A 56,191-nucleotide genomic window follows, 5' to 3' on the forward strand; every position below is an offset into this window, starting at 1 on the left:
GTTGTCCAGTCAATCTCAAAGGAAACCTCTTGACGAGGTTCATAAATTTACTGGCTATTCGGCACGCTGTTGAGTTCTCAAAGAACACGCGCTCATCGTCACCCGTCGTCTGATGCGACGTGATCGGAGGCTTGTGCATTCAGAAAGCTTGTGGTGAAACTAGACGCCCTGGTCACAACGGCCATCTACCGGCCTCGACTGGGTCTTCCCGTTTCGCAGGTCACCCACTCTACCACACTTGGCGGGAGCTTGGTTCGTGACCCCTGTCGCACTCCGTTCCGGTGTTTCCCGGCCCGTTCCGCGCTGACATGGAGAAAGTTACACGCACCTGACGTGGAGGTCAAATCGGGGGCGCAGCGCGACTGCACAGGCTGAAACCGCAGGTCAGCAGCCCGTGCAGCGCTCACCACCACGCTATCCGACCCGGTCAGCCCGCGACAGTGTGACCGCGATCACACTCGGACCCGCACGCCGGCCGTGTTCCGCTTGCCCCTGCGCACGACCAGCCACGACCCGTGCAGCAGGTCGTCCTGCGCGGGCACCCACGCCTCGTCGGTCACCTTCGCGTTGTTCACGTAGGCACCGCCCTCCTTCACGGTGCGCCGCGCCGCGCCGTTGCTTTCCGCCAGCCCGGAGCCGACCAGCAGGTCGACGATCGTCGGGCCGTCCGCCAGGCGCACCTCACCGGTGGGGGCCTCGGCCATCGCGGCCTCCAGCGTCGACAGGTCCAGCTCGCGCAGCTCGCCCCGGCCGAACAGGGCCTGGCTGGCGGTGACGACCTGACGCGTCTCACGCTCGCCGTGCACGAGGGTGGTGAACTCCTCGGCCAGCTTCTTCTGCGCGGCCCGCAGGTGCGGGGCCTCCACGGTCTGGCGCTCCAGCTCGGCGATCTCCTCCTGCGAGAGGAAGGTGAACAGCCGCAGGTACCGCAGCACGTCGGCATCGCCCACGTTCACGAAGTACTGGTACCAGGCGTAAGGCGACGTCATGGCGGGGTCGAGCCACACGTTGCCGCCGCCGGTGGACTTGCCGAACTTGCGCCCCTCCGCGTCGGTCACCAACGGGGCCGTGAGGGCGTGCACGGACTTGCCGTCGACCTTCCGGACCAGGTCGACGCCGCCGATGATGTTGCCCCACTGGTCGGAGCCGCCCACCTGCAACCGCGTGCCGTACTCGCGGTTGAGGCGGAGGTAGTCGTGCGACTGGAGGAGCAGGTAGCTGAACTCCGTGTACGACATCCCGTCGCCTTCGAGGCGCCGCTTGACGGTCTCGCGGGCGAGCATGACGTTGACCGAGAAGTGCTTGCCGACGTCGCGCAGGAACTCCAGCACGGACACGTTGCCGGTCCAGTCGAGGTTGTTGACCACGATCGCGCCGGTGTCGCTGCCGTCGAACTCGACGAAGCGCTCCAGTTGGCCCCGGATGCGGCCGGCCCACTCCGCGACGGTGTCGAGGGTGTTGAGGGACCGCTCGGCGCTGTCGCGCGGGTCGCCGATCATGCCGGTCGCGCCGCCCGCCAGGACGATGGGCCGGTGCCCGGCGCGCTGGAAGCGGCGCAGCATGAGCAGCGGCACGAGGTTGCCGGCGTGCAGGCTGGGCGCGGTCGGGTCGAACCCGGCGTAGAGGGTGAGCGGACCCGCGTCGAGGTCCTTGCGCAGTGCGTCGAGGTCGGTGGATTGCGCGATCAGGCCGCGCCAGGACAGCTCGTCGAGGATGTGCTCACTCACCGGGGCATTCTCCCCCACCAGGTCGAACCGGTTTGAGCGGGCACGGGTGACGGGTAGTCGTGGCGTGCTCATGGCGTCGGGGGACACCTAGCTGAGAGGACTCGGCCGATGACGTACCCGGACCGCGACCGTCGAGCCCAGCGTCCGACGGAAGCCTTACCTCCTGTGGCGGAGCCCGTACGCGACCCGGTGCACGACCCCGTGCGCGACCGTGTGCACGATCCCGTCCACGAGCCGGTGCGTGAGCCGTTGCGGCAGCCGGTGCGCGAGGAGGTCGTGGAGCGCGGGGACAGCAGGGTGCGCACGGTGCGGGTCGTGTGCGCGGTGATCGACGTCGTCTGCTGGGTGTTCGCCATCGTGCTGGCGGTGCACATCTTCCTGGTGGTCGCCGGTGCCAACCAGGCCAACGGGTTCGCGCAGATGATCGAGTCGTGGTCGGCGGGCGTGTCGCTGGGGCTGCGGGGCCTGTTCACGCCGGAGAGCGACGGCCTGCGGACGCTGCTGAACGACGGCCTGGCGGCGGTGCTGTGGCTGGTGATCGGTGCGGTGCTGACGAACCTCATCACACGGGTGGCGCTGCCGGCGGGCGAACGGCGGGTCTGGTACCGCAGGACGGTCCGCTAGCGCTACCGAGGGTCACCACATGATTCACTCGGGTGAGGAAAATTCGCCCCGGTGGCCAATTGTCGTACGCGCGCGTGGCGGCCAGGTTTGGCGGGTGGCCAGCGACTTGCAGAAGCGGAAGGGTGCCATCGTGTTCCGCGCGATGGACGCCAACGACGACGGTTTCCTGGAGCGGGCGGACTTCGAGGCGCTCACCGAACGCTGGGCCGCGATCCGCGGCGACAGCGGCGAGGCCCGGCTGCGCGAGTTGATGATGAGCTGGTGGGAGACGCTGCAGGCGGCGTCGGACGAGAACCGGGACGACAGGGTCACGTTCGACGAACTGCTCTCCGTCGTCGACAACCTGGGCACCATGCTGGACCTGGTGGTGGCGACGGCGGAGTCCATGTTCGAGGCGGTGGACCAGGACGGCGACGGGGAGATCTCCGCCGAGGAGTACGGCTGGATGATCCGCGCCTGGACGGGCGCGGAGACGTCGACGGACGCGGTCTTCGCCCGGCTGGACGTCAACGGCGACGGGCACATCTCCAAGGGCGAGTTCGCCCGGCACTGGGTGGAGTTCTGGGCCGGTGACGACGAGGACGCGCCGGGCACGTACGTGTTCGGCGAGGTCTGACGAGTCTCCACGGGCCCCCGGTGCGCGGGGGCCCGTGGGGGTCAGACGACGCGCGTGCGCCTGGTGCCGCGCCGGTAGGTGCTGACCGCCGGCGAGTCGATCCAGAACCGCCAGGGCACGTCCACGGCGACCGCCACGCCCACGCGCGGCCCGGTGCGGATGTCGGTGGCGGGGTCTCCCGCGTACAGCTTCACGGCAGCGTTCTCGGCGGTGAGGTCGGTGCCGTTGTGCTCGCGGGCCAGGCCCAGCACGCTGGTGAGGCGCGCGGGACCCTTGGCCAGTTCGGCGGTGCTGCGGGCGGACGGCCGGCGCATCTGGGCGAGGTCTTCGCCCTTCACCACCTCGCCCGCGCGCAGCAGCACGGCACCGGGCACGCCGTCGGTCAGCGACACCACGTTCGCGCAGAAGTGCATCCCGTACACGAAGTAGACGTACAGGCGACCAGCCGGCCCGAACATGACGTCGTTGCGCGGGGTGCGGCCCCGGTAGCAGTGCGACGCGGGGTCGTCGCCTCCCCGGTACGCCTCGACCTCCACGATCCGCACGCCCACCACGCCGTCGGGTGTGGTGCTCTCGACGACCGCGCCCAGCAGGAGCCGTGCGGCGTCGACGGGGTCGACCGCGAGTTCCTGCTCGGTGAGCTGTCTAACCACGGCGGGCCAGGCCGGACCGGTCGCGCAGGCGCTTGAGCTGTTCGGCGACCCGGTCGGGCGCGGTGCCGCCGTGGGCGTCGCGGGAGGCGATGGACCCCTCGACGGTCAGCACGCCGCGCACCTCGGGGGTGAGGTGGGGCGAGATGGCGGCGAACTCGGCGTCGGTCAGCTCGTCGAGCCCGACGCCCCGGTTCTCGGCGGCCTGGACGCAGGCGCCGGCGGCCTCGTGCGCGACCCGGAACGGCACGCCCTGGCGGACCAGCCACTCGGCGATGTCGGTGGCGAGGGTGAACCCGGCGGGCGCGACCTCGGCCATCCGCGCGGTGTCGAAGCGCATGGTGGCGATCATGCCGGTGAGCGCGGGCAGCAGGAGTTCGAGCTGCTCGACGGAGTCGAACAGGGGTTCCTTGTCCTCCTGGAGGTCCCGGTTGTAGGCGAGCGGCTGGGCCTTGAGGGTGGCCAGCAGGCCGGTGAGGTTGCCGATCAGCCGGCCGCTCTTGCCCCGGGTCAGCTCGGCGACGTCGGGGTTCTTCTTCTGCGGCATGATCGAGCTGCCGGTGGCCCACGCGTCGTCGAGCACCGCGAAGTGGAACTCGGCGGTGGTCCAGATGACGACTTCCTCGGCGAACCGGGAGAGGTCGACGCCGATCATGGCCAGCACGAACGCGATCTCGGCCGCGAAGTCGCGGGACGCGGTGCCGTCGATGGAGTTCTCCGCCGAGGCGTCGAAGCCCAGCTCGGCGGCGACGGCGGCCGGGTCGAGGCCGAGCGACGAGCCGGCGAGCGCGCCGGAGCCGTACGGGGAGACGGCGGCGCGCTTGTCCCAGTCCTTGAGGCGCTCGACGTCGCGCAGCAGCGCCTGGCCGTGGGCCAGCAGGTGGTGGGCGAGCAGCACGGGCTGGGCGGACTGGAGGTGGGTGCGGCCGGGCATGACGGCGGTGGGGTGCGCCTCGGCCTGGCCGGCGAGGGCGTCCACGACGTCCAGGACGCCTTCGGACACGCGGTGGGCGGCGTCGCGCAGCCACATCCGGAAGAGGGTGGCGACCTGGTCGTTGCGGGACCGGCCGGCGCGGAGCTTGCCGCCGAGGTCGGGTCCGGCGCGTTCGATGAGGCCGCGTTCCAGGGCGGTGTGCACGTCCTCGTCGGCGAGCGTCGGGGTGAACGCCCCGGACTCGACGTCGGCGTGCAGGGTGTCCAGCGCGGCGAGCATCCGGTCCAGCTCGTCGGTGGTCAGCAGGCCGGCGCGGTGGAGCACGCGGGCGTGCGCGCGGGAGCCCCTGATGTCGTAAGGCGCGAGCCGCCAGTCGAAGTGCGTGGAGGCCGACAGCAGTGCCATGGCGTCCGCGGGTCCGCTGGCGAACCGCCCGCCCCAAAGTGAACTCACTTGCTCTGATCCCTCTTCGCTGCGATCTTGCCGGACGGGCCGCACGGGCCCTTGGCACAGTCTGGTGGAACGGGTCGCCGGCGCGCGCGGCGGCCCGCCCCCGGACGAACCGGGGCCGGTGGTCAGTCGCCGCCGCTCTCGTCGCCGGCGGCCAGCGCGCTGACCCGGGCCGCGAGTTCCGCGCCGGTCAGCGGTTCGCGGGCGACGACCAGGATGGTGTCGTCGCCGGCGATCGTGCCGACGATGTCCTGCAGCGCGGCCCGGTCGAGGGCGCTGGCCAGGAACTGGGCCGCGCCGGGCGGGGTGCGCAGGACCGCGAGGTTGCCCGACGAGTCGACCGAGACGAGCAGCTCGCCGAGCACGCGCACGAGCCGGGACGTGCCGCCCTGGACGCCCCGGACGGGGCTGCCGTCCTCGGGGATCACGTAGACGGGCGCTCCGCCGTCGGCACCGCGCAGCTTGACCGCGCCGAGTTCGTCCAGGTCCCGGGACAGGGTGGCCTGGGTGACCTCGATGCCCTCCACGGCCAGCGTCTTCGCCAGTTCCGACTGGCTGCGGATGGCGCGTTGGCTGACCAGTTCGACGATGCGGGCCTGCCGCGCGGTGCGGGTCATCGCGACTGCTCCAGCAGCCACACCAGCAGGGCCTTCTGGGCGTGCAGGCGGTTCTCGGCCTCGTCCCAGATGGCGCTGTCGGGCCCGTCGAGCACCTCGTCGGTGATCTCCCAGCCCCGGTGGGCGGGCAGGCAGTGCAGGACGGTGGTCTTGACGCCGGTGGAGGCGACGAGGTCGGCGTTGACCTGGTACGGCCGGAACGGGCCGACCCGGTCGCGGCCGTCGTTCTCCTGGCCCATGGACGTCCACGTGTCGGTGACCAGCACGTGCGCGCCGTCGACGGCGGCACGGGGATCGGTGATCGCCTCGACGCTGCCGCCGGTCTCGGCGGCGCGCTCGCGCGCGTCGGCCAGCACCCACGGCTGGGGCGCGAAGTGGGCCGGGGCGGCGATCCGGACGTGCATCCCGGCGGTGGTGCCGCCGAGCAGGATCGAGTTGGACATGTTGTTCGCGCCGTCGCCGAGGTAGGTGACGGTGAGCCCGGCGAGCGTGCCGTGCACCCGGCGGATGGTCTGCAGGTCGGCGAGCACCTGGCAGGGGTGGAACTCGTCGGTCAGCGCGTTGATCACCGGGATGCGGGAGACCGACGCCATCGCCTCCATCCGCTTCTGCGCGAACGTCCGCCACACCACCGCGTCCACGTACCCGGACAGGATGCGGGAGGTGTCCTCGATGGTCTCCTCGCGGCCGAGCTGCATGGAGCGGCCGTCTATGATCACCGGGTTGCCGCCGAGCTGGGCGATGCCGACCTCGAACGACAGCCGGGTGCGGGTGGAGTTCTTCTCGAAGATCACCGCGACGGACCGGGGCCCGGCCAGCGGTTTCGGGCCGAGCCGGTCGGCCTTGAGCTTGTCGGCGAGGTCGAGCACCTCGGCCTGCTCGGCCGGGTTCAGGTCGTCGTCGCGCAGGAAGTGGCGCACCATCAGGACTCCTCGTCGAGCAGCGACGGCAGGTCGGCGACCAGCCGGTGCGCGTCCTCCAGGTCCAGGACGAGCGGCGGTGCCAGCCGCAGCACGTCGGGCTGGACGGGGTTGACCAGGTAGCCGGCCCGCTGCGCGGCTGCCGCGGCCCTCGCCGAGACCGCCTCGCGCAGCGTGATGCCGAGCAGCAGGCCGGCTCCCCGCACCCCGGAGACCAGCGGGTGGCCCAGCGCCTCGACGCCGGCCGCGATCTCCTTGCCGACGGCGGCGGTGTGCTCCAGCAGGCCGTCGGCGGCGATGGTGTCCAGCACCGCGAGCCCCGCCGCGCAGCACACCGCGTTGCCGCCGAACGTGGTCCCGTGGTGGCCGGGTCCGAACAGGTCCTTGGCCGGGCCGAACGCCAGGCACGCGCCCAGCGGCAGGCCGCCGCCCAGCCCCTTGGCCAGGGTGACCACGTCGGGGACGATGCCGACCTGCTGGAACCCGAACCAGGAGCCGAGCCGGCCGACGCCGGTCTGCACCTCGTCCAGGACGAGCAGCGCGCCGTGCCGGGCGGTGATCTCGCGGGCCGCCTGGAGGTAGCCCTCGGGCGGGACGACGACGCCCTGCTCGCCCTGGATGGGCTCCACGAAGAACGCGGCGGTCTCGCCGTCGATCGCCGCCTCCAGCGCGGCGACGTCGCCGAACGGGACGTGCGAGACGCCGGGGACGAGCGGTTCGAACGGGGTGCGCTTGGCGGGCTGGCCGGTGAGCGTGAGCGCGCCCATCGTGCGGCCGTGGAAGCCGCCCTCGGTGGCGACCACCTTGGTGCGGCCGGTGCGCCGGCTGAGCTTGAACGCGGTCTCGTTGGCCTCCGCGCCGGAGTTGCAGAACAGCACGCGCCCGTCGCCGTCCGCGCCGGAGAGGTCGAGCAGCCGCTCGGCGAGGTCCAGCGCCGGCTGGTTGATGTAGAGGTTCGAGGTGTGCGCGAGCGTGCCGATCTGGGCGGTGACCGCCGCGACGACCGCCGGGTGGGCGTGGCCGAGGGCGTTGACCGCGAGACCGGTGAGCAGGTCGAGGTAGCGGTTGCCGTCGACGTCCCAGACGTAGGCGCCCTCGCCTCGGACCAGGGTCAGGCCGGGGGTGCCGTAGTTGTCCATCATCGCGGCCTGCCACCGCTGCCGGTCGTTCATGACTCCCCCATCCGTTCGGTGGCCGCGTTCGCGGTCACCATCGTTCCGACGCCGTCGGAGGTGAAGACCTCCAACAGCACCGAGTGCGCCAACCTGCCGTCGATGACGTGCGCCTCGGGCACGCCGCCGCGCACCGCGCGCAGGCACGCCTCCATCTTCGGGACCATGCCGCTGTCCAGGCGGGGCAGCATCTCCTCCAGGTCGTCGGCCGCGATCCGGTGCAGCAGCGACGACCGGTCCGGCCAGTCCGCGTACAGGCCCTCCACGTCGGTGAGGATGACGAGCTTGCGGGCTCCCAGCGCCACGGCGACCGCGCCGGCGGCGGTGTCCGCGTTGACGTTGTGCACCACGCCGGCCGCGTCGGGCGCGACCGTCGACACCACGGGGATGCGGCCCGCGCGCACGATGTCCAGCACCGCCTCCGGGTTCACCCGGACGATGTCGCCGACCAGGCCGAGGTCGACCGGTTCGCCGTCCACGACGGTGCCCCGGCGCTCGGCGGTGAGCAGGTGGGCGTCCTCGCCGGACAGCCCGACGGCGAGCGGCCCGTGCTCGTTGACCAGGCCGACCAGCTCGCGCTGCACCTGGCCGACGAGGACCATCCGGACGACGTCCATGGCCTCCGGGGTGGTGACCCGCAGGCCGCCCCGGAACTCGCTGCGGATGCCGAGCTTGCCGAGCATCGCGGCGATCTGCGGGCCGCCGCCGTGCACCACGACCGGGTGCAGGCCGGCGAGCTTGAGGAACACCACGTCCTGCGCGAACGCCCGCTTGAGCCGGTCGTCCACCATCGCGTTGCCGCCGTACTTGACGACGACCGTCGCGCCCCGGAAGCGCTGCAACCAGGGCAGCGCCTCGATCAGGACCTCGGCCTTGTCCTGCGCGCTGCGGCTCATGAGCTGTAGGCGCTGTTCTCTTCGACGTAGGCGTGCGACAGGTCGGTGGTGAGCACGGTCGCCTCGCCGTCGCCGAGGTTGAGCGCGATGGCGATGGTGATGTCGCGGCCGGACAGGTCGGCCTCGGCGCGGTCGGCGGCCTTGTGGCCGTCCTCGAACAGGGTGACGCCGTTGATGGTGATGCCGAGCTTGTGCTGGTCGACGGTGGCCTGCGAGCGGCCCACGGCCATCGCGACGCGGCCCCAGTTCGGGTCCGAGCCGAACAGCGCGGTCTTGACGAGGTTGTCCTCGGCGACGGTCTTGGCGACGGTGACCGCGTCCTGCTCGGACACCGCGCCGGTGACGGTGATCGCGATCTCCTTGGTGACGCCCTCGGCGTCGCCCTGGAGCTGCTTGACCAGGTCGCCGGCCACGGCGGTGAGCAGCTCCGCGAAGTCCGCCGGGGTCGGTGCGACGCCGGACGCGCCGGAGGCGAGCACCAGCACGGTGTCGTTGGTGGAGGTGCCGCCGTCGACGTCGAGCCGGTCGTAGGTGCGGGCGGTGGTCGCGCGCAGCGCCTGGTCCAGCGTGTCGCCGTCGACCACCGCGTCGGTGGTGATGACGCTGAGCATGGTGGCCATGTTCGGGGCGAGCATCCCCGCGCCCTTCACGAACCCGCCGACCGACCAGCCGTCCGGGTGCGCGGCCCACGCCTGCTTGGGGTGGGTGTCGGTGGTCATCACGGCGGTGGCGGCGTCGAGGCCGGCGCGGTCGGTGCCCGCCAACTCCTTGGCGGCCAGTTCCACACCGGCCTTCAGGTTGTCCATCGGCAGGCGCTCGCCGATCAGGCCGGTGGAGCACACGGCGACCTCGATCGCGCCGACGCCGAGCACCTCGGCTGCCTTCTCGGCGGTGGCGTGGGTGTCCTGGAAGCCCTCGGGCCCGGTGCACGCGTTCGCGCCGCCCGAGTTGAGCACGACGGCGGTGAGCTTGCGCTCCTTGAGCACCTGCTGGGACCACAGGACGGGCGCGGCCTTCACCTGGTTCGTGGTGAACACGCCGGCCGCCGCCTGGCCCGGCCCCTCGTTGACGACCAGCGCCAGGTCGAGCGCGCCGGACTCCTTGATGCCGGCGGCGACCCCTGCGGCCCGGAAGCCCTTCGGCCCGGTCACGCCTCGGTCGCGGGTCGGGCTCTGCGCGGGTGCGGGGCCGTTCTCGGTGGTCACGGGGCTACTCCAACGGTGGACAGGCCGGTGGTCTCCGGCAGGCCGAGTGCGAGGTTCATGCACTGCACCGCAGCGCCTGCGGTGCCCTTCGCCAGGTTGTCCACCGCGGCGACGACCACCAGTCGGTCGAGGTCGGTGTCCACGGTGACCTGGAGCTGCACCGCGTTCGAGCCGAGCACCGCGCCCGTGGTCGGCCAGTGGCCTTCCGGCAGCAGGTGCACGAACGGCTCGTCCGCGTACGCCTTCTCGTAGGCCGCGCGCACGTCGGCGGCGGGGGTGCCGGCGACGAGCGTGGCCGAGCAGGTGGCCAGGATGCCGCGCGGGAGGGGCGCGAGGACGGGCGTGAACGACACCTTCACGGGTCCGCCGGCGACCCCGGAGAGGTTCTGGGTGATCTCGGGGGTGTGCCGGTGGGCGCCGCCGACGCCGTAGGCGCTCAGCGAGCCCATCACCTCGGACCCGAGCAGGTTCGGCTTGAGCGACTTGCCCGCGCCGGACGTGCCGGACACCGCGACCACGGTCACCTCCGGCTCGACCAGGCCCATGGCGGGCGCGAGGGCGAGGGAGGACACCGTCGGGTAGCAGCCGGGGACGGCGACCCGCCGGGCGGTGCGCAGCCGGTCGCGGTGGCCGGGCAGCTCGGGCAGGCCGTAGGGCCAGCTCCCGGCGTGCGCGCCGCCGTACCAGCGCTGCCAGGCGGCGGGGTCGGCGAGCCGGTGGTCCGCGCCGCAGTCGACCACCAGGGTGTCGTCGCCGAGTTCGGCGGCGATCGCGGCCGAGTGGCCGTGCGGCAGGGCCAGGAAGACGACGTCGTGGCCGGCGAGCGTCCCGGCGGTCGTCTCGGCGAGGGTGCGGTCGGCGAGCGGGAGCAGGTGCGGCTGGTGGGCGAGCAGCGGGGTGCCCGCGTTGCCGCCGGCGGTCAGCGCGCCGATCTCCACGTCCGGGTGGCCGAGCAGGAGGCGCAGCAGCTCGCCCCCGGCGTACCCGCTGGCTCCGGCGACCGCGATCCGTACCGTCATGCGGATAAGTATGCACGCAAGTGCATCGTCACTCAAAGCGCTTTGTCGGCCAGACCACACCCGGTGGCGACCGGACTTCGGCTTCACGAAAGGAGAGCGTTCTTCACGTGCTCCCCCGGTCATCGTAAGTCGGCCGGCGGGCCGCCGCGAGGCTCCGGGCGCCGCCCGGCCCGGGTCAGCCGGGCACCGCGACCGTGATCACCTCCGGGCTCCCCGCCGTGAACCCGCCGCCGGCCCAGTCGCCGTACCGGGCGGCCGGCCGCAGGCCCGCCTCGGCCAGCAGCGCGTCCAGCCGGTCGACGTCGAGGAACCTCAGCGTGCTGCGGCTCTCGTCGGACCAGCCCGGCGCGGCGTAGGACTGGGTGAACGCGACCAGGTCGCCCGCCACCTCGCGCACCTCGGTCGTCACCCGCACCGTCCGGCCGCCGGCGACGACGTCGACCGCGTGCTCCGGCGTCCACCGCTCCCACGCGCGGGCGGCCGGGTTGCGGGTCTCGAAGACGAACCGGCCCCCGTCCGCGAGCGCCGCGCGGATGGCCCGCAGCGCCGTGCGGACCTCGTCGTCGGTGAGGTAGACCTGGAACGCGTGCCCGGTCATCACCACGAGGTCGAACTCGCGGTCCCACGAGGTGGTGGCGAGGTCGCCGAGCACCCACTCGACGTCCGCGCGGGCGCGGGCTCGGGCGAGCATCCCCTCGGCGGGGTCCAGGCCGCACAGCCGCCCGGGGTGGCCGGCGGCGCGGGCCAGCCGCAGCAGCTCGCCCGTGCCGCAGCCGACGTCGAGGACCGCGCGGGCGGAGCGCACCAGCGGCAGGTAGAAGGCGAAGTCCGGGCGGCCGGCGCACAGCTCGTCGTAGAGCGAGGCCAGGTGGGGATCAGCGAAGAGTCGGTCGACCATCCCCCGACCCTGGCGAACGCCGCCCGCCCGCGTCGACCCGATTACCGGCGCGACGCGGGCTGCCGGCGGGTCACCCGCCGAAGCGGTCCAGGGCGCGGATCTTGTTCGTGACGTCCAGCGCGGCGACCTTGTACGCCTCGGACAGCGTCGGGTAGTTGAACACCGTGTCCACCAGGTAGTCCACCGTGCCGCCGCACGCCATCACGGCCTGTCCGATGTGGACCAGGTCGGTGGCGCCCGTGCCGAACAGGTGCACGCCCAGCAGCTTGCGGTCCACCGTGGACACCAAGAGCTTCAGCATCCCGTAGGCGTCGCCGACGATCTGGCCGCGCGCCAGCTCCCGATAACGCGCCAAACCGACCTCGTAAGGCACCGCCGACGACGTCAACTCGGCCTCCGTCGCACCGCAGTAGGAGATCTCCGGGATCGTGTAGATGCCGATCGGCTGCAACGCGGCCAGCTCGCGCGCAGACTCGCCGAACGCGTGGTACGCCGCGAGCCGGCCCTGGTCCATCGACGTGGCGGCCAGCGCCGGGAAGCCGATCACGTCGCCGACCGCGTAGATGTGCTCGACCGGCGTGCGGTAGTGCTCATCCACCGAGAGCCGGCCCCGGTGGTCGGCGGACAGGCCGGCCGCACCCAGGTCCAGCTCCTCGGTCGAGCCCTGCCGGCCCGCCGAGTACATGACGGCGGCGGCCGGGATGCGCTTGCCGCTGGCCAGCGTCGTCACCGTGCCGCTGTCGGACACCTTGACGTCGACCACCTTCTCGCCGAACCGGAACGTCACCGCCTGGTCGCGCAGGTGGAACTTCAGCGACTCCACGATCTCCGGGTCGCAGAACTCCAGCATCCGCTCCCGCTGCTCGACCACGGTCACCCGGCTGCCCAGGGCCGCGAACATCGACGCGTACTCGATGCCGATCACCCCCGCGCCCACCACCACGAGCGAGGACGGGATCTCCTCCAGCGCGAGCACCTCGTCCGAGTCGAGCACCCGCTCCTCGTCGAAGTCGACCTGCGGGGGCCGCGCCGGCCGGGTGCCGGTGGCGATCACGACCTTCTCCGCGCTGACCGAGTGGTGCTCGCCCCGGTGCGCGCCCTGCACGGACACCGTGTGCGGGTCGACGAACCGCGCGGTTCCGGTGAGCAGGTCGATGTGGTTGCGGTGCAACTGCGCCCGCACGACCTGGACCTCCCGGCCGATCACGTGCCGGGTGCGGGCGAGCAGGTCGGAGATGGTGATGTCCTTCTTCACCCGGTAGTCCGCGCCGTAGAGCTCGCGCTGGCTCATGCCGGTCAGGAACATCACGGCTTCCCGCAGCGTCTTGGACGGGATGGTGCCGGTGTTCGCGCACACCCCGCCGACCATGTCCGCCTTGTCCACGATGGCGACCCGCTTGCCGAGCTTCGCGCCCGCGATGGCCGCCTTCTGCCCGCCCGGACCGGATCCGATGACGAGCAGGTCGTAGTCGTACTCGCTCATGCCCCGCAGCGTGTCACACCGGGGCCGGCCCGGGGCGGTGCACCGGGCGGACGCGCGGTGGCCGTCCGGCGAAGACCGCTCAGCCCCGGGCCGCGCGGCCCGTGTAGGTGAGCGGGAAGACCGAGTCCTTGCACGCCGGCGGCACGTCCGGCGAGATCTGCACGACCATGTCCACCTCGACCGACCCGGCCGGCGGGATGAGCACCGGCTGCGCCATCGGCACCACGGACAGCACCCCGGACGGGCAGTCCACGACCCGGTTGTGCGCGGCGTCCAGCGGCTGGCCGGGCAGCGCCTCCAGGGTCGTCACCACGATGTCGACGGTGTTGGGGTTGGACAGCCGCACCCGGCGCGACCCCTCGGTGCCGGGGGTCAGCTCGACCGGTGCGCCGGAGATGTCGTCGATCTCGAACGGCTGGAGGTCGGCGACGCCCGCCTCGCCGTTGCTGACCGCGTACGCCATGGCGGGCAGCTCGGGCTCGGGCCAGGTCAGGTGCATGGCGGCCACCACTGCGGCCCCTACCCCCAGGATGGACATCGCGACCGCGACTTCCATCCGTGGTCCCAAGCTACGCATGAGGCAACCTCGCTACGACTGCTGCATCAGGCGGTGGGTTCGCCGCTAGCTCCCCGCCGGACCGGCGACCAGACTCGCCCGGCGGTTCATCGCTTCGCCCCTCGACCCCACGGGCCGAAGCACCAATCTTGGAGAACGTTCAACCTCAGCGCAAGAACCAAGCAGACCCGGAAACACAGGTCCAAAGACCCCTTGACAGGTCACTCCGAGTGCCCTGAACTGCACGTTCACCGTTGGCCGGCCGGCCGGAGCTTCACTCGGCCGGACCAATCCCGGGCCCGCACCAGTGCGGGCCCGGGACTGTGCGTCAGGCTCTCAGCGCCGCGCCGAACCGCTCTGCGGCCTCGGCAACGGCCGCGTCGCGCGCCGCCGTGGCCTCCTCGACGGTCAGCGTCCGGTCCGCCGCGCGGAACCGCAGCGCGTACGCCAGCGAGCGCTTGCCCCCGCCGACCTGGTCCCCGCTGTAGACGTCGAACAGCCGCAGGTCCTCCAGCAGCTCGCCGCCACCGGACCGCAGCGCCCGCGCCACCTCCTCGGCCGGCACCGCCGCGTCCACCACCACGGCCACGTCCAGCAGCACCGGCGGGTACGGCGACACGACCGGCGCGGGCCGCCGGTCGGCCAGCGGCAGCGCGTCCAGGTCGAGTTCGAACGCGACCGCCCGCTTGGGCAGGTCGAGCGCCTCGACCACCTTCGGGTGCAGCTCGCCGGCGTGGCCCACCGGCCAGTCGCCGACCCGCAGCTCCGCGCACCGCCCAGGGTGCCACGGCGCCAGGTCCGACGCCACGGCGGTCAGCTCCACGCCGTACGCCGCGCCGACCAGCCGCGCGGCCTGCACCGCGTCCGCCCAGTCCGCCGCGCGGCCCTTGCCCCACCAGCCGGCCGCCTCGCGCCGGCCCGCCAGGACGCCGGCCACGTGCACCGGCTGCTGCGGCAGCGCGGCGTCCAGCGACGCCACCACCTCGGCCGACGGCCGCTCGCCGATGCCCACCTCCGGGACCGGGACCGGCTGCGCGCGCGGCAGGGTCACCTGCGCGACCGCGTACAGCGCCACGTCCTTCGCGCCGCGCGCCAGGTTGCGCTGCACGGTCTCCAGCAGCCCCGGCACCAGCGTGGTGGCCAGCGCGTGCTTGTCGGACTCCAGCGGGTTGAGCACGCTCACCGTCCGGCGGCGCACGTCGTCGGCCGGCAGGCCGAGCTGGTCGAACACCGCCGGCGACACGAACGGGAACGGCTTGACCTCGACGAACCCGTTCTCGGCGAGCGCGCGGGACACCGTCCGGCGACGCCGCTGCCGCTCGGTCAGGCCGCGACCGGCGGGCGCGGGCGGCAGCGTGGACGGGATCGTGTCGTAGCCCTCCAGCCGCAGCACCTCCTCCACCAGGTCGGCGGGCTGGGCGAGGTCGGACCGCCAGGTCGGCGGCACGGCCGTGACCAGGGTCGTGCCGTCGTCACCCGTGGTGACCTCCACCAGGCAGCCGATCTGGCCGAGCCGGCGGGCCGTGACGCCGCGCGCGTACCGCACGCCCGCCACCCGGTCGGGCAGGTCGATCGGCATGGTCACCGGCGTCGGCAGCGCGGGCGTGCCCACGTCCGTGCGGCCCGGCTTGATGCTGCCCTCGGCGAACAGGTGCAGCAGCCGCGCGGCGCGCTCCAGCGCGACCGGCGCCAGCGCCGGGTCCACGGTCCGCTCGAACCGCTTGGCCGCCTCGGAGGGCAGCTTGTGCCGCCGCACGGTCCGCGCGATCGACTTCGGGTCCCAGTTCGCGGCCTCCAGCAGGATGTCCGTGCTGGTGTCGCGGACCTCGGTGGACGCGCCGCCCATCACGCCGGCCAGCGAGATCACGCCGCTGTCGTCGGCGATCACGACGTCGTCGGGGTCCAGCGCGCGCACCGACTCGTCCAGCGTGGTGAGCTTCTCGCCCGCGACGGCCCGCCGGACCACGAGCCCGCCCTTGACCGCCGAGGCGTCGAACGCGTGCAGCGGCTGGCCCAGCTCCAGCATCACGTAGTTGGTGACGTCGACCGGCAGCGAGATGGACCGGATGCCCGCGAGCATCAGCCGCCGGCGCATCCACCACGGCGTGGGCGCGGTCGGGTCCACGCCCGTGACGCGCCGCGCCACGAACCGGGAGCACGCGGCCGGGTCCTCGATGTGCACGGGCAGCACGTCGCCCTCGCCCTCGGGCACCTCGGCCAGGCCGGGGTCGCCGAACGGCACGTCGAACGCGCACGCGATCTCGCGGGCCAGGCCGCGCACCGAGAACGCGTAGCCCCGGTCGGGGGTGGGCGCCAGCTCGATCACGGTGTCGCCCAGGCCCAGCAGCTCCACGGCGTCGTCGCCGGGCTGCGCGGTGCCGCTGGGCAGCACCAGGATGCCGGCGTGGTCGTCGCCCAGGCCCAGCTCGCGGGCCGAGCAGATCATGCCCTGGCTGATCCGGCCGTAGGTCTTGCGCTCCGCGATCGCGAAGTCACCGGGCAGCACCGCGCCGGGCAGCGCCACCACGACGGTGTCGCCCTCCACGAAGTTCCGCGCGCCGCAGATGACGTTGTTGACCTGGTCGGGGCCGACCTCGACCCGGCAGTACCGGATCGGCTTCTTGAACTCCGCCAGCTCCTCGATCTCCACCACGCGGCCCGCGACGAGCGGCCCGGTGACGGTGCCGAGGGTGTGGACGTCCTCCACCTCCAGGCCGATCCGCACGAACGCCTCGGCGATCGCTTCCGGCGTCGGCAGCTCCGGGAACTCCAGGTGCTCGACCAGCCAGGTAACCGGAATGCGCACCGGTCATGCCTCCGTTCCGAATGGCTGGGTGAAGCGGACATCGCCTTCGACCATGTCGCGCATGTCGGGCAGTCCGTTGCGGAACTGCAGGGTGCGCTCCAGGCCCATGCCGAACGCGAACCCCGAGTAGACGTCCGGGTCGATGCCGCAGTTGCGCAGCACGTTCGGGTTGACCATGCCGCAGCCGCCCCACTCGACCCAGCCCGCGCCGCCCTTCTTCTCCGGGAACCACACGTCCACCTCGGCGGACGGCTCGGTGAACGGGAAGAAGCTGGGCCGCAGCCGGGTCCGGGAGTCCTCGCCGAACATGGCCCGCGCGAACGCGTCGAGCGTGCCCTTCAGGTGGCCCATGGTCAGGCCCTTGTCCACGGCCAGGCCCTCGACCTGGTGGAAGACCGGCGTGTGCGTGGCGTCCAGCTCGTCGGTGCGGAAGGTGCGGCCGGGGCACACGACGTACACGGGCAGCTCGCGCTCCAACAGCGTGCGCGCCTGCACGGGGCTCGTGTGGGTGCGCAGCACCAGGCCGGAGCCCTCGGGGGCCACGTAGAACGTGTCCTGCATGGTGCGCGCGGGGTGGTCCTTGCCGAAGTTCAAGGCGTCGAAGTTGAACCACTCGACCTCCAGCTCCGGGCCCTCGGCGACCTCGTAGCCCATGGCCACGAAGACGTCCCCGATGCGCTCGGCGAGCGTGGAGATGGGGTGGCGCGCGCCGCGCGGCACGCGGTCCCACGGCAGCGTGACGTCGACCGACTCCTCGCGGAGCACGTGCTCGTCGCGTTCGGCCTGGAGCACGGCGCGGCGCTCCTCGAACGCGAGCTTGACCGCGTTCTGCGCCTCGTTCACCCGCTTGCCCGCGTCGGCCTTCGCGGCCGGCGGCAGCGCCCCGATCTCGCGGCGGGCCAGCAGCACGGGCGCGCGGTCACCCAGGTGGCCCGGCTTGACGGCGGCCAGCTCGTCGAGGTCGGACGCCTTCGCGAACGCCTCCCGGGCCTGCTCCACCGCCGCGTCGAGCGCCTCCGGTGAGAGCGCCGCGACCTGCTTGGGGTCGTACGGGTCGTTGGCTCCGGACATGGTTGGTGGACAGCTCCCGTCACGCGCGGTGTGGAAGCCACCCCGTCTTGGGCACGGAGCGGCGGATCGATCCTAGGCGATCGAGCCGGAGCGGGGTCCACCGCCGCCGCGCCCGCCCCGTCCGCCGGCCCGCCGCTCCACCCCCACGAAGTCGGCGTAAGCGACTCCGCCGGGGATCACCGGGCGGTCGACGTCCGGCCCGTCGCGCGCGGGAATCGTGGAGCCGTTGGCCCACCGACACCGACATTTCGACGTTCTCCCAGGTCAGGGCATCGACGGGAGTGCGGTACCGACGCGATGTCGGTGGGTGCCGGCACAGTGTGCGGTACGAGCCGCCGACCCGGCGGGCGAACCGCCGAAAACCGGGTCCGCCGCCGTCGTCGCGCACCTAGAATCGACCGTCCTACGTACCTGACCCGAGGTGACTTCCACTCCCATGGCACACACCTTCGGTGTCGACCTGCGCGGGATCATCGACCTGCTCAGCCACCACCTCTACAGCAGCCCCCGCGTGTACGCGCGAGAGCTGCTGCAGAACGCGGTGGACGCGATCACCGCCCGGCGCGCGCTCCACCCGGACGCGCCCGGCGAGGTGGTCGTCGAGCCGATCGACTCCGGCACCGGCGGCACCCTGCGCATCACCGACACCGGCATCGGCCTGACCGAGCGCGAGGTGCACGACCTGCTGTCCACGCTGGGTCGCACCTCCAAGCGCGACGAGCTGGGGTTCGCCCGGCAGGGCTTCCTCGGCCAGTTCGGCGTCGGCCTGCTCTCGGCGTTCCTCGTCGCCGAGCGGATCCGGCTCGTGTCGCGGTCGGCGAAGGGCGGGCCGGCCGTGCGCTGGACCGCCGACGCGGCCGGCAACTACGAGGTGGAGACCGTCGACGGGGACGTCGCCGTGGGCACGACCATCGAGCTGGTGCCGCACCGCGACTCGGAGCACTGGCTGGAGCGCGACGTCGTGCGCGCCCTGGTCGCCGAGTACGGCGAGCTGCTGCCCTACCGGGTGACCGTGGCGGGCGAGGTGGTGACCGGGGACGCGCTGCCGTGGCTGGAGGACGCGCTCGACTACGGGGCCCGCGTGCTCGGCGTGCAGCCGTTCGACGCGATCCCGGTCGAGGTGCCGACCGTGGGCCTGACGGGCGTGGCGTACGTGCTGCCGCGCGGCGTGCACCCCGGCGCGCGCCAGTCGCACCGCGTCTACCTCAAGCGGATGCTCGTCGGCGACTCGATCGAGGGCCTGCTGCCGGAGTGGGCGTACTTCGTCCGCTGCGTGGTCGACTCGTCGTCGCTGCGGCCCACCGCCAGCCGCGAGGCGCTCTACCAGGACGAGACGCTGCTCGCGGTGCGCGAGGAGCTGGGCAGGCAGGTGCGGGACTGGCTGGTCCGGCTGGACGCGACCGACCCGGACCGCACGGCCGCCCTGCTCGACGCGCACCACCTGGGCATCAAGTCGCTGGCCAGGGTCGACGACGAGATGTTCCGGCTGGTCGAGCGCTGGCTGCCGTTCGAGACCACCGACGGCGCGCAGTCGCTGCGCCAGTTCAAGCGCAAGCACGGCACGGTCTCGTACGTGCCGGACGTGGACGAGTTCCGCCAGCTCGCGCCGGTCGCGCACGCCCAGGGCATGGGCCTGCTCAACGCGGGTTACGCCTACGACGTGGAGATCCTGGACCGGCTGGTCGCGCTGGACGGCCCGGCGGCGGCCCGGCGGGTCGCGCCCACCGAGGTGCTGGCCGCCCTGGGCGACCCGGAACCGGACGTGGACCGGGCACTGCGGGACCGGCTGGCGCTCGCGAAGGACGTGCTGGAGCGGCACGACTGCGAGGCCGTGCCGCGCGACTTCGACCCCGGCTCGCTGCCCGCGCTGCTGGTCACGAACGTGGAGGGCGAGCGCAAGCGGGACGTCGAGCAGGTCGGCGAGCAGGCCGACCCGCTGTGGGCGGAGCTGCTGGGCAGCCTGGTGTCCGACGAGTCCGACGCCTCCCAGCGGCTGGTGCTCAACTGCCGCAACCCGCTGGTGCGGCGGCTGGCCGGGCTGGACGACTCGGCCCTGGTGGAGCTGACCGTGGAGTCGCTGTACGTCCACGCGCTGCTCCAGGCGCGGCGGCCGATGCGCCCCAAGGACACCGCCGCGTTGAACCGCTCTTTCCTGGAACTGCTGGACCGCGCCGTCGGAGGGCACGCGTGAGCGAGGAGAAGAACGCCGCCGAACAGCAGTTCGTCGAGGCGTACCACCTGCCCGAGGGCATGGCCCGGCACGAGGCGCTGGAACGCGCCGCGCGCACCGCCGACGCGGTGGACCACCTGCCGCTGGCCGTGAGCTGCCGGATCGCGCTCCTGCGGTCGGCCTACGACCTGGGCCGCTACGACCTGATGCTGGCCCCGTTCGCGTGGTGCGGCACGGCGGAGAAGCGCGACCCCACGGCGTTCGACGAGTGGGAGACGCACAGCTACGACTGGGCGCACAAGTGGATCGTCAGCGGGCTGATCGCCGACCCGAGGTTCTCGCTGGCCCAGATCGGCTCGTTCGTCGACCAGCTCGCCACCCGCTACCAGCAGCACGGGTTCTCCCTGCAACCGGTGCACGGGGCGCGCGCCGACCTCGCCGAGCACGTGGGCGACGAGGAGGCGTACCGCGAGCACTTCGCGCGGTACCTGGCGATGGACCGGGGCCCGATGAGCGACTGCGAGGCGTGCGTCATCGAGGAGCAGGCCGGCCACCTGATCCGGCAGGGCCGGTACGCCGAGGCCGTCGCGCACGCCGAGCACCAGCTCGACAAGGAGACCGGCTGCGCGACCCAGCCGCAGGGCATCCTGACCACGCTCACCCCGGCGTTCGTGGCGCTGGGCGAGCTGGAGCGGGCGCGGCAGGCGCACACCGTGGCCTACCGGCTGGTCCGCGACGACCGGTACGGCGGCTACCTGGACGAGCACCTGGTGTTCTGCGCGACCTCCGGGAACGTGCAGCGCGGCGTGGACCTGCTGCGGCGGCAGCTGCACCGGGTGCACCACTCCCCCTCGCCGTCGCAGGCCATGCACTTCGCGGCGGGCGGCGCGCTGCTGCTGAGCCGGGTCACCGGACCGCTGGAGTTCGCGGTGCCCGACAACGGCCAGGTCGAGGTGCTGACCGCGCCGCAGCTGCGCGCCCTGCTGGAGGAGCGCGCGCTGGCCATCGCGGCGCGCTTCGACGAGCGCAACGGCACCGACGCGGTGAGCCGCCGGATCAGGGCGAAGCTGGACCTGGCGGACACCGCGCACGTGCCGCAGGCCGTGCCCGCGCCCACCGCGCCCGACCCCGGGCCGGAACCGGAACCGGTCCCCACCGCCGACCCGGTGGAGCTGGCGAGCGAGCTGGCCGAGGCGTTCGACCGGGGCGACTTCATCACCGGCATCCGGCTGCTCAAGTCGCTGCCCGCCGACCTGGAGCCGCTGCTGCCCGAGGGCCTCGCCGCCGTCGTGGCGGCCCGGCGCGCGCTGGTCGGCAGGCAGTCCCGGCAGCCGGCCGAGGTCCGCGCCGAGCTGGACGCCGCCGTCGCCCGGCTGGCCGAGGCGGGCGAGACCGACCTGGCCAACCGCTACCGCTGCCGGGGCGCGGTGCTGCTGGCCGAGGAGGAGGGCCCGGAGGCCGGGGCGCTGGTGGCCCGCGAGTGCGTCGTCGAGGCCGACCGCACCGGCGCACCGCACACCCGCGTGCTGTCCCGGCTGCTGCTGGCCGACCTGCTCGCCGACGCGGACGAGTTCGAGGAGCAGGGCGAGCTGGTGGCGCAGGCCCTGGCGGTGGCCGAGGCCGAGGTGCCGGGCCTGGTGGCGCGGGCGCGCTGCGACCTGGCCCAGCACCGGGCCACCGTCGGCGAGCTGGACGAGGCGACCGAGCTGGTCCGGGGCGTCCTCGCGGACGGGCCGTCGCCGTCCGTGCGGTTCGACGCGCTGCGGCTGCGGCTCAAGATCGAGACCGTCCGGGGTGACGCGGCGGCGCTGGGCACGGCCACCGAGTTCGTCACCGCCTTCAGCACGCCGCGCGGGCCGTGGACCGCGGAGACCCACCGGCAGCGGGTGGCGTCGATCGAGCGCCTCGGCGTCGAGGAGCAGCACCTGGAGGAGCTGCGCGCGGCGATCGCGGCCGGTCACGAGCTGGGCGTGCCGGAGGACGTGGCGAAGGCGTGCCACGCGCTGTCCGGCGGCTACCTCAAGTCGAACCGGCTCGTGGAGGCGGCCGAGGCGCTGGAGGAAGCGGTCCGCGTCATCGAGGGCCACGACGTGTCGTACGACTTCGTGGTGCCCGTGCGGTACCGGCTGGCGCAGACCTGCTCGCGGCTGGACGAGAACGAGGCCGCCCGCCGGCACCTGGAGGTGGCGCTGCCGCTGGTGCCGGCCGACGAGCCGTGGCGGCGGGCGCTGGTGCTCGACGTGCTCGGTGGCGTGCTGCGCCGGCTGGACGAGCCGATGGAGGGCGCACGCGCGTACGCCGACGCGGCCCGCGCGTGGCAGGAGGTGCCGGACGAGGCCGAGGCCGCCGGGTCGTGGGTCGAGTCGGCGGCGGCGCTGCCCAAGGAGGAGCACACCGCGACCGCCGAGGCGCTCACGGCGGCCGAGGAGCTGCTGCCGGCCGTCGAGGACGAGGACCACCGCGCGCACCTGGCGGCGCGGATCGCGGCCATCCGGGCGTTCCTGCACTACCAGGCCGGGGAGCACGCCGAGGCGGTGGAGCAGAACGGGGTGGCCGAGGAGTTGGCGGCCCGGCTCGGGGACGTGGACTGGCAGACGTTCCTGGCCCAGCGCGGAGCGCGGTTCCTGCTGGAGTCCGGCGACCCGCGCAACGCCGAGGAGGAGGCCCGCCGGGCCGCCGGCCTGGTGACCGACGAGACGCCGCCGCAGATCGTCGGCGACACGGCCAACGTGCTGGAGGAAGCCCTTCGCGCCCAGGACAAGCCCACCACGGGCGACCCGGTCCTGCGCGCCCTGACCGCCCGCCTGGAGGGCTGACCTCATCCTCGGCGGCCCGCCCGAACCGGCCGGGCCGCCGAGGCAGGGGCCGCCGAGGAGGGGCTTGGGCGAGCGAACCGCGCGGAGCGCTTGGCACGCTCGGGCACTGGCCGGGCGGGCGACACCCTGGGGGTTTCCCGGCGGCGGGTGTCAGTGGGTGGTGCGTTGGGCGCGGGCCGAGGCGTAGAGGCAGACGGCTGCGGCCGTGGCCAGGTTCAGGCTCTCCGCGCCGCCGTAGATCGGCACCTTCAGCGCCGTGTCCAGGGTGGCGACCACCTCGTCCGGCAGGCCGTGCGCCTCGCTGCCGAACACCCACGCCGTCGGGCGCTCCAGGTCGCCGCGCAGGTCGGCGGTGACCAGGTCCTCGTCCGCGTAGCCGTCCGCCGCGACCAGGCGCAGCCCGGCCGCGCGGCACGCCGCGAACACCTCGTCCGCCGACCGCGAACGCGAGATCGGCAGGTGGAAGACGCTGCCCGTGGACGCGCGCACGCACTTGCCGTTGTGCGGGTCGACCGCGTCGCCCGCGAAGACCACCGCGTCGGCACCGGCCGCGTCGGCGACCCGGACGACCGTGCCCGCGTTGCCGGGGTCGGTCACGCCGTGCAGCACCGCCACCAGCCGCGCGCCGGTCAGCGACAGCGGCACCTCGACCAGGTCGCACACCGCGACCACGCCCTGCGGGGTCACCGTCTCCGACAGCGCCGACGCCGCCTTGTCCGTGACGGCGCTGACCGGCACGCCGGCGTCGATCGCCGCGCGCACCAGCTCGGGGTTGCGGTCGGCAGCGGCCGGGGTGACGAACAGCTCGTGCACCCGTCCTCGGCCGGCCGACGCCCAGGCCAGTGCTTCCCGCACCGCCTGCGCGCCCTCGGCCAGGAACCGGCCCGCCCGGTCGCGGCCGGGGCGGCGGGTCAGGCGCCGAGCGGCGACGACCCGGGGAGTCCGTTCGGTGAACGGAGCGTCCCCGGGTCGTGGTGCGATGCTCAGACCTGGTCCTCGACCGGCGCGTTCACGTCGGCGGGCAGCGCGGCCTTGGCGAGCTCGACCAGCGCGGTGAACGCGCCGGGGTCGCTGACGGCCAGCTCGGCCAGGATCTTGCGGTCCACCTCGATCTCGGCGAGGCGGAGACCCTGGATGAAGCGGTTATAGGTCATGCCGTTGGCGCGGACACCGGCGTTGATGCGCTGGATCCACAGCTTCCGGAAGTCGCCCTTGCGCGCGCGGCGGTCGCGGTACGCGTAGTTGAGCGAGTGGAGCACCTGCTCCTTGGCCTTGCGGTACAGCCTCGAACGCTGGCCGCGGTAACCGCTGGCGAGCTCAAGGGTGGTACGGCGCTTCTTCTGGGCGTTCACTGCCCTTTTGACGCGTGCCACGGGTCCGTCCTGTCGATCTCGTGGGGCCGGTCAGGGCCCCGGGGTGTTCACGGGGGGAGTGCAGGCTCAGAGCCCGAGCAGCTTCTTCAAGCGCGGCACGTCGTTCTTGGCGACCTCGGTCGCGCCGGAGAGGCGGCGGGTCAGCTTGCTGGACTTCTTCTCCAGCAGGTGGCGCTTGCCGGCCTTCTCCCGCATCAGCTTGCCGCTGCCGGTGACCTTCACTCGCTTGGAGGTCCCGCTGTGGCTCTTGTTCTTGGGCATGTCCGTCCTCGTCTCGTTCAGCCACCCGGTGGGGCGGCCTCGCGTGCTCCCGGCCCGGGGGCCGGGAGGTCACTCCTCGACAGACTCCGCGGCGTCGTGGTCGGCGTCGCCGCCGTCCTGCTTCACCGGGCGGGTCTTCGTGGTCTTGTGCGGCGCCAACACCATGATCATGTTGCGGCCGTCCTGCTTCGGGTTCGACTCGACGAAGCCCAGCTCCGCGACGTCCTCCGCCAGCCTCTGCAGCAGCCGGTAACCCAGCTCGGGCCGGGACTGCTCACGGCCCCGGAACATGATGGTCACCTTGACCTTGTTCCCGTGCGACAGGAAGCGGGCCACGTGGCCCTTCTTCGTCAGGTAGTCGTGCGGGTCGATCTTCGGGCGGAGCTTCTGCTCCTTGATGACCGTCAGCTGCTGGTTCCGGCGCGACTCGCGGGCCTTCTGCGCGCTCTCGTACTTGAACTTGCCGTAGTCCATGAGCTTGCAGACCGGCGGCCGTGCCTGCGCGGCGACCTCGACGAGGTCGAGATCCGCTTCCTGGGCGAGTCGGAGCGCGTCCTCGATGCGAACGATCCCGACCTGCTCGCCGTTCGGCCCGACCAGTCGAACCTCGGGCACGCGGATGCGGTCGTTGATGCGCGGCTCGGTGCTGGCGGGGGCACCTCGGTTCGAGGGACTTGTCATTCACGTCCTTTGTGACTCGTTGTGCGCCGAAGACAAGAGGCCCCACACCTGCCCGGTGTGAGGCCCGCTTCCGACCGATCGCACAACGAAGGGCGCAGTCCACCCGTCGAGGTGACCGGACCCGGCCACCTGAGGCGGTGGAGCGCGGGTGGGAGCGGGGCTCCACTTGCCGTCCCCACACGGGTGGGGACTGGTCGCGCGGAGAATGCTACCAGACGGCCTTGTCAACCCCCGAACCGGCGACCCGATCGAGGAGGTTGCGAGAATGGCTCCCGTGACCGACCTGCCTACCGACAACGTCCGCGAGCTGTCCGACGTTCCCAGCATCGAGGTGATCAGCAAGGCGTCCATCATGCTGCTGTCGGCCGCCGCCGAGCGCCTCGGCCTGGCCGACGAGGACCCCGACACCAGCCCCCGGCGCGACCTGGACGAGGCCCGCCGGCTGATCACCGCGCTGGCCGGCCTGGTCACCGCGTCGGCCGAGTACCTCGGCCCGCACGCGGGCCCGCTGCGCGAGGGCCTCCAGTCCGTGCAGCGCGCGTTCCGCGAGGCGTCGGCCGTGCCGGACGAGCCGGGCCAGGGCCCCGGCGAGAAGTTCACCGGTCCGGTCTACTGATCCCCCTCCCTGCGGCACGGGGCCGTGCCGCAGGGACGTTGTCGGGGTGCGGCTCTACCCTCCGGCGGGTGAGCATGATCGGGAACCACCTGCGCCTGACCCTGGCCGAACTCGACCGCGCGCTGGAGGACCCCGCGTGGGTCGGCGAGCTGGTGGACGGGGTGGACGAGGACGACGCCCGCCTGCACAGCACCGGCAAGGCGTGGCACGCGCTGGCGTTCGCCACCGGCCGGCGCGGCTTCCCGGTCGACGTGGTCCGGGGTGAGCACGACGTGCCGGGCGCCGAGGACCGGGGCTACGGCCCGCCCCGCTACCTGACCCGCGACGAGGTGTGGGACGCCGCCCGGTTCGCCGCCCGCACGGACCCCGGCGCGCTGCTGGGCGACCTCACCCCGGAGGACCTGGTCGCGGCCGAGGTGTACCCGGTGTCCTGGTGGGCGGACGAGGACGCGCTCCACCTCCTGGCCGGCGAGTACGCGGAGCTGTCCCGGTTCCTCCGGTCGGCCGCGCGGTCCGGCGACGCCGTGCTCACCTGGATCTCCTAGACCGGGGCGGGGCCGTGCCGGGTCGCGCCGCGCCGGGTCGCGCGCAGCCCGCCGACCGCGAGCTGCCGGGCCGCCAGCGCCTCGACGACCGCCGGGTCGCGGCGTCGCCAGCCGTCCGCCGGGTCGCCGTCGAAGCGGGCGAGTTCGCGCAGCGGCAACGTGTTCAGCGCCTGCAGCGCGAGCAGGTCGAACCGGCCGGTGTCGCGCAGCCGGGCGGTCGCGGCGGCCCGGCGGGCGTAGCGGAGCCGCAGTGGCAGCCAGGTCACGAGCAGGAACGCCACCGGCACGGCGATCAGCGCGACGGCCAGCCACAGCGCGGCGGTCTCCACCGCCTCGACCTGGGTCCGGCCGGCGTCGACCAGGGTGCCGCCCGCGTCCCGGCCCCGGTCCAGCGCCTCGCCGAGCTTCCCGCCGACCAGCGGCACGTCCCGGGCCTTGGCGGCGGCGTCGCTGAACGTGTCGCGCAGCCCGCCGCCCGCGCGGGTGAGCTGGTCGCCCGGTGCCCGCAGCGCCAGCACGGTGTCCCGCGCGGCCAGCGCCACGGTCACCCAGAACCACACCCAGCCGGCCGCGAGGAGGTCGGCGGCCACTTGTCGCCCAAACCGGCCGGGCCGGTCCGCGTACCACTTCATGCCCGAAGCAATACCAGTCCGGCCGGTCCGCGGGCAGGTCGCCGCGCGCCGGCTTCGGCAGGCGGTTCGCCGGGTCCGTGCGGTGGGACCGGCAGGTCGGCGGGCGGGGCGACCGTCGTCGCTGATCACGCCGTTCGGCCGAAACGGTTGCAGGCACGGGATGTGACGATGGTCGGTGCGGGCGGGGCCGCCGCGCACACTACTGTCGGAACGGTGGGGACGACCTTCGGCGATCTGCTGCGCGGGCACCGGCAGCGCGTGAAGCTGACCCAGGAGGAGCTGGCGGACGGCTCCGGGGTGAGCGTCCGCGCGATCAGCGACATGGAGCGCGGCCGGGCCAAGGGCCCGCAGCGGCGCACGGTCGAGGCGCTGGCCGCCGTGCTGCAACTGGACCGGGACCAGTCCGACGCCCTGGTGGCCTCGGCGAAGGAGGGCCGGGCGCGGCGGCAGGTGACCGTGGCGCCGTGCGCGCTGCCGCCGGACGTCGCGGACCTGACCGGCCGGGAACGGGCGCTGGGCGCGCTGGCCGAGGCCGCTGCGGGCGGCACGACGTCGGTGGTCGTGGTGCACGGCCCGCCGGGCGCGGGGAAGACGGCGCTGGCGGTGCGCGCCGGGTACCGGCTCGGGTCGCGGTTCGCGGACGGCTGCTTCTTCTTCGACCTGCGCGGCATGGACGCCCGGCCGGTGCACCCGGCGGAGGTGGTGCACCGGATGCTGCTGGCGCTGGGCGTGGAGCACCCGCCGGCCAGCGAGGCGGAGCGCTCCGACCTGTACCGGGAGCTGCTGCGGGAGCGGTCGACGCTGCTCGTGCTGGACAACGCCGCCGACGAGGCTCAGGTCCGGCCGCTGCTGGCGACCGGGCTCGGGTCGCTGGTGCTGGTCACGTCCCGGCAGGTGCTGGGCGGGCTGTCGGCGGTGGCGCGGCTCGGCCTGGACGTGCTGGGGCACGCCGACTCGGTGGCGCTGCTGGGCGCGATCGCGGGCCGGTCGCGGGTGGCGGCCGAGGACTCGGCGGCGCGGGACGTGGCCCGGTTGTGCGGGCACCTGCCGCTGGCGCTGCGGATCGCGGGCAACCGGCTGGCCAGCCGTCCCAAGTGGACGGTCGCGCACCTGGCCGGGCAGCTCGCCGACGAGCGGCGCCGGCTGACCGCGCTGACGGCGGGCGACCTCCAGGTGCGCACGGCGTTCGAGATGTCCTACCGGCAGCTCGACGGCAAGGCGGCGCTGGTGTTCCGGCGGCTGTCGCTGGTGCCCGGCGCGACGTTCACGCCCGAGCTGGCGGCGGTGGCGGCGGGGATGGACCGCGACGCGGCCGAGGACACGCTCGAAGAACTGGTCGACATGAGCCTGCTGGACACGGCGGACACGCCCGGCCGGTACGTGTTCCACGACCTGGTGCGGGTGTTCGCCGGCGAGCGGCTGGCCGGCGAGGAGCCCGACCACGAGGACACCCGGCGGCGGGTGGTGTCGTGGCTGCTCGGCGCGGCCACGACGGCGGCCGGGTTCTTCGGGCCGGACGCGCGCACCGGCTCGTCGGGGTCGTTGCGGGGCCGGGAGGACGCGGACGCGTGGCTGGCCGCCGAGACCGGCAACTGGTCGGGTGCGCTGCGGTGGGCGGCGGCCGACGGCGCGCACCGCGAGGTGCTCGACCTGGCGACCGCCGTGCACTGGTACTCCGACCAGCGCGGCGACGGGGCGACGTGGGTGGAGGTGTTCACCGCCGGCATCGCGGCGGCGCGGGCGCTGGGCAGCGTGCGCGACGAGGCGGTGCAGCTGAACTTCCTGACCTGGACGCTGTGCGTGCTCCAGCGCAAGCCCCGGGAGGCGTTGGCGCTGCACGACCAGGCGTGGCGCGCGGCCGTGGCGGCGCAGGACGTGGTGGAGCAGGGCTGGGCGGTGCACTACCGGGCGGCGTCGGAGATGCGGTCGGGCGCGCTGGACGCGGCGCGGGTGAGCGCGGAGCGGGCGCAGGAGCTGTTCCGCCGGGCGGGGTTCCCGCTGGGCGAGCAGATCTCGCTGTCGTGCCTGGCGCTGGTGCTGCACGGCCTGCAGCGCTACGAGGAGGCGGCGGGGGTGCACCGGCGGCTGGTGGCCGACGTCCGGTCCGGGGCGCTGGACATCGCGCCGGTGCTGCGGGACGAGATGCTCGCCAGCCTGCTGACCCGCACGGCGGAGAGCCTGGTGGAGCTGGGGCGCTGGTCGGAGGTGCTGACCACCGCCGAGGAGGCGCTGGGGCACTCGACCGCCGCCAGCGCGCCCGGCAGCACGTGCGACGCCCGGCACCTGCGCGGGCTGGCGCTGCTCCGGCTCGGCGACCCGGAGCGGGCGCGGGCGGAGCTGGTCGTGGCGGACGAACTCGCCACCGGGCACCGGCTCCACCGGGCCGGCGCGGTGCTGGAGGTGCTGGCCGAGGCGCACGACGAGCTCGGCGACCCGGAGGCGGCAGCACGGTGCCGGTCACGGGCCGCCGAATCGCGGTCAGCCGATCGGTGAGGCGTTCCTGGCCATCGCCGTGTGGTCCTTCCGTGACGCGCGACTACTGGGATGTCCCAAGTCAACCGCCGGGCGAAGCCGCGCACCACGCAGAACAACCGGCAGAAGTACGCGGAGTCACCCGATCAGCCGACGCGGCGCGTCGGGGTCACCGTCAGTCGCCCACCACGGCGAGCGCGTCGATCTCCACCAGCAGACCTTCGGGGAGCCCGACGTACACCGTGGTGCGGGCGGGGAACGGCTGCGCGGTGACGACCTGGCCGTAAGCCTCGTTCATCTCGCCGAAGTGCGCGGTGTCGGTGAGGTAGACGCGGAGCATGAGCACGTCTTCCAGCGACGCGCCCGCCGCCTCCAGCACGGCGACCACGTTGGCCAGCGCCTGCTTGGTCTGCTCGGCGACCGTCTCGCCGACGATCGCGCCGGTCGCCGGGTCGAACGCGACCTGGCCCGCGACCTGGAGCACGTTGCCCTTGCGGACGCCCTGGGAGAAGGCCGCCACCGGAGCAGGTGCGTTGGAGGTGCGGATCTCGGTCTTGGACATGCTCGTTCTCCTGTGTTGGATTGCCTCGGCTCCGCCGAGGCGGGCGAAGCCGCTGGGAAGACGCGGCTTCGCGCGGTGGTTGGGGTTCGAACTGCGTGGGATGGCTTGGGTTCGGACTGCGCGGGATGGCTCGGGTGGCGGGCGCGGCTCAGTCGCGGGGCGACCAGCCGCATTCCAGCGAGGCCGCGCGCGCCGTGGCGAGCAGGTCCGGCAGGTGGGACATCAGGCCGTCGAAGTCGAGCATCACCTTGGGCACCGACATCGACAGCGCCGCCACGAACTCGCCCCGCGCGCCCCGGATGGGCACGGCCAGGCAGTGGATGAAGTCCTCGTGCTCGGCGTTGTCGACGGCGTACCCGCGCGCCCGCACCCGGTCCAGCTCCTGGAGGTACGCGGCGGGGGTGGTGATGGTGTTCGCGGTCAGCGGGACGTAGTCGATGGTCGCGGCGATCTCGCGGCGGCGGGCCTCCGGCAGGTCCGACAGCAGCACCTTGGCGACGGCCGTGCAGTGCAGCGGCGCGCGCCGGCCGATGCGCGAGTACATGCGCATCGGGTGGGTGCTGTCGTACTTGTCGATGTAGATGACCTCGCCGCCCTCGTAGGACGCCAGGTGCACGGTGTACCCGAAGCGGGCGTTGAGGTCGCGCAGGGCGGGTTCGGCCGCGCGGCGGACGTCCCGTTCTTCCAGCGCGCGGTTGGCGAGGTCGAACAGCGCCGCGCCGAGCCGGTAGTGGTGCACGCCGTCGCGTCTGACGAACCGGTGCGATTCCAAGGTGCGCAACAACCTCAGCGTGGTCGACTTGTGCACCTCGATGACCGCCGACAGCTCGTCCAGCGTCTTGGCACCCTTGGCCAGCTCCCCCATCAGGGTCAACGCCCGGTCCAGGCTCTGACTCATCCCACTCGTCTCCTCAGGTGCGCGGCGGCCCACGTCGCCGGATCGGCGTCCAGCAGCGGCCCGGTCACCCCGGCCGGCAGCGGTTCGCCCACATCCTCGCTGGTGAGCAGCGCCGCAGCCGCCTGGAGGTGGCCGGCGCGCAGTCGGCGTGTCGGCTCCAGGCCGGCCAGGTGGGCGGCCAGGTAGCCGGCGGCGAACCCGTCGCCCGCGCCGACCGGCTCGACGACCTCGACCTTCAGCGCCTCCTGGTAGGTGGTGACGTCGTCCTCGACCAGGGTCGCGCCCTGGTCGCCCTGCTTGACCACGATGGTGCGCGGCGTGGGCAGCAGGGTGCGCAGCTTGGCCGGGTCGCCGGTGCCCCACACCGCTTCGGCCTCGTCCGCGCCGGTGAGCACGATGTCGGCCGCGTCCGCCAGGTCCAGCAGCACGGACGGGTCGCGGTCCGGCCACAGCGCCGGCCGCCAGTTGAGGTCGAACGACACGAGGTGCCGGCGCGGGCGGGACAGCGCTTCCCGCACCAGGTCCAGGCAGCTGTCGGACAGCGCGGCGGTGATGCCGCTCAGGTGCAGCAGCCGCACGCCGTCGAGGTCGAGCCGGTCCAGCGCGTCGCGCCCCATCGCGGACGCCGCCGAACCGCGCCGGTAGTACCGGACGGGGCTGCCCGCCGCGTCCGCTTCCTTCACGTAGAGACCGGTGGGCCGGGTCGGGTCCACCCGCACCCCCGACACGTCGACGCCCGCACCGCGCACGAAGTCGAGCACGGCACCGCCGAACGCGTCGTCCCCCACCGCGCCCACCCACCGGCTGCGCAGCCCCAGCCGCGCCAGGTGGATGGCCACGTTGGACTCGGCCCCGCCGATGGCCCGCGTCCAGGTGCGCACCTCGCGCACCGGACCGGGGTCGGCGGGCACCAGCACCACCATGGTCTCGCCCAGGCACACCACGCCGCCCGTTAGGTCGAACCGCATCCGCTCCTCCGAGCCCTTTGATTGACGAGGCGGCAGCCGAATGTTACACAACTCATCATCACATCGCGCAATAGCCGTTGCGGAAGACGCAACGTGAGGAGCGAGACAGTGGACATCGACCACGACGCCGTGGCCGCGATCCGCGCCGAGCGCGTGGACTGGCGGTTCAAGGGCCTGCCCGCGAGCGCGTTCGGCGCGACCCTCGCGGAAGTGGCCGACCGCCGGCCCGACCTGTTCGCCGACGGCTTCGTCGGCCCGCTGGTCGTGCTCGACGCCTCGGCGCTGGAGCACAACCTGGGCACCATGGCCCGCTGGTGCGCGGCGCACGGCGTGCTGCTGGCCCCGCACGGCAAGACGACCATGGCACCCCAGTTGTTCGCCCGCCAACTGGGACTCGGCGCGTGGGGCATCACCGCCGCGAACACCAGCCAGCTGCGGGTGTACCGGGCGTTCGGGGTGCGCCGGGTGCTGCTGGCCAACCAGCTCGTGGACCCCGCCGGGCTCGCCTGGGTCGCCGCCGAGCTGGCCGCCGACCCGTCGTTCGAGTTCACCTGCTGGGCGGACTCCGTCGCCGGGGTCGAGCTGATGACCGAGGCGCTGGGCGCGGTCGACCGCCCGGTGGACGTGCTGGTGGAGCTGGGCGCACCCGGCGGGCGGACCGGGGCGCGGGACCGGGCGACGGCTGTCGAGGTGGCCCGCGCCGTCGTGCGCAGCCCCGCGCTGCGGCTGGCCGGGACCGCCGGCTACGAGGGCGCGCTCGCCCACGACTCCTCCCCCGCCGCGCTGTCCGCTGTGGACGGTTACCTGGACGACCTGCGCGCGTTCACCGTCGAGGTGCACGACCTGTTCGAGGTGCCCGAGCCGGTCGTCACGGCGGGCGGCAGCGCGTACTTCGACCAGGTGGCCGCGAAACTGGGCGGGTCGTGGCCGTTCCCGGTGCTGCCCGTGGTGCGCAGCGGCGCGTACGTGACCCACGACGACGGCTTCTACCGGGGCATCTCGCCGTTCGGCCGGGTCGCCGGCGAACAGCCGTTCCGGTCGGCGCTGCGGGCGTGGGCGCAGGTGACGTCCAAGCCCGAACCCGGCCTGGCCCTGCTGACCATGGGCAAGCGCGACGCGTCGTTCGACGAGGGCCTGCCCGAGCCCCAGGTGGTGCGCGGCCGGGACGGCGTGCAGCGGCCCCTGGACGCGACGGTCACCGCGCTCAACGACCAGCACACGTTCCTGGCCCTGCCCGAGGGCTCCTCCGCCGTCGAGGTCGGCGACTGGGTGGGCTTCGGCCTGTCCCACCCGTGCACGGTGTTCGACAAGTGGCAGCTCCTCCCGGTGGTCGACGGCACCACCGTGGTCGACCTGGTGCGCACGTACTTCTGAGAAAGGACGGCGGCGTGGACATCGTCTTCAAGGGCGCGCTCGTGGTGGACGGCACGGGCGCTCCCGGCTACCGGGCGGACGTGGGCGTGCGGGACGGCCGGATCGCGGCCATCGGCGACGCGAGCGGGGGCCGCGCGGTCGACGCGGACGGCCTGGTGCTCGCACCGGGCTTCATCGACATGCACTCCCACTCCGACCTCCAGGTGCTCGCCCGGCCCGACCACCTGGCCAAGGTCTCGCAAGGCGTGACCACCGAAGTGCTAGGCCAGGACGGGTTGTCTTACGCGCCCGTGGACGACTCCGTCCTGGCCGCCCTGCGCGGGCAGCTCGCCGGCTGGAACGACGACCCCGCCGGGTTCGACTGGAACTGGCGGTCCGTCGGCGAATACCTGGACCGGCTGGACCGGGGCATCGCGGTCAACGCCGCCTACCTCGTCCCGCAGGGCACGTTGCGGATGCTGTGCGTCGGCTGGGACGACCGGCCGGCCACCGCCGCCGAGCTGGACCGGATGCGGGCGACCCTGGCCGACTCGCTGGCCCAGGGCGCCATCGGCATGTCGTCGGGCCTGACCTACACGCCCGGCATGTACGCGGGCGTGGACGAGCTGGTCGCGCTGTGCCGCGTGGTCGGCGAACTCGGCGGGTACTACAGCCCCCACCACCGCTCGTACGGCGCGGGCGCGCTGGAGGCGTACGCGGAGATGGTGGACGTGTCGCGGGCGTCCGGCTGCCCGCTGCACCTGGCGCACGCCACGATGAACTTCGAGGTCAACCGGGGCCGCGCGGGCGAGCTGCTGGCGCTGCTGGACGGCGCGATCGCGGACGGCGTGGACATCACCCTGGACACCTACCCGTACCTGCCGGGCGCGACCTACCTGTCCGCGCTGCTGCCGAGCTGGAGCGGCGAGGGCGGCCCGGACGCCACCCTGGCGCGGCTGTCCGACCCGGACACCCGCGAGCGGATCAGGGCGGAGATCGAGGACACCGGGTCGGACGGCTGCCACGGCGTGCCGGTCGACTGGGCCACCATCGAGATCAACGGCGTGCGCCGGGCCGAGAACGCGCACCTGGTCGGGCGCAGCGTCGCCGAGTCGGCACGGGCCGCCGGGCGCGCGCCCGCCGAGCTGTACTTCGACGTGCTGGTAGCCGAACGCCTCGGCACGTCGTGCCTGATGCACGTCGGCCACGAGGACAACGTGCAGGCGATCATGCGGCACCCGGCGCACACCGGCGGCAGCGACGGGCTGCTGGTCGGCGACCGGCCGCACCCGCGCGCGTGGGGCACGTTCCCCCGCTACCTCGCCCGGTACGTGCGCGAGCTGGGCGTGCTGGGGCTGGAGGAGTGCGTCGCGCACCTCACCGGCCGTGCCGCCAAGCGCTTGCGCCTCACCGACCGGGGTCTGGTCCGCGAGGGCTGGGCGGCGGACCTGGTGCTGTTCGACCCCGACGCGGTGACCGACACCGCCACCTTCGACGAACCCCGGCAGACCGCCTCGGGCATCCCGCACGTGCTGGTCAACGGGGTTCCCGTGATCGACGACGGCAGGCCGACGGGTGCCCTGGCCGGCCATTCCCTGCGCAACCCCGGAGGCCGCGCGTGATCGACTGGCTGCAGCACAGCACCGGCGGGCTGCTGACCCTGTCCGGGTTGGCCATCGCCCTGCTGCTGGTGCTGATCATCCGGCTCAAGGTGGAGCCGTTCATCGCCCTGCTCGTGGTCGGCCTGACCGTGGCGCTGGCTGCCGGGCTGCCGGTGGAGCAGATCGTCGGCTCCGCGCAGAAGGCGTCCGGGACGTTGCTGGAGAACGGGTTCGGCGGCATCCTCGGGCACGTCGCGGCGATCATCGGGCTCGGCACCCTGCTCGGGTCGATCCTGGAGGCGTCCGGCGGGGCCGAGGTGCTCACGCGCACGCTGCTGCGCGCGTTCGGCGAGAAGCGCGCGCCGCTGGCCATGGGCCTCGCCGGCCTGGTGTTCGGCGTGCCGGTGTTCTTCGACATCGGCATCTTCGTGCTCGCCCCGCTGGTCTACGCGGCGGCCAAGCGCGGCGGCCGGTCGATCGTGCTCTACGCGCTGCCGCTGCTGGCGGGCCTGTCGGTGATGCACGCGTTCATGCCGCCGCACCCCGGTCCCGTCGCCGCCGCCGGCCTGCTGCACGTCTCGCTGGGGTGGATCATCATCATGGCGCTGGCCGTGGCGGTCCCGGCGTGGTTCCTCGGCGGCGTGCTGTTCTCGGCGTGGGTGGGCAAGAAGGTCGTCGTGCCGGTGCCCGAGGAGATGCTCGCGGCGGCCGAGAAGCTGCGCGGCGACCAGTCCCGGCCGGAGCCGCCGCTGTCGCTGGTGCTGGGCATCATCGCGGTGCCGCTGGTGCTGATCCTGTCCGGGACGTTCGGCAGCATCCTGCTGCCCAAGGGTTCGGCGGCGCTGGGCGTGTTCGCGTTCCTCGGCACGCCGGCCGTGGCGCTGACCATCGCGGTGCTGCTGGCGTTCTGGCTGCTGGGCTACCGGCGCGGCATGACCCGCGAGCAGGTCACCGAGCTGTCGGCGGCGTCGCTGCGGCCGGTGGCGATGATCCTGCTGGTGGTCGGCGCGGGCGGGTTCTTCGGCGCGGTGCTGTCCGCGACGGGCGTGGGCAAAGCCCTGTCCACGTCGCTGGCCGACCTCGGCCTGCCGGTGATCGCGCTGTCCTACGTGATCAGCTGCGCGCTGCGGATCGCGCAGGGCTCGGCGACCGTGGCGATCGTGACCACGACGGGGATCGTCGCGCCGGTCGTCGGCGAACTCGGCTACTCGCAGCCGCAGCTCGCGCTGGTCGTGATGGCGATCGCGGCCGGGTCGATCATCGCCTCGCACGTCAACGACGGCGGTTTCTGGATCGTGTCGCGGTACTTCGGGCTGTCGGTCAAGGAGACCCTCCAGACGTGGACGGTGCTGGAGACCATCCTGTCGGTGGTGGGCTTCGCCGTCGCGGCCCTGCTCAGCCTCGTGGTCTGACGCCGGTCCCGCGTGTGCCAGTGCCCGCCGGAACTCCCGGCGGGCACTGGCCTTCCGAGGGGCGCCAGGTGGTCTAGGAGCCGGCTTTCCCACCGTCCGGCTTGGCGGCGAACCACACCCCGCCCACGCCCTGGCCCTCGGCCTCGCCGCAGACCTCGTCGCCGGAGAACCGGTACAGCGGCCACCCGGCCACGGTCACCTGCCGCTGGCCGCCCACCCGGGTCACGGTGCCGACCAGCGACCGGTCCACGCCCCGCACCTCGAACTCGGTCGACTCGACCAGCAGCGGCGGCCAGGTCGCCACGCAGTCGCCAGTGCAGTTGGAGGTCGGCGGCTTCGCGGTGTCCCTGTCGAAGCGGTACAGCGTCATGCCCTCGGCGTCGGTGAGCACCGTGCCCAGGTTCCCGATCGAGGCGGTGGCCAGCACCGAGCCCGCCGAGCCCGCCGACGCCGGCACGACCTTCCTGCCGTCCGGCGCGGCGGCGAACCACGTGCCGCCCACGCCCTGGCCCTTCGCGTCGCCGGGTGCGGTGTCCTGCGCGAAGCGGTAGACCGGCCACCCGGCCACGGTGACCTGCCGGACGCCGTCCGCGCGGTCCACCGTGGACACCAGGGCCCGGTCGACGCCGCTCACCTCGAACTCGGCCGCCTGGGCGACCAGCGGCGGCCACTTCGCGGCGCACTCACCGTCGCAGGTGGACGCGGACGGCTTGGCGGTGTCCTCGTCGAAGCGGTACAGCGTCATGCCCTTGCCGTCGGTCAGCACGGTGCCCAGCGTTGGCACTGCGGCGGTGCCCAGCAGGGTCGCGTCCCCCGCCGCCGGGTCGACCCGGCCGAGGCGCTCGGCGACCGCTCCCCCGCCGGCGGCGGGCACCGGGTCGCCTCCCTCCGTGCCCCGGCCGCACGCGGCGAGCAGCACCAGCGCGACGGCCCCGAAGAAGAGCGCACGAGTACGGGACATGGCAGACCTCCTGGGGGTGTTCGCTCGCTTCCGCTGCGGCAACCGACTCGCCCCCGACACGGCTGCCGAGCCGGAACGGTTCACCCCGATCCGGAGGGACTTCGGATCGGCCCCGCCGCTAAGCGCGGCGCGCGGCCCGGAACCCAGCCAGGTAGGCGCGCAGGCCGCGCCGGCCGTGGCGCATCATCAGCTCGTGGTTGGCCTTGAGCACCGGGCGGCTGACCAGCGCGATCCGGCGCAGCAGGGTCTTGCGCACCTCCACCTCCTGCTCGTAGACCAGCCGCGTGCCCGCGCCGTCCGCCTCGACGCGCCAGCTCGCCGTGCCCTCCAGGTCGCCGACCAGGTCGGCGCGCAGCAGCCCCGCGCCCGGGTCGTTCGCGTTGTGCCAGGTCTCGAAGACGAGGTCGTACGGCAGCAGCGACCGGCAGCGCAGCTCGGCGGCCCGGTCCGCGATCTGCCTCGCCTCCCGCACCTCCGGCCACCACTGCGGGTAACTGGCCAGGTCGGCCAGCACGTCGAAGGTCTCCCCGGGCGGCGAGTCGACCAGCCAGGTGCTGCGGAAGCGGTAGGAGTTCAACGGCATGGTCGTGATGGTCGTCCAGCGCGACCGACCGCACCAGTGGACCATTCGGGCGATACCCGGATTCCGGGTGGCGTGGCACTTCCGCCCACTCCCGGCCCACCACGGACCGTGACCGCCCGGCGGGTCCGAGGTGCCCGGACCGGGCGCTCGGCGCACCTCTCGGCGCACCTCTCGGCTCAGACCGCGGCGGCGGCCGTGCCCACCACCTCGCGCAGGAACTGGCCGGTGTAGCTGCCGGCCACGTCCGCGACCTGTTCGGGCGTGCCCTCGGCGATCACCGTGCCACCGCCCGAGCCACCCTCCGGCCCCATGTCGACCAACCAGTCCGACGTCTTGATCACGTCGAGGTTGTGCTCGATCACGATCACCGTGTTGCCCTTGTCCACCAGGCCGTTGATCACGCCCAGCAGCTTGCGGATGTCCTCGAAGTGCAGGCCCGTGGTCGGCTCGTCGAGGATGTAGACCGTCTTGCCCGTCGACCGCTTCTGCAGCTCGGAGGCCAGCTTCACGCGCTGCGCCTCACCGCCGGACAGGGTCGGCGCGGGCTGGCCCAGCCGCACGTAGCCGAGCCCGACGTCCACCAGCGTCCGCAGGTGGCGGTGGATGGCGTTGATCGGTTCGAAGAAGCCCGCAGCCTCCTCGATCGGCATGTCCAGCACCTCGGAGATGGTCTTGCCCTTGTAGTGCACCTCCAGGGTCTCCCGGTTGTACCGGGCCCCCTTGCACACCTCGCACGGGACGTAGACGTCCGGCAGGAAGTTCATCTCGATCTTGATGGTGCCGTCGCCCGCGCACGCCTCGCAGCGCCCGCCCTTGACGTTGAACGAGAACCGGCCGGGCTGGTAGCCGCGCACCTTCGCCTCGGTGGTCGCCGCGAACAGCTTGCGGATGTGGTCGAACACCCCGGTGTAGGTCGCCGCGTTCGAGCGCGGGGTCCGGCCGATCGGCGACTGGTCGACCTGGACCAGCTTGTCGACCTGCTCCAGGCCCTTGATCCGGGTGTGCCGGCCGGGCACCTGGCGCGCGCCGTTGAGCTTGTTCGCCAGCACGGTCGCCAGGATGTCGTTGACCAGCGTCGACTTGCCGGAGCCCGACACGCCGGTCACCGACACCAGGCAGCCCAGCGGGAACGACACGTCGATGCCGCGCAGGTTGTGCTCGCGCGCGCCCACCACCGTGAGCTGGCGCTTCTTGTCGACCGCGCGGCGGGTCAGCGGCATCGGGATCTCCTGGCGACCCGCCAGGTACGCGCCGGTGACCGACTCCTCGTTCGCCAGCAGCTCCTGGTAGGTGCCGCTGTGCACCACCCGGCCGCCGTGCTCGCCCGCGCCGGGGCCGATGTCGACCACCCAGTCCGACGTGCGGATGGTGTCCTCGTCGTGCTCCACCACGATCAGCGTGTTGCCCAGGTCGCGCAGCCGGGTCAGCGTCTCGATCAGGCGGTGGTTGTCGCGCTGGTGCAGGCCGATCGACGGCTCGTCCAGCACGTAGAGCACGCCGACCAGGCCGGAGCCGATCTGGGTGGCCAGCCGGATGCGCTGCGCCTCGCCGCCTGACAGCGTGCCGGACGCGCGGTCCAGGGACAGGTAGTCCAGGCCGACGTCGAGCAGGAAGTGCAGCCGGGCCTGGATCTCCTTGAGCACCGCGCCGGCGATCATCGACTCGCGCTTGGCGAGCTTGAGGCCGTCGAGGAACTCCGAGCACTCGGACACCGACATCGCGCACACCTCGGCGATGGACTTGTCGCCCTTGCGCCCGTGGTGCAGCGTGACCGCGAGGATCTCCGGCTTGAGGCGGGTGCCCTGGCACACCGGGCACGGCACCTCCCGCATGTAGCCCTCGTACTTCTCCCGCATCTGCTCGGACTCGGTCTGCTCCTGCCGCCGCTCCAGGAACGGGATGACGCCCTCGAAGTTGGCGTAGTAGGAGCGCTCGCGGCCGTAGCGGTTCTTGTAGCGGACGTTGACCTGCTCGGTCGAGCCGTGCAGGACCGCCTTCTGCGCCTTCGCCGGGAGCTGCCGCCACGGCGTGTCCATCCGGAAGCCGATGGCCAGCGACAGCGCCTCCAGCAGCCGGCCGAAGTACTCGGCGGTCTGGCCGGACGCCCAGGGGGCGATCGCCCCGTCCGCGAGCGACAGCTCGTCGTCCGGGACGACCAGCTCCGGGTCGACCTCCTTGCGCACGCCGATGCCGGTGCAGGTCGGGCACGCGCCGTAGGGCGAGTTGAACGAGAAGGACCGGGGTTCGAGGTCCTCGATGGCCAGCGGGTGGCCGTTCGGGCAGGCCAGGTTCTCGGAGAAGCCGCGCACCCGGGTCGGGTCGTCCTCCGGCACGTCCACGAACTCCAGCTCGACCAGGCCGTCGGCCAACCGCAGCGCGGTCTCCACCGAGTCGGTCAGCCGCTGCTTCGAGCCCGCCTTGACGCTGAGCCGGTCGATCACCACCGCGATGTGGTGCTTCTCCTGCTTCTTGAGCTTGGGCACCTCGCCCAGCGCGTACACCGCGCCGTCGACCTTGGCGCGCGAGTAGCCCTGGGACTGGAGGGTGGAGAACAGGTCCAGGTACTCGCCCTTGCGGCCCCGGATGACCGGCGCGAGCACCTGGAACTTGGTGCCCGCCTTCATCGCCAGCACCTGGTCCACGATCTGCTGCGGGGTCTGCTTGGAGATGGCCTCACCGCAGGTCGGGCAGTGCGGCTTGCCCGCGCGGGCGTAGAGCAGGCGCAGGTAGTCGTAGACCTCGGTGATGGTGCCGACCGTCGAGCGCGGGTTGCGGCTGGTCGACTTCTGGTCGATGGAGACGGCGGGCGACAGGCCCTCGATGAAGTCGACGTCCGGTTTGTCCATCTGGCCGAGGAACTGGCGGGCGTAGGCCGACAGCGACTCGACGTAGCGGCGCTGGCCCTCCGCGAAGATGGTGTCGAAGGCGAGGCTGGACTTGCCCGAGCCGGACAGGCCGGTGAACACGATGAGGCTGTCCCTCGGCAGGTCGAGGTCCACACCCCGCAGGTTGTGCTCGCGCGCGCCGCGAACGACAAGGCGGTCAGCCACAACGGTTCCCTTCGGTATTTCGACCATCCCCCGAACAGGCGTTCGAAAGCGTACTGGACCACCTCGGCGGGCCTGTCGGGGAGGGCGGCCACCATGGTAGAGGCGACCACCGACAAAAACGGGCGGGCGGATCCGCGATCGTGCGCCAACGGCTCTACCGGGCGGTAGCGAACAGCCCTACGCTGGAACGATAGGCCATTCGGCCGAAGACGTCGGGGATGAGGTGCCCATGAGCTTCGCTGATGCCGCCCGGGTGCGGTCCGCAGACACGAGCGTACCCGCGCCGCGCGAGCAGTCCGCCTCGGTGCAGGACGCCGTGACCGGGCTCGCCGAGGTCGACCGGGCGACCGGGGCGCTGTACGAGGTGGTCGCCGGCCTGGACGCGGTCGCGCTGCGCGGCTCCAGCCTGCTGCCCGGCTGGAGCCGCGCGCACGTCGTGACCCACCTGGCGCGCAACGCCGACGCCCTGGTCAACCTCCTGACCTGGGCGAAGACCGGCGTCGAGCACCAGATGTACCCGAGCCGGGCCGACCGCGACGCGGACATCGCCGAGGGTGCGACCCGGCTGCCGCAGCTCCTGCGCGCCGACCTGGACGCGGCCTGCCGGCGGTTCGAGACCGCAGCCCGGGAGCTGCCGCCCACCGCGTGGGAGTCGGAGGTGTCACACCCGGCCGGCGGGCCGTTCCTGGCGCACCGGGTGCCGTGGCTGCGGCTGCGCGAGGTCTGGTTCCACCTGGTCGACCTGGACGCGGGCGTGGACTTCGAGCACCTCCCGGAGCACCTGGTGGAGGGGTTCGTGGACGACGTGGTCGGGCAGTTCGCCGACCGGGCGGACGTGCCCGACGTGCGGCTGGAGGTGACCCTGCCGGACGGCCGTCAGCGCGGCTGGGCGCTGACGGCAGCCGCCGAGGCCACCGCCGTGGCGGGTTCGGCGGCGGACGCCATCGGGTGGCTGACCGGCCGGCGGAGCGGGGCGACGATGAACGGCGCCGCGCCCGCGCTGCCGAGGTGGCTCTGAGGGCGGCGCAGGCCGGCGGCCAGCACCAGCCGCACCAGCACCGGGCGTGAGCCGGCCGTCAGCGCCCGGTGGGCGGGCTGCTCGACGAACCGGGTGAGCAGCCAGCCGAGGACGACCGCGACCCCGAGGAACGCGGCCAGCTCCGCCCACGGCCCGAAGCGGGCGACGGCGGCCATCACCACGTAGCCGATCTCCTGGTGGACCAGGTAGACGCCGTAGGAGATGCCGGCCAGCCACTTGATCGGGCGGCGCAGCAGGCGCACCGGCCGCACGTCCCAGTCCGGCCCCTTCGCGCACGCCGCGATGGCGAGCAGCATCACACCGAGCGCGAGCGTCGACTCCGGGTCGTCGCTGTGGATGCCCTGGGCCGCCAGCACGGCCACCAGCAGCGCTCCCAGGTGGGAGGTGCCCAGGCGATCCTTGGACCACAGCCAGATGCCGACGCCGGCCGCGAACAACTGGGCGCGGTGGATGCCCAGGCCGTCGTAGAAGGTGCGGACCAGGCCGGGGTCCTCGGTCCAGATCCGCAGCACCAGGGGCCCGACGACGAGCACCCACAGCAGGACCCGCAGCCCGTTGCCGCGCACCCGCGAGAACAGCAGCGCGCCCGCCACGAACCCCGTGACCTGCACCGGGAGGGTCCAGTAGGAGAAGTCGACCAGGCGGGCGTCGGGGAACCAGTTCTGCAGCATGAAGACGTTGACGACCAGGTCGCGCGGTTCGAGCTCGCTCCAGCCCTCGGGAGCGAGCCGGGTCAGCACGAAGTAGGTCAGGACGGCCGCAGCGGCGTACGGGGGGAGCAGCCGCGCGAGCCGGTTGCGCAGGAAGCGGGCCGGTTCGCCCTTGGCCAGCGAAGCGCAGGCGAAGAAGGCCGAGATGACGACGAGCGTGCTCGCCCCCATCTCCAGGGAGACGGTGAACACAGGGGAGCCGAGTTCCTGGTGGACGGACGGCCCCGCGTGGGTGGCGTGCTGGAGCAGCACGGCAGCCACGGCGAGGACGCGCAGGACGTCCCAGTTGATTCGGCGAGGTGTTGGCACGAGAGCGTGATACCCAGTCCAGAAGGCATTCAAATGAGGTCGTCGGTCGGGGGATGATCGTTACTAAGCCTATTGGACCAACCTGTGGGGACCCTGAAGGGTGTCCGTTCGACTACCGTCGGCGCTCGTGGACGTACTAGAGGACTACACGGGCCACGTCGAGCCGAACGGCCCGGCCACCCGCCGCACGCTGGAAGAACTGACCATCACGAAGATCTCGGTGGGCGAGATGGACAACAACGCCTACCTGCTCGTGTGCCGGTCGACGAACGAGGCCCTGCTGATCGACGCAGCCGCCGACCCGACCCGCCTGTCCGACCTGGTAGGCCACAGCCTGGAACGCCCGCGCCTGAAAACGGTGGTGACCACCCACCGCCACGCGGACCACTGGGGCGCGCTCGGGGCGGTGGCGGGGGCGAACGGCTCGAACACCGTGGCCCACCCCCTGGACGCCGAGGTCCTCCCGATCCCGCCCGACCAACTGGCCGAGCACGGCGACGCGGTGGCCCTCGGCCGGCTCGCGCTGGAGGTGATCCACCTGCGCGGCCACACCCCGGGCTCGATCGCCCTGCTGTACCGCGAGCCGACCGGCCGAGCCCACCTGTTCACCGGCGACTCCCTGTTCCCCGGCGGACCGGGGCGGACGACGTCACCGGAGGACTTCGCCAGCCTGATGGACGACCTGGAGACCCGGGTGTTCGGCGAACTGCCGGACGACACGTGGTTCTACCCCGGCCACGGGGATGACTCCACGCTCGGAGCGGAGCGTCCTCACCTGGGCGAGTGGCGTTCACGCGGCTGGTGAGCCGAAAGCGGGGTCCAACCGGCCCCGCTCCTCACACCTCGATGATCTCGACCATGCCGTCGAGGCCGGCGAAGTCCTTCGCGTTGCGCGTGTAGAGCGGTAGTCCGCGCACGGAGGCGATGGCGGCGATCATCAGGTCCAGGCGACGCGGCTTCGGGTCGCGCTGCGCATCCAGGACCAGCGCCACCAGCGTGCCGAAGCGGGCAGCGGCCTGACCGTCGAACGGCAACGGCTCGAACTCCACGAGCGCCGCGCCCAACTTCTCGGTCCGCGCGGCCCGCGCGGCAGCGTCCTTGGCCATCGCCACGCCTTGGTGCAGTTCCGCCATGGTGACAGCGGTCAACTCGGGGATCTCCGGCAGCACTGCCGGGTCGAGCTGCCCCAGGTCGATGTAGGTGCAGGTGTCCAGCACGCCGGACTTTCGCCGCTCAGCCACGAGCCCGGTCCCAGGGGTCGTCCCCGCCGACCCGATCTTCGCCACCGAACAGGTCGTCGGCTTCACGCCTCATGCGGTCGTGAGCGACCTGCGGCAGCCCTCGGTGCCGCTCCACCAGCTCCTCCGCCGTCCAACGCCGGCGGCGGGGCAGAGGGCGGACTTCGGCGACCTCCACACCGTTGCGGGTGACGTGGTAGGTCTCCCCCGCCTCCACCGCGTCCATGACCGCAGCGGAGTTGTTGCGGAACTCCCGCTGGCTGATGACCTTCACAGATCCATTGTAGCCATGCGTAGCACTTTGGGCTACATCTGTCGGACCTGTTCACCGGGACCGGCCGTGGTCGTCAGGGGACGTCGGTCAACGGAAATGCGGGCGTCAGTGCGCGGGGTGGTCGGCTAGCTTCGGCTGATGATCACTTACGAGTGGCGGGGTCGGTTCGACAACGGTGAGGTCAACGTCCTGCACGCCGAGGGGTTCGAGCACCGGGTGCTCGATGACGACTGGTGGGGGCAGGTCAACCGGCACAGTCTCGGATGGGTGTGCGCTCGCCAGGAGGGTGCGCTCGTCGGGTTCGTCAACGTCGCGTGGGACGGCGCGGTGCACGCCTTCGTGCTCGACACGTTGGTCGCCGGGCCCGTGCGGCGGCAGGGGGTGGGGCGGGAGCTTGTCGCGCGTGCCACCGAAGGGGCCCGTGCGGCCGGGTGTGAGTGGTTGCACGTCGACTTCGACGAGCACCTCCGCTCGTTCTACTTCGACAGTTGCGGGTTCCGGCCCACGGACGCCGGGTTGATCGCCTTGTAAGCCGAGCCGCGCCACACCTGCGACCCAGCGCGAGACCAGGGGCAACAGCAAGCACCCGGGCCGCACGAATGCGGGTCACCCGAGCCCACAACAGTGATCGGTTACGCTCGGCTCGTGCCCGCCTCGGACCGGGGTGCCGCCCTCGCGGCGGCGTGAACCCCAGCTCTTAGCGCTTCGCGCCGCCGCACCCGCGAGTCCTCGCCGGTGCGGCTCCTGAGTGCTGCCCGGCTCCCTCCACGGAGTTCCGGAGCGTTTCGTGCACCTCCTTTTCTTCACCTCCCCTCGTCCTGACGCTGTCGGGCGGTGGTCCGCGTGAACCGCCGCGTGCTGGTGCCGGCGGCCGTCCTGCTGTCGTCGTTGTCGTTCCCGTTGACCATCACCGGCGCTTCGGTGGCGTTGCCCGGCCTCACCGACGAACTGCACGCCTCGCCGACCGCCGCGCAGTGGGTCGTCACCGGGTACAACCTGTGCTTCGCCGCGTTCCTGGCGTTCGGCGGTTCGCTCGCCGACGTGCTGGGCAGGCGGCGGCTGTACGCCACCGGGGTTTCGCTGTTCCTGTTGGGCAGTGCGCTGTGCGCGGTGGCGGGGGACGTCGGGCTGCTGGTCGCGGCCCGGCTGCTCGCCGGGGTCGGGGCGGCCGTCGCCACGGCCACCGGGCAGTCGCTGCTCGCCTCGGTGTTCGACGGCGCGGCGCGGGCCCGGGTGTTCGGTGCGCTCGGCACGGTGCTCGGCGTCGGCGTGGCGTTCGGGCCGACCGCGTCGGGGTTCCTGGTCGACGTGGCCGGGTGGCGGGCGGTGTTCTGGGTGCCTGCGGCGCTCGCGGGCCTCGCGCTGCTGCTGTGCCCCGCGCTGCCGGGCGGGCGGGGTGTGCGGCGGCGGGTCGACTGGGCCGGCGGCGCGCTGTTCACGGTCGGGCTCGGGGCGGTGATCTGGGTGTTCGTCCACGCCCCGGACCCCGGTCCGGACCTGCCGGTGGCGCTGGTCGTGGCGGTGTCGTGCGCGGTGGGGTTCGTGCGGGTCGAGCGGCGGGCGGTCGGGCCGGTGTTCGACCTCGCCCTGCTGGGCGACCGGGCGTTCCTCGGCTACTCGCTGGTCGCGGCGGCCATGATGGCGCTGCTGGTGCCGCTGCTGGTGTACCTGCCGTCGTACTTCATCGAGGTGGCCGGGGTCGAGCCGACGCGGGCCGGGCTGTGGATGCTCGCGCTGACCGTGCCGTCCGTGCTGCTGCCGGGGCTGGGCGCGGCCGTCGCCAAGCGGTCCCCGAGGCTGGTGGCGACCGGCTCGGTCCTGGTCGCGTCGGCGGGCGTGGTCGGGCTGGTGACGATCGGGCCGGACCACGTGCCCTGGGTGCCGTTGCTGCTGACCGGGATCGGGGTGGGGCTCACCACGGGTGTCGTGGACGGGCTGGCGCTGTCGGGTGTCCCCGCCGACCGGGCCGGGACGGCGGCCGGGCTGTTCAACACCGCGCGGCTCGCGGCGGAGACCGTCGCGCTGGCCGCCGTCGGTTCGGCGTTGACGGCACTCGGGTCCGGGTTCACCGACGCGTTGCGGGTGGTGGTCGTGGTGGCGGGGTGCGCCGGGTTCGCGGTGGCGCTGGGAGCGCACGCCCTGCTGCGGACCGGTCGGTGAGTCGGTGAGCCAGTGAGTCGGTGAGCCGGAAGCAGCGGCAGGTGCGCTCGAAGGACGAGCGGGGTCAGCGGTCGGCGTAGGTGTCGGCCGCTTCGCGCAGGGCTGCCACGCAGGCGGCGATCGCCGGGTGGTCGGCGGTGCCGCGCCGGTAGGCGATGCGGGTGCGGCGGCGGATCGGCAGCGGGATCAGGCGGACGCCGGCGGGTGGGTCGGTCGCGGCCAGCCGGGGTACCAGCGACACCCCCTGGTCGGCGGCCACCAGCGCCAGGACGGTGGTGTAGTCGTCGGCGTGGTGGCGGGTGCGGGGCGTGAAGCCCGCGTCGCGGCAGACCTGCGCGGCGACCGCGTGGCAGAGGGTGCCGGGGCTGCCCATGATCCACGCGGCGTCCCGGAAGTCCGCCGGGGTGCCGGTCCCGCCGGAGGTCGCCAGGTACACCGTCTCGTCCAGCAGCGGCACGCTCTCCAGCGCCGGGTCCGGGCTCACCGGGTTGGTGTCGTAGTCCTGGAGCAGGCCGGTGTCCAGCCGCCGGTCGTGCAGGGCGGCGGGGACGTCCACCGGGTCCAGCTCGGTCACCATCAGCTCCAGGCCGGGGTGCCGGCGACCCAGCTCGACCAGGGCGGGCGGCAGGACCGTGCGCACGGCGGTCGGGAACGCGCCGATGCGCAGCGGGCCGGTCAGGCCGCCCGCGAACGCGGCGAGCGCCGCCGAGGTCCGCTCCAGCGCGGTGAGCACGGTCTCGGCGTGCCGGACCAGGACGCGGCCGGCGGCGGTGAACGCGACCCGGCGGCCGGTGCGCTCCAGCAGCGGGACGCCGGCCTCGCGTTCCAGCGTGGAGAGCTGCTGGGAGACCGCGGAGGGCGTGTAGGTGTGGGCCTGGGCGACGGCGGCGATGGTGCCGAGGCGGTGCAGGTCGCACAGCAGTTCAGGCGGCGGACGTCGAGCATCAGGACAGCTTACGGTTCACGCCAGAAACGCGAACTGGACCTTACGATTCCTGGGCCGGATCCTGGTGACCATGACGCTCTCCGGGGTATTCGTCCCTCTGGTCACGCCGTTCGACACCGCCGGCGGGGTCGCGCTCGACGCCGTGGAACGCCTCGCGCACGAGGTGCTGGAGGACGGCGCGGCGGGGATCGTCGCGCTGGGCACGACCGGCGAACCCGGCTCGCTGACCGCCGACGAGCGCCGCTCGGTGCTCGACGTGGTGGGCGCGGTGTGCCGGGAGCGGTCGGCGCCGCTGATCGTCGGCGCGAGCACGCAGGACGCCCTGGACGCGCTGGACGGCACCGGGGCCGCCGCCGCGCTGGCCGTGGTGCCGCCGTTCGTCCGGCCGGGCGAGGACGGCGTGGTCGCGCACTTCGCCCACCTGACCGGGCCGGTGCCGCTGGTCGTCTACCACATCCCCTACCGCACCGGGCAGGCGTTGTCGGTCGGTGCGCTGCGGCGGATCGCCGCGCTGCCGCACGTGGTCGGCATCAAGCACGCGGTCGGCGGGATCGACGCGGACACCGTCGACCTGCTCGCCGACCCGCCCGCCGACTTCGCCGTGCTGGGCGGTGACGACGTGGTGATCTCGCCGCTGCTCGCGCTGGGCGCGCACGGCGCGATCCTGGCCTCCGCGCACTTCGCCACCGGGCGGTTCGCGGAGCTGGTCGAGGCGTGGCGCACCGACGTGGTGCGCGCGCGGGACCTCGGCGGTCGGCTGGCCGCGCTGTCCGCCTCGGTGTTCACCGCGCCGAACCCGACCGTCGTGAAGGCGCTGCTGCACGCCCAGGGCCGCATCCCGACCCCCGACGTCAGGCTGCCGCTGCTGGCCGCCGACGACGCGCTGGTCGCCGAGGCGGTGCGCGAGAGCAAGAACTGGTGACCCGGCGGTCAACGGGGCCTCGCGCACCGGGCAGTGGGGTCGGTCGTGGGAGAAGGTACGTCGTGCGCGATGTCGAGAACCGCGGACCGGCTGCGACGTCCGGGGTGCGAGTCCGACGAGCAGCAGGAGGCCCACCATGACCGACCACACCCCGTCCCACCCCGCCGGCTCGGCACCCGCGCCGTACGCGACCGACCCCCGGGTCGACGAGTACATCGACGCGCTGCCGGAGTGGCAGCGGGAGATCTGCCGCGCGGTGCGCGACCTGGTGCACGAGGCCGACCCGGACGTGGTCGAGACGATCAAGCGCACCAACCGGCCGTACTTCGTGCTCGACGGCAACGTCTGCGCGCTGCTCGCGGCCAAGGCGCACGTCAACGTGTTCCTCTACGACGGCGCGATCGTGCCGGACCCGGAGGGGATCATCACCGCCGGCCACGACAACAAGACCGCGCGCACGGTCGCGTTCCGGCGGGACGACCCGATCAACGCGCCCGCGCTGCTCGCCATGTTCCGGCAGATCATCGCCGACAACCGGGCCGGAGGGTGGCGCAAGCTCAAGCGCGACGCGGCATCCGGGTGATCACCTGTATGTTGCCGGGCGTGGAGGTCGAGATCTACACCGACGGCGCGTGCAGCGGCAACCCCGGTCCGGGCGGGTGGGGCGCGGTGCTGCGGTACGGGCGGCACGAGAAGGACCTCTACGGCGGCGACGCCGGGCCGACCACCAACAACCGGATGGAGCTGATGGCACCCATCCGGGCGTTGGAGAGCCTGACCCGGCCCTCGGTGGTGCGGATCTACACCGACAGCACGTACGTCCGCAACGGCATCACGTCGTGGATGGCGAAGTGGCAGGCGAACGGCTGGCTGACCAGCGCCAAGCAGCCGGTGAAGAACGCCGACCTGTGGCGGCGGCTGGAGGAGGCGGCGGCACCGCACCAGGTCGAGTGGCACTGGGTGAAGGGCCACGCGGGGCACGTCGACAACGAGCGCGCCGACCAGCTCGCGGTGCGCGGCGTGCGCGAGGTGTCCGGCCGCTGAGCCACCGGCCGGGTCACAGCCAGCCGTTGTCGTGGGCGGTGGCGAAGGCGTCGCACCGGCCCGCCGCGCCGAGCTTGCCCACGGCCGCCGACAGGTAGTTGCGCACGGTCCCGACCGCGAGGCCCATCCGGCGGGCGATCTCGGCGGGCGGGGTGTCGTACTCGGCCTGCCGCAGCACCTCCAGCTCCTGCGGGGTCAGCGGGCAGGGCGGCGGCAGCAGGGCGTGCGCCGCGATGGCCGGGTCGACGTACCGGCCGCCGCCGTGCACCGCGCGGATCACGTCGGCCAGCGCGCCCACCGGCGAACCCTTGGGCACCAGGCCCTTCGCGCCGCCGGCCAGGGCGCGCTGCGGGTGCGGCGGCCGGTCCCGGCCGGTCAGCACGACGACCGCGCACGCGGGCAGCACCCGCCCCAGCTCGGCGGCCACCGCGAACCCGTCCCCACCGGGCATCACCGCGTCGACCACGGCCACGTCCGGCCGGACCCGCACGGCCGCCGCGACCGCCGACGCGCCGTCGGCCGCGAGCGCCACGACCTCCAGGTCGATCTCCAGGCCGAGCAGCGCGGCCAGCGCCACCCGGACCAGGCCCTCGTCGTCGGCGACCAGCACCCGGATCACGGCGACCTCCTCCGGCCCGGGAACGGTCCCGGCCGGGTCGATCGTGCCCCACCGGGGGCGGGTGCGGACCGTTCAGTTGCCGGTCCCGGCCCTACTGCCAGGCACCGGCCAGCCGCCGCATCCCCTCGGCGATCCGCTCGACGGTGTTGGTGGTGAACGACAGCCGCATCGTCGCGGGGTCGGGCGTGGTGGCGAAGAAGGACGCGCCGGGCACGAACGCCACGTCGCGGGCGAGCGCGGCGGCCAGCACGTCGGCGGCGTCGACCCCGCCGGGCAGGGTGACCCAGACGAACGTGCCGCCGTCCGGGTCGGTCCACCGCGAGCCGTCCGGCACGGTGCCGGGCAGGGCGGCGATCATCGCGTCCCGGCGTTCGCCGTAGGCCGCGCACAGCGCGCGGACGTGCGCGGACAGGTCGTTGGCGGCCAGGTACGCGGCGGCTGCCGCCTGGTCCACGGTGGAGGTGTGCAGGTCGGCGGCCTGCTTCACGACGACCAGCGTGCGCAGCAGCTCGGCGGGGGCGCGCAGCCAGCCCAGGCGTAGGCGGGGCGCACCGATCTTGGAGAAGCTGCCCAGGTGCAGGACGCGCCCGCTCATCGACGCCAGCGCCGGCACGTGCTCGCCCCGGTACCGCAGTTCGCCGTACGGGTCGTCCTCCACCACCCACAGGCCGTGCCGGTCGGCGAGCGCGGCGATCGCGGCGCGGCGCTCCGGGGTGAGCGTGCGGCCGGTGGGGTTGGCGAACGTGGGCACCAGGTAGAGCAGGGTGGGCCGGTCGCGCTCGACCACCTCGGCCAGCGCCGCCGGGTCGACGCCGTGCTCGTCGCCCGCCACCGGGACCACCCGCGCGCCGGCGAGCCGGAACGCCTGGAGCGCGGCGAGGTAGGTGGGCTCCTCGACGGCGACCACCGCGCCCGGCTCCAGCAGGGCGGTGACCACGAGCGTCAGGGCCTGCTGCGACCCGGTCGTGACGAGCAGGTCTTCCCCGGGCGTCGGCAGGCCGCGCGCGATCATCCGCTCGGCGACGCGCGCCCGCAGGTCCGGGTCGCCCTCGGAGGACGCGTACTGGAGCGCCCGCCGGGTCAGCGCCCGGTCGAACGCGGCGCGCATCCCGTCCAGGTCGAACAGGTCGGGCGCGGGCAGCCCGCCGGCGAACGAGATCACCTCGGGCCGCGCGGTGAGCGCGAGCAGGTCGCGGACGGGCGAGCTGGAGACGGTGCGCGGCATGGCGGTTCCTCGGGGATCGGGAGCGGGGTGGTCGCGGTCGTGCCGCGAGGAGCCGGGCGGACGGGGGTGACGGCGGCCGGAGTTCCAGCCCAACCGTTGACCCCATATATGCCTTTGGAGTTATATTACCTGGGTGGAATCGACGTTCGCGGTGCTGGCGGACCCGCACCGCCGGGAGATCCTCGACGTGCTGCGCGCGGGCGAGCGGCCGGTCAACGACCTGGTGGAGCGGCTGGCGCTGACCCAGCCGGCGGTCTCCAAACACCTCAAGGTGCTGCGCGAGGCCGGCCTGGTCGACGTGCGACGGGACGCGCAGCGGCGGTGGTACCGGCTGTGCCCTGGCCCGCTGGCCGCCGTGGACGCGTGGCTCGCCCCGTACCGGCTGCTGTGGGAGCAGAGCCTGGACGCCCTGGAACGACGACTGGACGGGATGGACGGATGAGCGCCGAACTGCGACGGGTCGACGGGAAACCGGTGCTGCGCTTCGAACGCGTGCTGCGGCACTCCCCCGCCGAGGTGTGGCGGGCGGTGACCGAGCCGGCCGAGCTGGCGCACTGGTTCCCCGCGTCGGTCACCGTGGACGGGACCGCGCTGCGGTTCGCGTTCCCCGACTCGGAGAGCACCGGCGAGGTGCTGGAACTCGACGCGCCGAGGGTGTTCGCGTTCCGCTGGAACACCGACGTGCTGCGCTTCGAGCTGTTCCCGCACGAGGACGGCTGCCTGCTGGTCTTCACGCACGCCCTGGACGCCGAGTGGACGGCCGGACGCACCGCAGCGGGCTGGGACACCTGCCTGACCGCCCTGGGCGCGGGCCTCGACGGGCGCACCGCCGAGCAGCCGGCCGGGCGGCTGGACCCGGTGCGGCACTACGTCCGGGCGTTCGGGCTGGACGAGGGCCACGAGGCGGACGGCGTCGTGCGGTTCGTCCGGGACCTGGTGTGGAAGCCGCTGGACGAGGTGTGGGCGCTGCTCGCCGGCGACCCGGCGGACCTGCCGGCGCACGCGGCCACGCCCCACGTCCCGGCCGGCCCGACGACGGCGCTCGACCCGCCCCGGCTGCTGGAGTTCGCCTCGCCGACCGGGACCGTGCGCTGGGAGTTCCGGCACGACCCCGAGCGCGGCACGTCCGTCGAGCTGACGCACGCGCTGACCGACCCGGCGTTCGCGGCGACCGCCCTGGCCTCCTGGCACGTCCGGCTGGACCTGCTGTTCGCCGCCGCGTTCGGCGAGACCGGGCCGTGGCCGGAGGACCGGTTCGCCGAGCTGGAGCGCCGCTACGGCAGCCGGGCGTCCAGCCGGGCCAGGTGATCGCGGCCGTAGCGCCCGTTCTCCAGCCCCTCGACCAGCACGGCCGGCAGGTCCGCGACGACCCGCGACGACGTGGACGCGGCGGCCAGCGCGACGGTGGCCACCGTGTCCACGTCCCCGGTCCAGGCCACGCAGGCCCGCAGCACCCCGCTCGCCGAGCTGCCCCCGGCCAGCGCGGTCAGCGCCGCCCGCACGCTCATCACGCCCTTCGACCCGACCGGGCCGGTCCACGGCCGCGCCCACACCGGGGAGCCGAGCCGGTCCGCGACCCACCCGCCGACCTCGGCCACCGGACCCAGGTCGTACCGGCAGTAGTGCACGGCCAGCGCGGCGGCCGACGCGGACGCCACCCCGTCCGGCGTGTCGTGCGTGACCCGGGCCTGGACCCCGGTGCGGTGCAGCACCTCGTCCACGTCGGGCAGCAGGCCGAGCGAAGACGCGCGCATCGCCGCGCCGCTCTTGTCGCTGTCCGGCCGGATGCGGGCCAGGAAGTCCGCGCCCGTCCGGACCTCGCGCAGGAACGCCTGGAACCCCCGCGCGTACCCGTCGCGCGGGTCGCGGTGGAAGGCGTCCACGAACCGGTCGGCGATCGCCGGGGGCGTCCACGGGCCGCCGTCCGCCAGGAGTTCGGCCAGCGCCAGCGTCATCTGGGTGTCGTCGGTGTACGCGCCGGGCGCGATGCCGTGGTGCGCGGGGTGCCGCACGTACCCCGCCAGCGTGTTGTGCGCGGCGACGAAATCGGCGGCGGCGTACTCGAAGCCCGCGCCGTACGCGTCCCCGACCGCCAGTTCGACCAGCATGGCCAGATCATGCCGCCGACCGGCGGTGGTTCTGCGTCGGGGTGCGCGGCATTGATTCGAATGGCCGCAGCAGAACGGCTGAACCGCTCGCCGCCATTCACACCCAGGACGTTGTTGAACCACCCGTCCGGCCTGGTCGGGACGGTCCGGACGACCCGCCGAAAGTCGGCCTAACGCCGAGCTATAACCGGATCGGTATATCCCTTTTACCCCAATTGGGTGGTACGAATTTTCGTGACCAAAGACACCCTGTGCGCGAGAAATCGCGTGTCTTTCGGAATCGAGGAACCTTGCGCATCTCCAGGTTGATCCCTGCGATCGCAGCCGCTGCCCTCTCGTTGCTGACCGTCATCCCGTCCGCGTCGGCCACCCCGGCCACCTCGGACGGCGGCGTCACCCCGTACATCATCGGCGGTGGCTACGCGACGAGCGCCCCGTGGGCGGCTCGCCTGTTCTCCAACGGCCGGCAGACCTGCTCGGCCACCATCATCGCCCCCACCTGGATCCTGACCGCCAAGCACTGCGTCAGCGGTGGCGGCCTGTCCTTCCGGATCGGCAGCCTGGACCAGACCAGCGGCGGCACCATGGCCAACGGCATCCAGACGGTCACCCACTCGTCCGACCTCGCGCTGGTCAAGCTCGACAAGTCGGTGTCCGCGACGTACGCGCGGCTCGCCGCGTCCTCGCCCGGCGCCGGCACCTCGGTGCAGGTCTACGGCTGGGGCGCCACCTCCCGGTGCGGCTCGGAGATCAACTGCCAGTCGCAGCGCCTGAAGGTCGCCAACGTGACCGTGTCCGGCTCCTGCACCGACGCCTACGGCGGCACCGCGGTGTGCGCCCGCCGGGGCAACGGCATCACGGCCGGCGGTGACTCCGGCGGCCCGATGATGTACAACGGCCAGCAGATCGGCGTGGCCTCCACGAGCGACCGGCAGACCACCACCGCGTACACCAACGTGACCCGGTACCGCTCCTGGATCCAGTCCGTCGCCGGGGTCTGATCCCCCCACCGGACGGCCCGTCCGCGCGACCGCGACGGCGAACCCGGCCGCGCGGACGGGCTCCTCACGGCAGAGCACGGAGCAGGACTCCCGGGCCGGGACACCGGTCCGGGGTCCTCGGACACCTGAAGGCCCACGGCCCGGCGCGATCCGGGCCGTGGGCCTTCGTCGTCAGGTCAGCTCCGTCGCCTGCGCGCCACCAGCGCCAGCACCGCCGTGCCGCCCGCCACCAGCAGACCGCCGACCATTACCACCCACCCGACGTTCGCGCCCGTCTGCGCAAGGTCGTCCCCACCGCCGTCGACCACATCGGTGGTGGTCGCGACGGGCGCGGTGGTCGTCGCCGGTCCACCCGACGACGTGGTGGTCGACGGGGCGAATGACGACGTGGTCGACGACGACGTGGTGGACGACGACGTGGTGGACGACGTGCCGGATGACGTCGTCGGCCCGAGCGTGGTCGTCGTCGTGGTGGTCGTCGTGGTCGGTTCCGTCGTCGTCGTGGTGGTCGTCGGCTCGGTCGTAGTCGTCGTGGTCGTGGTCGTGGTCGTGGTCGTGGTCGTGGTCGTGGTCGGTTCGGTCGTGGTGGTCGTCGGCTCTGTCGTGGTGGTCGTCGGCTCCGTCGTGGTTGTGGTCGGTTCCGTCGTCGTCGTCGTCGTCGTGGTCGTGGTCGTGGTCGTAGTGGTCGTGGTGGTCGTCGTGGTCGTGGTGGTGGTGGTGGTCGGCTGGTCGCAGCTCGGCAGGTCGCCGTTGAACGGGTACGCGTGGAACTCCTGGCCGGCCGTGCCCTCGCCGCCGTGCGTCAGGGAGCCCGCCGAGAAGAACCGGCCGTTGAGGCCCGGCACGGTCACCGAGGTCATGCTCGCCGGGTTGCCCACCAGCACGCTGCCCTGGAACTGGGCGCTGCCGTTGATGCCCGCCGTCGTCGCGTCCGGGAAGTTCCACAGCAGACGCTCGCGCAGGGCGTTGACCGGGCCGCCGTCCACCAGCTCGCCGGTGTAGGTGACGACCCTCCGGTTCGCGCCGAGCATGTTGACCAGCACCGTCGCGCCTGCAGGGATGCCCTCGAACGCGATGCCCTGCGCGCCGCCGTTCGCGGCGGCCACGTCGAAGTCGACGTTGAAGACCTGGAGCGCGGACGTACCGTCGCCGGTGAACAGGGTCTGGTAGCCCTGGTTCACGGCGGTGCCGGTCGCGGCGGCGGTCTTGTAGCACTGGCTGGCGGTGGTGAGCTGCGTCGACAGGTTGGAGTACGGGGCGAAAGCGTTCGCGTCGGCGTTCGTGTCGCCGACGACCGTGCCGGTGAGCGCGCCCGCGTGGTGCACGACGCCGCCCTCGCCGACCAGCCGCTGGCCGGCCGCGACGGACACCCCGCCGCCGGTGACCAGGAAGTCCGAGCCGTCCGGCGGCGGCACCCGCGAGCCGACGCCGACGATGCCGATGTTGTAGATGGGCGAGCCGCCGGCCGCCTTGTTCTGGTCGAACCCGCCGCCCACGACGACCAGGCCCTCCGCCTCGACCGCGCCGTTGCGGACCAGCATGTCCCCGCCGACGAAGATGTTGATGCCCTCGTCGCGGCCCGCGAAGTCGCCGTTGTTCACCGCCGGGTGCTTGTCGGGGCACTGCGGCCCGAGGCACGGGCCGAGCCCGCCGGGGAGCGGGTCGGCCGAGCCGATCCCCTGCAGGCCGACTGCGGTGACCAGGGCCACCGCGCCGAGGACGCCGAGAAGGTGAGCACGCGTGCGGGACATGCGCACGATGCTCTGTGCACCGCTCCGATACCGCGCGACGAGATCGGCCGGGGTAGCCCACAGGGGTAAGGACAACCGCTCGACCGGGTGAAACGCAGATCACAGCCCGCAGCACGTCGGTCCGGACGCGTCCCGGACCGACCCCTCGCACGGCTGCTCGCCCGCAGCTCAGGCACCCTCCGGCGGTGCGCCGAACTCCGCCCGCACGCCGAGCAGCCGCACCGCGCGGGTCAGCTCGACCTTCTCC

The 56,191-nt window shown here is 73.2% G+C and carries 53 protein-coding genes and 2 pseudogenes (1 of these 55 cut by a window edge); 20 read left to right on the plus strand and 35 right to left on the minus strand.

Annotated features, from left to right (window positions below; genetic code table 11):
* Positions 1-452: 452 nt before the first annotated feature.
* Positions 453-1,727, minus strand: a complete 1,275-nt coding sequence (gene tyrS / locus AB0I60_RS34865) for a tyrosine--tRNA ligase (RefSeq protein WP_360737828.1) — start codon at positions 1,725-1,727, stop codon at positions 453-455.
* Positions 1,728-1,892: 165 nt separating this feature from the next.
* Here tyrS and AB0I60_RS34870 point away from each other — a divergent pair, with 165 nt between their 5' ends.
* Positions 1,893-2,351, plus strand: coding sequence for a hypothetical protein (locus tag AB0I60_RS34870; protein ID WP_360737830.1), 459 nt, complete (start codon positions 1,893-1,895; stop codon positions 2,349-2,351).
* A 94-nt stretch (positions 2,352-2,445) separates the two neighbouring features.
* Positions 2,446-2,967, plus strand: a complete 522-nt coding sequence (locus AB0I60_RS34875; RefSeq protein ID WP_360737832.1) for an EF-hand domain-containing protein — start codon at positions 2,446-2,448, stop codon at positions 2,965-2,967.
* A 41-nt stretch (positions 2,968-3,008) separates the two neighbouring features.
* Here the strand turns inward: AB0I60_RS34875 and AB0I60_RS34880 are convergent, their stop codons facing one another.
* The 13 genes from AB0I60_RS34880 to pheS all read right to left on the minus strand — a co-directional run bounded on the left by AB0I60_RS34880 (position 3,009) and on the right by pheS (position 17,644).
* The gene (locus AB0I60_RS34880) at positions 3,009-3,620 is read right to left on the minus strand and encodes a DNA-3-methyladenine glycosylase (protein ID WP_360737834.1); all 612 of its coding nucleotides are present in this window, start codon (positions 3,618-3,620) and stop codon (positions 3,009-3,011) included.
* Positions 3,613-5,004, minus strand: coding sequence for an argininosuccinate lyase (argH, locus tag AB0I60_RS34885; protein WP_360737836.1), 1,392 nt, complete (start codon positions 5,002-5,004; stop codon positions 3,613-3,615). The genes AB0I60_RS34880 and argH overlap by 8 nt, the downstream gene beginning before the upstream one ends.
* Before the next feature lie 122 nt (positions 5,005-5,126).
* Positions 5,127-5,618: an arginine repressor gene (locus AB0I60_RS34890; protein ID WP_360737839.1), complete on the minus strand. Its 492-nt coding sequence runs from the start codon at positions 5,616-5,618 to the stop codon at positions 5,127-5,129.
* Positions 5,615-6,541 carry an ornithine carbamoyltransferase gene (gene argF / locus AB0I60_RS34895; protein WP_360737841.1) on the minus strand — a complete coding sequence of 309 codons (927 nt, stop codon included), beginning with the start codon at positions 6,539-6,541 and terminating at the stop codon, positions 5,615-5,617. Before argF ends, AB0I60_RS34890 begins: the two co-directional genes overlap by 4 nt.
* On the minus strand, positions 6,541-7,710 hold the full coding sequence (locus AB0I60_RS34900) for an acetylornithine transaminase (protein ID WP_360737843.1): 1,170 nt from the start codon (positions 7,708-7,710) through the stop codon (positions 6,541-6,543). Before AB0I60_RS34900 ends, argF begins: the two co-directional genes overlap by 1 nt.
* Positions 7,707-8,606, minus strand: coding sequence for an acetylglutamate kinase (gene argB, locus AB0I60_RS34905; RefSeq protein WP_360737845.1), 900 nt, complete (start codon positions 8,604-8,606; stop codon positions 7,707-7,709). The genes AB0I60_RS34900 and argB overlap by 4 nt, the downstream gene beginning before the upstream one ends.
* Positions 8,603-9,811, minus strand: a complete 1,209-nt coding sequence (gene argJ / locus AB0I60_RS34910; protein WP_360737848.1) for a bifunctional glutamate N-acetyltransferase/amino-acid acetyltransferase ArgJ — start codon at positions 9,809-9,811, stop codon at positions 8,603-8,605. Before argJ ends, argB begins: the two co-directional genes overlap by 4 nt.
* Positions 9,808-10,830, minus strand: a complete 1,023-nt coding sequence (gene argC, locus AB0I60_RS34915; protein WP_360737850.1) for an N-acetyl-gamma-glutamyl-phosphate reductase — start codon at positions 10,828-10,830, stop codon at positions 9,808-9,810. Before argC ends, argJ begins: the two co-directional genes overlap by 4 nt.
* A gap of 175 nt (positions 10,831-11,005) precedes the next feature.
* Positions 11,006-11,728, minus strand: a complete 723-nt coding sequence (locus AB0I60_RS34920; RefSeq protein WP_360737852.1) for a class I SAM-dependent methyltransferase — start codon at positions 11,726-11,728, stop codon at positions 11,006-11,008.
* A gap of 70 nt (positions 11,729-11,798) precedes the next feature.
* Positions 11,799-13,211 carry a Si-specific NAD(P)(+) transhydrogenase gene (gene sthA, locus AB0I60_RS34925; RefSeq protein ID WP_360737854.1) on the minus strand — a complete coding sequence of 471 codons (1,413 nt, stop codon included), beginning with the start codon at positions 13,209-13,211 and terminating at the stop codon, positions 11,799-11,801.
* A 79-nt stretch (positions 13,212-13,290) separates the two neighbouring features.
* Positions 13,291-13,767 carry a hypothetical protein gene (locus AB0I60_RS34930; protein ID WP_360737856.1) on the minus strand — a complete coding sequence of 159 codons (477 nt, stop codon included), beginning with the start codon at positions 13,765-13,767 and terminating at the stop codon, positions 13,291-13,293.
* Positions 13,768-14,095: 328 nt separating this feature from the next.
* A complete protein-coding gene (pheT, locus tag AB0I60_RS34935; RefSeq protein WP_360737859.1) occupies positions 14,096-16,573 on the minus strand; it encodes a phenylalanine--tRNA ligase subunit beta in 2,478 nt (825 codons plus the stop codon).
* A gap of 3 nt (positions 16,574-16,576) precedes the next feature.
* A complete protein-coding gene (gene pheS / locus AB0I60_RS34940) occupies positions 16,577-17,644 on the minus strand; it encodes a phenylalanine--tRNA ligase subunit alpha (RefSeq protein ID WP_360737861.1) in 1,068 nt (355 codons plus the stop codon).
* A gap of 436 nt (positions 17,645-18,080) precedes the next feature.
* Here pheS and AB0I60_RS34945 point away from each other — a divergent pair, with 436 nt between their 5' ends.
* Entirely contained in the window at positions 18,081-19,835 is a 1,755-nt protein-coding gene (locus AB0I60_RS34945) for an HSP90 family protein (RefSeq protein WP_360737863.1), read from the plus strand.
* Complete coding sequence (locus AB0I60_RS34950; protein ID WP_360737865.1) at positions 19,832-22,630, plus strand: hypothetical protein; 2,799 nt, start codon at positions 19,832-19,834, stop codon at positions 22,628-22,630. Before AB0I60_RS34945 ends, AB0I60_RS34950 begins: the two co-directional genes overlap by 4 nt.
* Positions 22,631-22,780: 150 nt before the next feature.
* Here AB0I60_RS34950 and AB0I60_RS34955 read toward each other — a convergent pair whose 3' ends face one another.
* The 4 genes from AB0I60_RS34955 to infC form a co-directional block, all read right to left on the minus strand.
* On the minus strand, positions 22,781-23,617 hold the full coding sequence (locus AB0I60_RS34955; RefSeq protein ID WP_360738006.1) for an RNA methyltransferase: 837 nt from the start codon (positions 23,615-23,617) through the stop codon (positions 22,781-22,783).
* Positions 23,614-24,003, minus strand: a complete 390-nt coding sequence (gene rplT, locus AB0I60_RS34960) for a 50S ribosomal protein L20 (protein ID WP_360737868.1) — start codon at positions 24,001-24,003, stop codon at positions 23,614-23,616. The genes AB0I60_RS34955 and rplT overlap by 4 nt, the downstream gene beginning before the upstream one ends.
* 66 nt (positions 24,004-24,069) lie before the next feature.
* Entirely contained in the window at positions 24,070-24,264 is a 195-nt protein-coding gene (gene rpmI / locus AB0I60_RS34965; protein WP_015804175.1) for a 50S ribosomal protein L35, read from the minus strand.
* 69 nt (positions 24,265-24,333) lie between these two features.
* Complete coding sequence (gene infC, locus AB0I60_RS34970; protein WP_360737871.1) at positions 24,334-24,945, minus strand: translation initiation factor IF-3; 612 nt, start codon at positions 24,943-24,945, stop codon at positions 24,334-24,336.
* A 265-nt stretch (positions 24,946-25,210) separates the two neighbouring features.
* Between infC and AB0I60_RS34975 the strand changes: the two genes are divergently transcribed.
* Together AB0I60_RS34975 and AB0I60_RS34980 are read left to right on the plus strand one after the other, a co-directional pair.
* Positions 25,211-25,561, plus strand: a complete 351-nt coding sequence (locus AB0I60_RS34975) for a DUF1844 domain-containing protein (protein ID WP_360737873.1) — start codon at positions 25,211-25,213, stop codon at positions 25,559-25,561.
* A gap of 74 nt (positions 25,562-25,635) precedes the next feature.
* The gene (locus AB0I60_RS34980) at positions 25,636-26,106 is read left to right on the plus strand and encodes a YfbM family protein (protein WP_360738009.1); all 471 of its coding nucleotides are present in this window, start codon (positions 25,636-25,638) and stop codon (positions 26,104-26,106) included.
* On the opposite strand, the gene AB0I60_RS34985 is transcribed toward AB0I60_RS34980, so the two are convergent.
* Positions 26,103-26,738, minus strand: a complete 636-nt coding sequence (locus AB0I60_RS34985; protein ID WP_360737875.1) for a hypothetical protein — start codon at positions 26,736-26,738, stop codon at positions 26,103-26,105. The genes AB0I60_RS34980 and AB0I60_RS34985 overlap by 4 nt on opposite strands.
* Before the next feature lie 213 nt (positions 26,739-26,951).
* On the opposite strand from AB0I60_RS34985, the gene AB0I60_RS34990 reads away from it, so the two are divergent.
* On the plus strand, positions 26,952-29,231 hold the full coding sequence (locus AB0I60_RS34990; protein WP_360737878.1) for a helix-turn-helix domain-containing protein: 2,280 nt from the start codon (positions 26,952-26,954) through the stop codon (positions 29,229-29,231).
* Positions 29,232-29,385: 154 nt separating this feature from the next.
* On the opposite strand, the gene AB0I60_RS34995 is transcribed toward AB0I60_RS34990, so the two are convergent.
* The 3 genes from AB0I60_RS34995 to AB0I60_RS35005 form a co-directional block, all read right to left on the minus strand.
* Positions 29,386-29,772: a RidA family protein gene (locus AB0I60_RS34995; protein ID WP_360737880.1), complete on the minus strand. Its 387-nt coding sequence runs from the start codon at positions 29,770-29,772 to the stop codon at positions 29,386-29,388.
* 148 nt (positions 29,773-29,920) lie between these two features.
* On the minus strand, positions 29,921-30,670 hold the full coding sequence (locus AB0I60_RS35000) for an IclR family transcriptional regulator (RefSeq protein ID WP_360737882.1): 750 nt from the start codon (positions 30,668-30,670) through the stop codon (positions 29,921-29,923).
* Complete coding sequence (locus AB0I60_RS35005) at positions 30,667-31,638, minus strand: sugar kinase (protein WP_360737884.1); 972 nt, start codon at positions 31,636-31,638, stop codon at positions 30,667-30,669. Before AB0I60_RS35005 ends, AB0I60_RS35000 begins: the two co-directional genes overlap by 4 nt.
* A gap of 93 nt (positions 31,639-31,731) precedes the next feature.
* Between AB0I60_RS35005 and AB0I60_RS35010 the strand changes: the two genes are divergently transcribed.
* Genes AB0I60_RS35010 through AB0I60_RS35020 form a run of 3 tightly spaced genes read left to right on the plus strand, consistent with a single transcriptional unit; the run spans position 31,732 to position 36,004 of the window.
* A complete protein-coding gene (locus AB0I60_RS35010) occupies positions 31,732-33,012 on the plus strand; it encodes an amino acid deaminase (RefSeq protein ID WP_360737886.1) in 1,281 nt (426 codons plus the stop codon).
* 14 nt (positions 33,013-33,026) lie between these two features.
* A complete protein-coding gene (locus tag AB0I60_RS35015; protein WP_360737888.1) occupies positions 33,027-34,613 on the plus strand; it encodes a D-aminoacylase in 1,587 nt (528 codons plus the stop codon).
* Positions 34,610-36,004 (plus strand): gluconate:H+ symporter, encoded by a 1,395-nt coding sequence (locus AB0I60_RS35020; RefSeq protein ID WP_360737890.1) that lies wholly within the window; start codon positions 34,610-34,612, stop codon positions 36,002-36,004. Before AB0I60_RS35015 ends, AB0I60_RS35020 begins: the two co-directional genes overlap by 4 nt.
* Before the next feature lie 73 nt (positions 36,005-36,077).
* Here the strand turns inward: AB0I60_RS35020 and AB0I60_RS35025 are convergent, their stop codons facing one another.
* The 3 genes from AB0I60_RS35025 to uvrA form a co-directional block, all read right to left on the minus strand.
* Entirely contained in the window at positions 36,078-36,965 is an 888-nt protein-coding gene (locus AB0I60_RS35025; protein ID WP_360737893.1) for a hypothetical protein, read from the minus strand.
* Positions 36,966-37,083: 118 nt separating this feature from the next.
* Positions 37,084-37,548, minus strand: coding sequence for an SRPBCC family protein (locus tag AB0I60_RS35030; protein ID WP_360737895.1), 465 nt, complete (start codon positions 37,546-37,548; stop codon positions 37,084-37,086).
* Positions 37,549-37,724: 176 nt separating this feature from the next.
* Entirely contained in the window at positions 37,725-40,598 is a 2,874-nt protein-coding gene (uvrA, locus tag AB0I60_RS35035; protein WP_360737898.1) for an excinuclease ABC subunit UvrA, read from the minus strand.
* Positions 40,599-40,827: 229 nt separating this feature from the next.
* Here uvrA and AB0I60_RS35040 point away from each other — a divergent pair.
* Positions 40,828-41,502 (plus strand): annotated as a pseudogene (locus AB0I60_RS35040) (maleylpyruvate isomerase N-terminal domain-containing protein); the annotation flags it as partial.
* Here AB0I60_RS35040 and AB0I60_RS35045 read toward each other — a convergent pair.
* A complete protein-coding gene (locus AB0I60_RS35045) occupies positions 41,475-42,656 on the minus strand; it encodes an acyltransferase (protein WP_360737900.1) in 1,182 nt (393 codons plus the stop codon). The pseudogene AB0I60_RS35040 and the gene AB0I60_RS35045 sit on opposite strands and share 28 nt — an antisense overlap.
* A 127-nt stretch (positions 42,657-42,783) precedes the next feature.
* On the opposite strand from AB0I60_RS35045, the gene AB0I60_RS35050 reads away from it, so the two are divergent.
* The gene (locus AB0I60_RS35050; RefSeq protein WP_360737902.1) at positions 42,784-43,461 is read left to right on the plus strand and encodes an MBL fold metallo-hydrolase; all 678 of its coding nucleotides are present in this window, start codon (positions 42,784-42,786) and stop codon (positions 43,459-43,461) included.
* Between the two features lie 31 nt (positions 43,462-43,492).
* Here the strand turns inward: AB0I60_RS35050 and AB0I60_RS35055 are convergent, their stop codons facing one another.
* Both AB0I60_RS35055 and AB0I60_RS35060 read right to left on the minus strand, forming a co-directional pair.
* Positions 43,493-43,897: a type II toxin-antitoxin system VapC family toxin gene (locus tag AB0I60_RS35055; protein ID WP_360737904.1), complete on the minus strand. Its 405-nt coding sequence runs from the start codon at positions 43,895-43,897 to the stop codon at positions 43,493-43,495.
* Positions 43,890-44,168, minus strand: coding sequence for a type II toxin-antitoxin system prevent-host-death family antitoxin (locus AB0I60_RS35060; RefSeq protein WP_360737907.1), 279 nt, complete (start codon positions 44,166-44,168; stop codon positions 43,890-43,892). The genes AB0I60_RS35055 and AB0I60_RS35060 overlap by 8 nt, the downstream gene beginning before the upstream one ends.
* 138 nt (positions 44,169-44,306) lie before the next feature.
* Between AB0I60_RS35060 and AB0I60_RS35065 the strand changes: the two genes are divergently transcribed.
* Entirely contained in the window at positions 44,307-44,699 is a 393-nt protein-coding gene (locus AB0I60_RS35065) for a GNAT family N-acetyltransferase (protein WP_360737910.1), read from the plus strand.
* A 312-nt stretch (positions 44,700-45,011) separates the two neighbouring features.
* Positions 45,012-46,328, plus strand: coding sequence for an MFS transporter (locus tag AB0I60_RS35070; protein ID WP_360737912.1), 1,317 nt, complete (start codon positions 45,012-45,014; stop codon positions 46,326-46,328).
* 64 nt (positions 46,329-46,392) lie between these two features.
* Here the strand turns inward: AB0I60_RS35070 and AB0I60_RS35075 are convergent, their stop codons facing one another.
* Together AB0I60_RS35075 and AB0I60_RS35080 are read right to left on the minus strand one after the other, a co-directional pair.
* Positions 46,393-47,061, minus strand: a complete 669-nt coding sequence (locus tag AB0I60_RS35075; protein ID WP_360737914.1) for a LysR substrate-binding domain-containing protein — start codon at positions 47,059-47,061, stop codon at positions 46,393-46,395.
* An 84-nt stretch (positions 47,062-47,145) separates the two neighbouring features.
* Positions 47,146-47,250 (minus strand): annotated as a pseudogene (locus AB0I60_RS35080) (LysR family transcriptional regulator); the annotation flags it as partial.
* A 94-nt stretch (positions 47,251-47,344) separates the two neighbouring features.
* Here AB0I60_RS35080 and AB0I60_RS35085 point away from each other — a divergent pair.
* The 3 genes from AB0I60_RS35085 to rnhA all read left to right on the plus strand — a co-directional run bounded on the left by AB0I60_RS35085 (position 47,345) and on the right by rnhA (position 49,240).
* Positions 47,345-48,196: a dihydrodipicolinate synthase family protein gene (locus tag AB0I60_RS35085; RefSeq protein WP_360737916.1), complete on the plus strand. Its 852-nt coding sequence runs from the start codon at positions 47,345-47,347 to the stop codon at positions 48,194-48,196.
* Positions 48,197-48,332: 136 nt separating this feature from the next.
* The gene (locus AB0I60_RS35090; RefSeq protein WP_360737918.1) at positions 48,333-48,779 is read left to right on the plus strand and encodes a DUF1801 domain-containing protein; all 447 of its coding nucleotides are present in this window, start codon (positions 48,333-48,335) and stop codon (positions 48,777-48,779) included.
* A gap of 8 nt (positions 48,780-48,787) precedes the next feature.
* Complete coding sequence (rnhA, locus tag AB0I60_RS35095) at positions 48,788-49,240, plus strand: ribonuclease HI (protein WP_360737920.1); 453 nt, start codon at positions 48,788-48,790, stop codon at positions 49,238-49,240.
* A gap of 13 nt (positions 49,241-49,253) precedes the next feature.
* Here the strand turns inward: rnhA and AB0I60_RS35100 are convergent, their stop codons facing one another.
* Positions 49,254-49,859, minus strand: a complete 606-nt coding sequence (locus AB0I60_RS35100) for a response regulator transcription factor (protein ID WP_360737923.1) — start codon at positions 49,857-49,859, stop codon at positions 49,254-49,256.
* 91 nt (positions 49,860-49,950) lie between these two features.
* Positions 49,951-51,084: a PLP-dependent aminotransferase family protein gene (locus tag AB0I60_RS35105; RefSeq protein ID WP_360737925.1), complete on the minus strand. Its 1,134-nt coding sequence runs from the start codon at positions 51,082-51,084 to the stop codon at positions 49,951-49,953.
* Positions 51,085-51,217: 133 nt separating this feature from the next.
* On the opposite strand from AB0I60_RS35105, the gene AB0I60_RS35110 reads away from it, so the two are divergent.
* Positions 51,218-51,526 carry a metalloregulator ArsR/SmtB family transcription factor gene (locus AB0I60_RS35110; RefSeq protein ID WP_360737927.1) on the plus strand — a complete coding sequence of 103 codons (309 nt, stop codon included), beginning with the start codon at positions 51,218-51,220 and terminating at the stop codon, positions 51,524-51,526.
* Positions 51,523-52,392 (plus strand): SRPBCC family protein, encoded by an 870-nt coding sequence (locus tag AB0I60_RS35115; protein ID WP_360737929.1) that lies wholly within the window; start codon positions 51,523-51,525, stop codon positions 52,390-52,392. The genes AB0I60_RS35110 and AB0I60_RS35115 overlap by 4 nt, the downstream gene beginning before the upstream one ends.
* Here the strand turns inward: AB0I60_RS35115 and AB0I60_RS35120 are convergent.
* Positions 52,359-53,192, minus strand: coding sequence for an ADP-ribosylglycohydrolase family protein (locus AB0I60_RS35120; protein WP_360737932.1), 834 nt, complete (start codon positions 53,190-53,192; stop codon positions 52,359-52,361). The two genes, AB0I60_RS35115 and AB0I60_RS35120, sit on opposite strands and share 34 nt — an antisense overlap.
* Before the next feature lie 338 nt (positions 53,193-53,530).
* Here AB0I60_RS35120 and AB0I60_RS35125 point away from each other — a divergent pair, with 338 nt between their 5' ends.
* Positions 53,531-54,193, plus strand: coding sequence for a trypsin-like serine protease (locus tag AB0I60_RS35125; RefSeq protein ID WP_360738011.1), 663 nt, complete (start codon positions 53,531-53,533; stop codon positions 54,191-54,193).
* A 176-nt stretch (positions 54,194-54,369) separates the two neighbouring features.
* Here AB0I60_RS35125 and AB0I60_RS35130 read toward each other — a convergent pair whose 3' ends face one another.
* The gene (locus AB0I60_RS35130) at positions 54,370-55,944 is read right to left on the minus strand and encodes a choice-of-anchor A family protein (protein WP_360737935.1); all 1,575 of its coding nucleotides are present in this window, start codon (positions 55,942-55,944) and stop codon (positions 54,370-54,372) included.
* A gap of 168 nt (positions 55,945-56,112) precedes the next feature.
* Positions 56,113-56,191, minus strand: partial view of a DNA polymerase IV gene (locus AB0I60_RS35135; RefSeq protein ID WP_360737938.1) — the final stretch only. It continues 965 nt past the right edge of the window; the window shows 79 of its 1,044 coding nt (coding positions 966-1,044); its start codon lies beyond the right edge, outside the window; it ends in the stop codon at positions 56,113-56,115.

It is taken from the genome of Actinosynnema sp. NPDC050436 (genome assembly GCF_040655415.1).
Taxonomy (GTDB): domain Bacteria; phylum Actinomycetota; class Actinomycetes; order Mycobacteriales; family Pseudonocardiaceae; genus Actinosynnema.

What these genes read in the sequence shown, in the direction of transcription:
- AB0I60_RS34890 (WP_360737839.1), bottom strand. Translation starts at nt 5,618, where the DNA reads ATGACCCGCACCGCGCGGCAGGCCCGCATCGTCGAACTGGTCAGCCAA.
- argF (WP_360737841.1), bottom strand. Translation starts at nt 6,541, where the DNA reads ATGGTGCGCCACTTCCTGCGCGACGACGACCTGAACCCGGCCGAGCAG.
- AB0I60_RS34900 (WP_360737843.1), bottom strand. Translation starts at nt 7,710, where the DNA reads ATGAACGACCGGCAGCGGTGGCAGGCCGCGATGATGGACAACTACGGC.
- argB (WP_360737845.1), bottom strand. Translation starts at nt 8,606, where the DNA reads ATGAGCCGCAGCGCGCAGGACAAGGCCGAGGTCCTGATCGAGGCGCTG.
- argC (WP_360737850.1), bottom strand. Translation starts at nt 10,830, where the DNA reads ATGACGGTACGGATCGCGGTCGCCGGAGCCAGCGGGTACGCCGGGGGC.
- AB0I60_RS34920 (WP_360737852.1), bottom strand. Translation starts at nt 11,728, where the DNA reads ATGGTCGACCGACTCTTCGCTGATCCCCACCTGGCCTCGCTCTACGAC.
- sthA (WP_360737854.1), bottom strand. Translation starts at nt 13,211, where the DNA reads ATGAGCGAGTACGACTACGACCTGCTCGTCATCGGATCCGGTCCGGGC.
- AB0I60_RS34930 (WP_360737856.1), bottom strand. Translation starts at nt 13,767, where the DNA reads ATGGAAGTCGCGGTCGCGATGTCCATCCTGGGGGTAGGGGCCGCAGTG.
- pheS (WP_360737861.1), bottom strand. Translation starts at nt 17,644, where the DNA reads ATGTCCGGAGCCAACGACCCGTACGACCCCAAGCAGGTCGCGGCGCTC.
- AB0I60_RS34945 (WP_360737863.1), top strand. Translation starts at nt 18,081, where the DNA reads ATGGCACACACCTTCGGTGTCGACCTGCGCGGGATCATCGACCTGCTC.
- rpmI (WP_015804175.1), bottom strand. Translation starts at nt 24,264, where the DNA reads ATGCCCAAGAACAAGAGCCACAGCGGGACCTCCAAGCGAGTGAAGGTC.
- infC (WP_360737871.1), bottom strand. Translation starts at nt 24,945, where the DNA reads ATGACAAGTCCCTCGAACCGAGGTGCCCCCGCCAGCACCGAGCCGCGC.
- AB0I60_RS34975 (WP_360737873.1), top strand. Translation starts at nt 25,211, where the DNA reads ATGGCTCCCGTGACCGACCTGCCTACCGACAACGTCCGCGAGCTGTCC.
- AB0I60_RS34980 (WP_360738009.1), top strand. Translation starts at nt 25,636, where the DNA reads ATGATCGGGAACCACCTGCGCCTGACCCTGGCCGAACTCGACCGCGCG.
- AB0I60_RS34985 (WP_360737875.1), bottom strand. Translation starts at nt 26,738, where the DNA reads ATGAAGTGGTACGCGGACCGGCCCGGCCGGTTTGGGCGACAAGTGGCC.
- AB0I60_RS34995 (WP_360737880.1), bottom strand. Translation starts at nt 29,772, where the DNA reads ATGTCCAAGACCGAGATCCGCACCTCCAACGCACCTGCTCCGGTGGCG.
- AB0I60_RS35000 (WP_360737882.1), bottom strand. Translation starts at nt 30,670, where the DNA reads ATGAGTCAGAGCCTGGACCGGGCGTTGACCCTGATGGGGGAGCTGGCC.
- AB0I60_RS35005 (WP_360737884.1), bottom strand. Translation starts at nt 31,638, where the DNA reads ATGCGGTTCGACCTAACGGGCGGCGTGGTGTGCCTGGGCGAGACCATG.
- AB0I60_RS35025 (WP_360737893.1), bottom strand. Translation starts at nt 36,965, where the DNA reads ATGTCCCGTACTCGTGCGCTCTTCTTCGGGGCCGTCGCGCTGGTGCTG.
- AB0I60_RS35030 (WP_360737895.1), bottom strand. Translation starts at nt 37,548, where the DNA reads ATGCCGTTGAACTCCTACCGCTTCCGCAGCACCTGGCTGGTCGACTCG.
- AB0I60_RS35065 (WP_360737910.1), top strand. Translation starts at nt 44,307, where the DNA reads ATGATCACTTACGAGTGGCGGGGTCGGTTCGACAACGGTGAGGTCAAC.
- AB0I60_RS35085 (WP_360737916.1), top strand. Translation starts at nt 47,345, where the DNA reads ATGACGCTCTCCGGGGTATTCGTCCCTCTGGTCACGCCGTTCGACACC.
- AB0I60_RS35090 (WP_360737918.1), top strand. Translation starts at nt 48,333, where the DNA reads ATGACCGACCACACCCCGTCCCACCCCGCCGGCTCGGCACCCGCGCCG.
- rnhA (WP_360737920.1), top strand. Translation starts at nt 48,788, where the DNA reads ATGTTGCCGGGCGTGGAGGTCGAGATCTACACCGACGGCGCGTGCAGC.
- AB0I60_RS35105 (WP_360737925.1), bottom strand. Translation starts at nt 51,084, where the DNA reads ATGCCGCGCACCGTCTCCAGCTCGCCCGTCCGCGACCTGCTCGCGCTC.
- AB0I60_RS35115 (WP_360737929.1), top strand. Translation starts at nt 51,523, where the DNA reads ATGAGCGCCGAACTGCGACGGGTCGACGGGAAACCGGTGCTGCGCTTC.
- AB0I60_RS35120 (WP_360737932.1), bottom strand. Translation starts at nt 53,192, where the DNA reads ATGCTGGTCGAACTGGCGGTCGGGGACGCGTACGGCGCGGGCTTCGAG.
- AB0I60_RS35130 (WP_360737935.1), bottom strand. Translation starts at nt 55,944, where the DNA reads ATGTCCCGCACGCGTGCTCACCTTCTCGGCGTCCTCGGCGCGGTGGCC.